Source organism: Campylobacter sp. BCW_4323 (assembly GCF_001763115.1).
Lineage (GTDB): Bacteria > Campylobacterota > Campylobacteria > Campylobacterales > Campylobacteraceae > Campylobacter_D > Campylobacter_D jejuni.
In genome coordinates this window covers 1-56,431 of the sequence record NZ_MJYC01000039.1, presented here as the reverse complement: position 1 = coordinate 56,431, position 56,431 = coordinate 1, and the positions used below count along the sequence as shown (strand labels likewise).

The window sequence follows — 56,431 nt, the reverse complement described above, 5'->3', positions numbered from 1 at the left end:
ACGCCTTTAGGGTTAGCTTTCATACCTTCATCGCCCTTATTCCATCCTGCAGGACAAACTTCACCATGCTCATTTGTAAAAAGCATAGTATCAACCATTCTTAACATTTCATCTATATTTCTACCTAGTGGTAAATCATTAACCACAGCATGGCGAACTGTTCCATCAGCATCAAGCAAGAACGAACCACGAAGGGCAACTGCTTCTGCATAAAGTACATCAAAATTTCTAGCAATCTGCTTAGTTAAGTCAGCAACAAGCGGAAATTTAACCTGACCAATACCACCTTGATTTACTGGAGTATTTTTCCAAGCAAAATGTGAAAATTCATTATCTCCTGAAATTCCAATTACTTCAATACCGCGGTTTTTAAATTCTTGATATCTTTTGTCAAAAGCTATAATTTCTGAAGGACAAACAAAAGTAAAATCTTTTGGATAAAAGAATACTACCGCTCCTTTTGGGCCTATGTTTTTGTAAAGATTAAAATCTTGAACAATTTCATTGTTTCCTAATACCGCTGGAGCAGTAAAATCTAAAGCTTTTTTAGTAACTATCATATTTTCTCCTAAATAATAAATTTTATTGATAACGAAATTATATCGTTTAAATCTTTATTTTTTTTTAAATATCCAAAATAATATTAAAAATTTAAGAAAGTTATAATTATTATCAAATAAGGTAAATTTTTGATTATCAAAATTTACCTTATTTAAGAATTTTATGCTAAAATCATTTAAATCTTAATATTAAAAAGGAGAAAAAATGGCTGTAAAAATTACAGATATATGTATTGCTTGTGGTTCTTGTATTGATGAGTGTCCAGTGAGTGCTATCGTTGATGATGCTAACAATCCAGAAGGTGAAGATAGATATTATGTTTATGCAAACAAATGCGTTGAATGCGTAGGACATAATGATCAACCCGCTTGTGCCAGTGCTTGCCCAACAGATGGATGTATAGTTTGGAGTGCTGTAGAATCAGGACAACCAAGTCGTGATAATATTGGCGCTGATATGAGAAGTGGGGACACTCCAGTTTTTGCATAATTTTAAAAAATTAAAAAGCTAGAGATTCCTAGCTTTTTCTTTTAATTTAACTTTCTTTAAACAAATTCAAGTATAATTTTAAGCTTTATTAAAATGAGGAGTTATTACAAAGATGGAAAAAACTTTATCTATAATTAAACCTGATGCTGTTAAAAAAGGTGTTATAGGAAAAATTTTAGATCGTTTTGAAAGCAATGGATTAAGAATCGCTGCAATGAAAAAAGTTCAACTTAGTAAAAAACAAGCTGAAAATTTTTATGCTGTTCATAAAGAAAGACCTTTTTTTAAAGACTTGGTTGAATTTATGATTAGCGGTCCTGTTGTTGTTTCTGTACTAGAAGGAGAAGGTGCTGTATTAAAAAATAGAGATTTAATGGGAGCGACAAATCCTAAAGAAGCTAAAGCAGGAACAATTAGAGCCGATTTTGCTGAGAGTATTGATGCTAATGCTGTTCATGGAAGTGACAGCTTGGAAAATGCAAAAATAGAAATTGATTTTTTCTTTAAACCAAATGAAATTTGCTAAATGAAAATCCCTTTTTCTAAGATTAATACAAAGGAATATCCTTTTAAACTTAATCTTGAAAATATGATTTTTGAGGGAAATTTAGTAAAAATAAATCCTAAGCTTGTTAAAATAAATGCTATTATGCAAGGTTTTATCTATAGACCTTGTGATAGTTGTGGAACTGAGTTAGAACTTGAAATTAAAGAAAATTTAGAACTTTTTGCAAGTGATGGTATTTTTAAAGATGAAGCAAACAAATTGAGCAATACTATAGAATTTTTCGATGGACATATTGATTTAATAGAAGTTGCTATCAGCGAGCTTGAAGCTTATTTGAGTGATTATTTTTATTGCATAAATTGCAATAATTAATTAAATTTTATAAAGGAGAAAAAATGGCAGTACCAAAGAGAAGAGTGAGCAAAACTCGTGCAGCTAAACGCAGAACTCACTATAAAGTTAGTCTTCCTATGCCTATAAAAGACAAAGATGGAAGCTACAAAATGCCTCACCGTGCGAATCCAACAACTAAGGAATATTAAAATCAATGATTAACATTGCCATTGATGCAATGGGTGGTGATTTTGGAGAAAAACCCATTATAGAAGGCGTTTTAAAGGCGCTAGAAGCAAAACCTTTTAACGCTATCTTAGTGGGAAATTCTAAAATTCTAAAACCTTTAATACCAAAAAAATTAGAGCAATATATACAATACGAAGAATCTAGTGAAATTTTTTCGATGAATGAAAATGCCACAGATGCTTTAAAAAATAAAGAAACAACCATATACAAAGCTATTAATTTATTAAAAGAAAAAAAAGTAGATGCTGTAGTTTCAGCGGGTCATAGTGGAGCAAGTATGTCTTTGGCCACCTTAAGGCTTGGAAGACTTAAAGGTATTTCAAGACCTGCTATTGCCACTTTAATGCCAAATATCGTTAACAAAACTTTACTTTTGGATGTTGGAGCTAATACAGATTGTAAAGCTGAAAATTTATTTCAATTTGCCATAATGGGTGAAGTTTATGCTAAAGAAATTATGCAAATTCAAAAACCACGCCTTGCTTTACTTTCTAATGGCGAAGAAGAATGCAAAGGTAATGAACTTACCAAAGAAAGTCATCAGCTTATGAAAAAAATTCCAAATTTTATAGGCAATGCTGAAGGTAGAGATATTTTCAATGGTGAAATAGATGTTTTAATCTGCGATGGTTTTGATGGAAATGTTATTTTAAAGGCTTGTGAAGGTGTGGCAACAGCTATTTTTCAGCTTCTAAAAAACGAAGTAAAGCAATCTTTTATTTCTAAAATAGGTGCTTTACTTATGAAGCCATCTTTTAAAAAATTAAAAAAACACATAGATTGGCAAGAATATGGCGGAGCACCCCTTCTTGGAGTTAATGGTTGTGTGATTATAAGTCATGGAAAAAGTGATTCTAGGGCTATTAAAAATGCAATTTTTCAAGCTATAAATTTTAGCCAATCTCATATCAATGAACTTATAGAAAATGAACTTGGGAAATACAATGCTTAAAGCCGGTCTTAAAAGTATAGCTTCTTATATTCCAGAAAAAATTTTAAGCAATGCTAATCTTGAAAAGATGGTAGATACCACCGATGAATGGATCACTAGACGCACAGGCATTAAAGAAAGACGTATTGCTGGTGAAAATGAGAATACTAGCGATTTGGGTACAAAAGCTGCATTAAAAGCCATAGAAAGAGCAAATTTAAAACCTGAAGATATTGATGCAATTCTTGTAGCCACTTTAAGTCCTGATTATTTTACTATGCCTTCAACGGCTTGTAAAATTGCTTCAAATTTAGGACTTGTAAATATTAGTGCTTTTGATATTTCAGCAGCTTGTTCTGGTTTTATCTATTTGCTTGAACAAGCTAAAGCCTTAATAGAAAGTGGTTTGAAAAAAAATGTTTTAATCGTAGGAGCTGAAAAAACAAGTTCAATTATGGATTACAATGACAGAAGCATTTGCATACTCTTTGGAGATGGTGCGGGTGCTGGAGTTGTAAGTTTGGACAATGAAAATCATATCCTTGATGTACATACTGCAAGCAATGGTAATTATGGAGATCTTTTAATGACTCAAAGATCGCAAAAATCAAGCCTATGTCAAACACTTTCTATGCAAATGAGGGGCAATGAAGTTTTTAAAATAGCAGTAAACACGCTTAGCAATGATGTTGTAGAAATTTTAGCTAAAAATAACATTTTAGCACAAGAAATTGATCTTTTTATTCCTCATCAAGCTAATCTACGCATCATTAAAGCCGTCCAAGAAAAACTCAATCTAAGTGATGAAAAATGTGTAATCACTGTGCAAAAATATGGCAATACTTCAGCTGCTTCTATACCTATGGCAATGAATGATGCCTATGAAGAAGGTCGACTTAAAAAAGGAAGTCTGATCTTACTGGATGCTTTTGGTGGTGGTTTTACTTGGGGATCTGCGCTTTTAAAATTTGGAGGGGAGAATTTTTAATTCTCTCTTAACTTTCCAAAAGCTTGAATTTCTACCAAATAACCCTCTGCTAAAGCACTTCCCACACAAGCTCTAACAGGTTTAGGGTAATTTTTAATCCAAGCATCATAAATTTCATTCATTGCATCAAAATCTTTCATATTAGCTAGCCAGATTTGAATTTGAATTAAATCTCCTTTGCTTGCGCCTATTTTTTCAAACAAAGCATCAAGTTCTGCAAGCGCTTCTTTGGTTTGTTTTTTAATATCTCCGCTAGGTTCAAAAGCCACTTGTCCTGCGGTCTTAAAATATTTATCAAAAACAATAATTTGCGACATTCTATCGCACTCATCAAAACGCTTTATCATGTATATTTTCCTTGAAATTCTTTCATAAATTCACACAAGGTTTTTGCCTGATCCAAATTAAGTGCATTATAAATACTTGCACGAATTCCTCCTAAAATTCTATGTCCTTTAAGTCCTATCATTCCAGCTTCTTCGGCTTCTTTTACAAAAAGAGGTTCTAAATCTTTATTTTTAGCAATATTAAAACTCACATTCATTAAAGATCTATTCTTTTTATCTGCATGTCCTTTATAAAATCCATTGCTTAAATCAATACATTCATAAAGCATAGTAGCTTTTTGAGAATTTTTCTCATACACTTTATCAAGCCCACCTTGATTTAAAAGCCAATCCATTTCAAGATTAAACATATAAATGGCAAAGGTTGGAGGCGTGTTAAACAAGGACTGATTCTCGGCATGAGTCAAATAATTTAACATACTAGGAATTTGTTTATTTTTAGATCTTTCTAACATATCTTTACGGATAAAAATACAACTTAAACCCGAAATTCCAGCATTTTTTTGCACTCCGCCATAAAAAAGAGCGATATTTGAAAAATCTACTTTTCTAGAAAAAAAATCACTCGATGCATCCACAATCAAAGGAGCTTTAGTTTTAGGATAATTTTGATATTGAGTGCCGTAAATAGTATTATTAGAACAAATATAAGCATAATCAGCATTATCACTAAATTCCACACTAGGAATATGATCGAAATTACTTTCCTCGCTACTTGCTACGGTTTTAACATTGACACCTAAAATTTGTGCTTCTTTAATTGCTTTTTTTGTCCAAACTCCTGTATTTGCATATTCACAAACCCCGTTTAAAGCTAAATTCATAGGAATCATAGCAAATTGCAAACTTGCTCCACCTTGTAAAAATAATACTTCATAATCATCATTTAACCCGTAAAGTTTTTTAGCTTTCTCTTGTGCTCCAAAATGCACTTCTTCAAATACTTTTGTGCGGTGAGAAATTTCCATTATAGAATAACCCCTACCTTGATAATCACAGAGTTCTTTTTGAGCTTGCTCTAAAATTTCTAAAGGTAAAGTTGATGGCCCTGCGCTAAAATTGATTTTTCTCATAATCTATCCTTATAAAATTTTTGCTTCTTTTTGAGAAGTTTGAGAACTTAAAATAACGATATCATCACTCTTAAGATCTTCTAAATTTGCTATTTTACCATTTTTTCTGATACAAATAAACTTTTTGCTTTTATTAAAAAAATTCTCATGTTGCAAATAAGCATTTTGCAATTTATCTAATTTTAATTCATTATAACGCATTTGATTTGCCAGTAGATGATTTAATTGCTTTTCTATATTATAGCTTTGTTTTATTTTTTCATCTATTATTTTTGGTAAAGAATTAAATTTGAAAAATTTACTTAAATTTAAAAGCAAATTTTCATAATTTTGTATTTTATGATTCCAAAGTTGCATTAATTTTTCTTCCATTAAATCTAAACTTTGTTCTATATCTAACTTAGAATAAAACAAAGCATCTATAGCAGCTGAGGGCGTTGGAGCTCTAAAATCTGCAACAAAATCACTAATAACATAATCAATCTCATGTCCTATGGCTGAAATGATAGGAGTTTTTGCTTTAAAAATCTCTCTTGCTAAATTTTCATCATTAAAACAAAAAAGATCTTCCCTGCTTCCTCCACCACGTGCTATAATAAGAACATCTAAATCCATATCATCGGCTTTTTTTAAAGCTTGTATAAGAGAAAAAGGAGCATTATTTCCTTGAGTTAAAGCATCAAAAATATAAATTTTTGCCAAAAAATATTCTTTTTGATGAATAAGTTTTAACATATCTTGCAAAGCAGCAGAAGTTTTTGAAGTGATAATGCCTACTTTTTTAGGAAATTTTGGCAAAGATTTTTTAAAGCGTGGATCAAAAAGTCCTTCTTTTTGCAAACGCTCTTTTAAAGCCAAAAACTGTGCTTCCAAATCCCCAAAACCTGCTTTTTTCATACTAGTAGCGATAAATTGATAACGACCGCTTTCAGGATATAAACTCACACTTCCACAAAGCTCTAAAAAATCCCCCACCGCTGGTTTAAACCCGACTTTTAAATTAGCTCCTTTAAACATAGCACAAGCAATGCTTGATCTTTCATCTTTTAAATCAAAATACCAATGCCCTGAACCATGCAAAGTAATTTTTGAAATTTCTCCACTTAAAACTATATCATCAAAATGTGTTTCTAATAAAGCCTTTGCTTTAAGATTTAATTCTGTTGGTGTCATAGTTTTTTTACTATAAACATTGAACTCACGCCAAAGCTAAAACTTTTATAATCAAGCATTTCAAAACCAGCATTTTTAAGTTCTAAGATGAATTCTTCCTTACTTAAAAATCCTTCAATAGAGTTTGGCAAATACTCATAAGCACTTTTATTTTTACTGATTATCCCACCTATACTTGGTAAAATATTTTTAAGATAAAAATCTCTACAAGCTGCTATAAATCCACCCTTTTCTCTTTTTGTAAATTCCAAAACTACCAAAATACCATCTTTTTGAAGTACTCTAGCAAATTCACTTAAGGCTTTTTGTCTTTCTACAACATTGCGAATGCCATAACTAATGCTTAAAATATCTAAACTTTGACTTTCTAAAGGTAAATTTTGCGCCCCTGCTTCTATAAATTCGACATTTGGAAATTTTTCTTTTGCAACATTTAGCATGCCACTACTTGGATCAATACCTTTAATATTTAAAATATTTTTTTCCATTTTTAAAGCACTCTCTTGCCAAATCTCTATCATATCCCCTGTGCCACAGGCAATATCAGCGATTTTTAAATCTTTTTTTAAATACAAACTCATCACTCTTTGACAAGCTTTTTTGCGCCACGCTACATCAGCTCCAAAGCTTAAAATTCTATTCGCCTTATCATAAGTAGGTGCAATTTGATTAAACATTTCTATAATTTTTTCTTGTTTTTGCATTTTTATCCTTTGTAAATTTTCAAATTTTTACTTGATTTTTTAAGCAATTTGCAAAATTTATTTTTATTATTGATTATTTTGGAAAAAATATTTTTATCCCTATCTTTGCAATATTTTTCATAAAGTTTGTTTAAATTTTTTATCTCTAAAAAACGATAAAAATATTCTAAAAATATTGCCAATTCAAAAAAACTATTTTCAAAAAGCTCTAAATCAAAATTTTTTAGTATATTTTTTCTAAATAAAATAATTTTTTTTCTAAGTTCTAACGCAACAAGTTGTTTAAAAAACCTATCTTTGCAATCGCCTTCATAAAAAGAATTTTCCTTTATGAAAAAATCAAAATCATTAAACAAATCTTGGATTTTTTCATCGCTTAAAAATAGCAATAAATCTTGATTTGAATTTTCACTTGCTAAAATATCTTGAGTTTTTTTCGTTATATCTTTAAACTTTAAAGCCAAAATATTACTCAAATTTTTATCTAAAATAGTATTCATGCTTGATAAAACTATATACAAACTTCTTGAATAAAATAAAAATTCACATAAACTTTGCTTATCTTTTCTCTCTAAAGATAAAGTCCAATAAAATTTTAATTTTTTAAATAAATAAAATAAAAAAATCCTAAATCCATCATAAGCATTAATATAATTTGGAAAATCCAAGCTAAAATTCTGATTTTTTTCTATAATTTTAAAACATTTCTCTATATCAAACTTTTGATATTCAAAACCATATAAAACGATATGTTTAGAATTTAAATCATGATGTAATTCTTTTTGAATTTTAAAATCTTTAGGGATTTTAAATTCATTGGAACTATCCAATGTTGGAAAAAATATTTTTAAAATACAAATTTTAGGCTCTTCATAAATATCAATATAACTTTTTAAAGAACACAATTTAAATTCGAAGCGTTCTTTTTTAATGCTCTTTCCTATAATCTTTTTTCGAGCTTTTTCAAATTTTTTTTTAGAAATTTTCTCTTCTTGATTCTGTTCTAAAATTGAATTATTAAATTTTGTAATTTTATAAAATTCATTGCAAAAACTTTGAAATTTAACACTATGATTTGAAGTTATTTGAGTATAAAAAGTTTCAAATTTAGAATTTCGAAAAGGTATATTATCTTTTTTTAAATTCTCTAAAAGAGTGCAATCAGATAGTAAAAAGTTTTTTTGAATTTCATAAACCATTAAAATAACCCTTAAAATATATGGGCTATTTTAACCTTATTTTGCTTAATGACACTTTTTACAACTATCAACATAAGCACAAACGGACAGATGATTGACGAGATTGCCTATCTTTTTTTCTAAATGCTCTTGATATTCATAAAGCTTAGCATCTTTAAAACTTAAATCCTCTATACCACCACATTTGGCGCAAACTACATGAATATGTTCTTCTTCATAAATATCGTAACAAGTTTTTTGATTTAAAACATTGATTTCAACAACTAAACCTTGTTCTTGTAAAGTATTAAGATTTTTATAAACCGTCGCTAAAGAGATTGAAGGGTATTCTTTTTTAATTTCTGCATATAATTCATCAATATTAGGATGCTCATGTCTTTTTAAAATTTTTAAAACACATAGTCTTTGCGGAGTAGCTTTTAACTCATGTTTTTTAAGCATTTGTAGTAATTCCATTGTATTTATTCCTTGCTTTTTTAAGTGGAAATAATAATAAAATTTTTATTAAAAGAAGTTTATATTAAATAATATTTTTTATTATTTAATGATAAAATTTTAAAACTTTCGTCAACAAACTATTGACATCTTTTTCTAGATTTTTTTCCACCTCACTTGTTTTTCCATGTTCAATAAATTTGTCTTCATATTCAAAGCTAATAACTTTTACATGCAAATCATATTTTTGTAAAAAATTATTAATTAAACTTTCTATACCGCCAATTTTAACATTTTCACTAAAAATAAACCAAATTTTACTTTTTTTAGCAAGCTCACGCAAAAGTTCTTCATCTAAAGGTTTAGCAAAAATTAAATCAATCAAATTAGCATTATTATTCATTTCTTGCAAGGCTCTTAAAACTTGCCACGCTTTTGCCACACCTTGTCCATAACCTAAAAAAGCAATTTCACTACTATTTTTTACAAGCCATTGTGCCTTACCAAGTTTTATCTCACAAGGATTAAATTCTTTATCCAAAATAAAACTCCCTCTAGGATAACGAAAAGCAATAGGTCCTTGATGTAAATAAGCGTACTCCATTATATTTTGCATCATTTGCTCATCTCTTGGGGTTAAAAGAGTGAAATTTGGCAAAGGAGCTAAAAAACTAAGATCAAAAACACCTTGATGTGTCTCCCCATCTTCACCTACTATCCCTGCTCTATCCATAGCAAAAACCACATTTAAATTCATAATTGCACAATCATGGATCACTTGATCATAAGCACGCTGCAAAAAGGTGCTATATATTGCAATAAAAGGTTTAAATCCTTCTTTTGCCATAGCAGCCATAGAAGTTACTGCATGCTGTTCTGCAATAGCCACATCCCAAAAACGATTTGGATATTTTTCTATAAGCTTATCAAGACCTGTTCCACTTGGCATAGCCGCCGTAACCCCAACAATATTTTCATATTTTGAGGCTAAATCAAGCAAATTCTTAGAAAAAATTTCAGTAGCAGATTTTTTAGTATCACTTTTTTTAACACTCTCTCCACTATCTATATCAAAAGCTCCCACCCCGTGCCATTTAGCATGTTTTCCTTCGGCTAAAGCATAGCCTTTACCCTTTATGGTTTGAGCATGTATCACACAAGGCTTTTGCATAGCTTTTGCTTGTTTTAATGCAGAAATAATTTCACCTAGATTATGTCCATCAATAGGCCCTATATATTCAAGCCCTAATTCTTCAAACAAAAGCCCAGGAGTAATAAGTTTGAAACTCTCTTCAAAACGCTTGGCCATATAAGTAGCACTATCAGGCAATATATCCAACATTTTAGCAATACGCTTTTTAAAACTTTGATAAAACTGCGTTGCCATAGCCTGAGAAAGATACTTTGAAATTGCTCCAATTGGTTTTGAAATACTCATTTCATTATCATTTAAAAGTATTACGCAAGGAAATTTAGAATCACCCAATTCATTTAAAGCCTCATAGGCCATACCCGCACTTAAAGCACCATCTCCAATCAAAGCAATAGGAATACGCTTTTCACCTTTTAAAGCAATGGCCTTACAAGCACCTACTGCCAAAGAAATAGAGGTGCTAGAATGCCCTGCTACAAAATAATCTCCCTCGCTAGGTTTTGTATAACCGCTCAAACCATTGATTTGTCTTAAAGTATCAAATATTTCTTCTTTTCCGCTTAAAAGCTTGTGTGTATAAGACTGATGTGACACATCAAAAATAAAAGGATCTTTTTTTGCATCAAAAACCAAATGCATTGCTATACTAAGTTCTACAGCACCCAAATTTGAACTTAAATGTCCACCATTTTTACTCACAACTTGTATGATTTTTTCACGTATAGATGCTGCTAAATTTTCTAATTCTTTTAAACTTAGCTTTTCTAACTCTTCTTGAGTATGGGCAAATTTTTTACTCATTATTCACCATTTTTTTAATTTTAGTTAGACGAGAGTTAAGATTGGACTCTATATTGCCTGCGTCACTTATAATAATAACACTTCCTTTACTAATTGCATCATCAAGACTTATTTTAATATGAGCATTCTGATCAAATTGCTCTTTTAAATACTCATAATCCTCTGCATTAACCTTAAGCTCAATTGAACTAGCACCCTTAAGCTCGCCGATTAAATCTTTGGCCAAAGCATAAGCTATCTTACTTGAATTTAGTTCAAGTTCTTTTAAGATTACTTCTTTAGCGATATCTATAGCAGTATCTGCTAATTCTTTCTCGTTTTTTTCTATAAAATTTTCAAGATTTTCACAAGCATTATCGAGCTTAGCTATACTTTTTAAATACTTATCTTTAAAATCACTCAATTCCTTTTGAAATTCTTCTTTTGCTTTCTCATAACCTTCTTTGGCAAATTTTTCTTTAGCATTTTCAAGTTCTGAATTTAAGCGGTTATTAAATTCATTCTCTTGACTTTCTATTTGCATTTGAAGTTTAATAATATTGCTTGACATTTCATCTGTTTTTTTAAGCAAATCTTCAACAAAACTTGGTTGAAATGTTGGAATTTGAGTTTCCATAACAGCTTGCGTAGGGGCAATAGCATGATTTTCTTCGACTGGTTTTTCGTCATTTAAAGATATATTAGCATTTTCTTCATCTGGAGTTTGAGTATGTTTTTTTTCACCTGTATGATTATCAAATTCTGAAATAACTTTAAAACGATATCCTTCAACAACATGCTGATCAGAAGCCCCACCAGAAATTACATTGCTACGATTAACCATCTCTCACCTACTCTATCATTTCATCCGCATCGCCTGTTTGAACAAGACCTTGTTCTGCAAGTTTTTGCACCACTTCAACAACCTTTCTTTGTGCATCTTCAACATCTTTAACACGCACAGCACCCAAAAAACCCATTTCTTCAAGAAAAGCTTCGCTTGCACGCGTAGACATATTGGCTAAGAATTTTTGCTTTAACTCTTCACTTGCGCCTTTTAAACCTATCATTAAATCACGCTTATCAGCTACTTTTAAAATTTCTCTTATAGCTTGAGTACTAAGTTTTTGTATATCATCGAAAGTGAACATAAGCTCTTTAATAGTCTCTGCTAAGCGTTCATCACTTTGTTCAATATAAGTAATGGTTGATTTGCTTGCTTTTTGACCCAAACGATTAAGCACTTCTGCTACTGCTCTTGGGCCGCCCACTTCAACCTTATAAGAGGTAAGACTTTCAAGCTTGCTTTCTAGCACTGCAGAAACTCTTTTAATAATACTTGGAGAAATATCGCCAAGATTTGCCATTCTTATAACCACCTCAGCCCTTAATTCATCACTAAAATACTCTAAAGTTTCTGCCGCATGAATAGAATCCATATGTGCCAAAATAAGAGCAATGGTTTGTGGGTGCTCTTTAGTAATAAAGTCTGCAAGCTGCTGTGGTTTAATTTGCGCCAAATAAGCAAAATTTTGATTATTCTCCATACTTTTAGTGAGTTTTTCAAGAATTTTATTTGCAATCTCTGGCCCAAAAGTACGAAAAAGTATTTCTTTAGCATATTCCAAACCACCACTTTTAATATATTGATTTGATTGAAGCAGAGTGTAAAATTCTTCTAAAACTGCAGTAGCTACGGATCTATCAACATTTTTAGCCATAGCAATATAACGTGAAATTTCTGTAATTACATCAATTTCCATATGTGAAAACACAGAAGTTGTTGCATCTTCGCCAAGTTGTATAAGAAATATCGCCACCTTTTCAGGCATCGATAAATCATCATAGACCATTTTTTGTTCTTCACTTAGCTTTATCATCACATATCCTTTTCACCAAATTCACTATCGTTTTGAATTAAATTTTGCAAAAGTGCAGCAATTTCCTCGCTTTTATCACTTACCAAACCACGCAATTTTTCAAGCAAAACCTCATACTGGATAGAATCTTCATTGAAATTATCTCCGAAACCAAGTTGTTCTTCAACTTTTTTCCTTGCTGCATTCATTTTTTCCAAAGTATCTTCAACATCATCTAAAACAGCATTTGGACCTTGCTGCATTTCTTCTTGTGCTGCGACATCTTCAAGCATTTTTTGAGTAAATGGAGTAATAACTTTTTTGTAAAAAATAAAAAGTAAAATCGCTGCAATAAAATACTTAACCGGTGGAATAAACGGCTCAATAAAACGATTATAAAAAGTTTTAACTTTACTTTCAACTCTAATCGACTCACGATGAAATGGTAAATTTTGAACTACAACACTATCACCTCTAGCGGCACTAAAATTAATAGTATTTTTAACTATACTCTCAACACTTGCAAGCTCTTCTTTGGTTAATGGAACATATTCGCTTTTTACATTTCCATTTTCATCAACCACATCTTGATATTTTCCATCTATAGTAACAGCTGCTGAAGTGCGTAAAACTGTTGCAAATTGTTTTTTGGTATTTGTAATAGTTTTAGAAAGTTCATTATTCGTAGTAACTTGATTTTTTTTATAAGTGTCAATTTGACCCTTATTGTCAAGTCCTTCAACAGGACCTATATTAGAAACAGCACCTGGAACACCCTGAATTTCTGGATCTTTTCTACCTGTTCTTTCCTCGTTTAAAGTTTGTTCACTACGCACTATAGGATTTGGATCATAAATTTCACTTTGAGATTCTTGCTTGGAAAAATCAAAATCTATATTTACACTCACTTTTACTTTATCCATACCACCTGCAAAAGGAGCTAAATTTTCTATAATCTTATCTTCTAAAGCTTTTTCTTGATCACTTTTAAATTTAATTTGCGCACGAACCAAATCATCTTCATATGCTTCTTGCTCATCTAAAGGCACACCACTTTGATCACTAATCTTAACATTTTCTTTAGTAAGTTTTGGAACTGCCGCTGAAACAATATTTTTTATACCATCAATTTGTTTTCTAGTAAGCTTTAAGCCTTCGCGAACATTAACAACAACTGAAGCTGTAGGCGGAATTTGCCTTTCGGTAAAAACACTATCTTTAGGAAATGCTATGTGTACAACAGCACTACGAATAGGTTCTAAAGTCTCAATAGTTCTTGCAAGTTCGCCTTCTATGGCTCTTTGGTATTTTACCTTTTGCTCTTCATTTGTAGCTCCAAAAGCTTGAGTATCAAAAGCTTCAAAACCCACGCGACTATCTTTTATAAGACCTTCGCTTGCAATAAACATTCTTTGACGATAAACCTGATCTTGTGGAACTAAAATTTTATTTTCACTTTCTAATTTATAGGGAATATTATTTTGTTCAAGTTTAGCTACAATTGCAGCAGAAGAACTTGGACTTACATTTTCAACTAAAACTGCATATCCATTATTTGCATTACTACCACTTCCGCGAAATAAAGCTAAAAAAACCAAAAACCCAACCACCACTACAATAGATGCAGCAATCACTATACGCTGCTTGCGAGTTAAATTTTGATAAAGTTGCCCAATTTGATGAAACATATTTTTAAAATCCATTAATTCTCATCCCTTAGTTTGGCGAATTTTACATATTTTTATTTGATTTATATCTATCTTAAAATCTTATCAAATTCTGTAAAAAATCTTTCATTTTCATAAGATGTTCCTATAGTAATGCGTATAGCATTTAAACCATAGCTTTTTAAATTTCTTATTATTATACCCTTTTTAAGCAATTTTTCAGACAAATCTGTACTATTTTTTTCATCAAAAAAATAAGTGATGAAATTTGTATAACTATCAATGATTTTGATATTATGTTTTTTAGCAAATTCTTTATAAAGCTCCATTTGAGAAAAATTATTCTCTAAAGTTTTTTCAGTAAATTCATCATCATCCATTGCTGCAACTGCTGCTTTTAAAGCAAGATTGCTCACATTAAAAGGCGCACGAAGCTTGTAAAATGCACTAATAATACTAGCATCAGCTATGCCATAACCAATGCGTAAGCCTCCTAATCCATAAAGCTTAGAAAAAGTTCCCAAATAAAGTACATTGTCAAATTCTTTAATCAATTCACAAGGTTCTAAATGTTTTTTGCTATCTTTAAAACTTGCAAATTCATTATAAGCTGCATCAATCACAACTAAACAATCCTCCTCCACACCTTTAATAAACTTGGTCACTTCACTTGCATCCAAACACTCGCCTAAAGGATTGTTTGGCAAGCATAAGAAAATAAGTTTAATCTCATCTTTATGTATTTCATAAAGTTTTTTAAATTCATCTAAATTGTGAGTAATGCTTTGAGTTTTATAGCACTTTGCACCGCATTGTTTGGCATAAATTTCATACATAGCAAAGGTAACTCCAGCTTGCAAAAAAGCATTTTTAAAATTTAACTTAGAATGTATAGCAAATTCAATCACTTGATCACTGCCTGCACCGATAATAATATTTTCATTTTGAACTTTGTATTTTTGAGCCAATATGCTTTTAAGTTCTATCATACTATCATCAGGGTAAAGATGAGCTTTGTTTGCATTTTGTCTTAAACATTCTATGGCTTTTGGTGGCGTACCAAAAGGATTTTCATTACTTGCTAATTTTATCACTTCTTTAACGCCATATTCTTTGGCAATAACTTCTATATCTTTTCCGGGTTCATAATTGCTTAAATGACTTAAAAATTCATTAAATTTCATCTTTTTCTCCTGATAAATAAGATCCAAGCCAAACAATCTCTTGTATATCTTTTAAAGCTTTTTTTACATTTTCATCATCAATATGTCCTTCAAAATCTATATAAAAACTGTGTAAAAATTCTTTTGATTTTACAGGACGAGATTCAAGCTTGGTAAGATTGATATTTTCTTTTTTAAACTGCTCTAATAAAAAGCTAAGCCCCCCAGGTTTATGTGCTGTGTGTGCTAAAATAGAAGTTTTACAATTTGGCATTTTAGGATTTTTAATATCGCTTAAAATTAAAAATCTTGTTTTATTGGCTGCATTATCTTCTATTTTATCAAAAAGCACAGGCACATTATAAAGCTTAGCCGCTATTTTAGAGCAAATTGCTGCTGCATATTTATCTTGCGAAGCTAGATAAGCCGCATTAGCTGTAGATTTTGAAGGAACAAATTCTATAGCACTAAGTTCATGACTTTCTAAAAATTTACGACATTGATTATAACCTTGTGGATGCGAATAAATACGTTTGATTTCTTTTAAATTTTCATTAATTCCCGCAAAAGAATGATGGATATCCATATAAATTTCACCAAAAATTTTAAGCTCATTATACTTACCTAGACAATCCAAAGTAATACCTACTGCACCTTCGGTATTATTTTCTATAGGCACAACACCGTATTTTGCTTCTTTGTTGCTTAACTCTTTAAAAACATCTTCGATATTAGCCAAGGCTATATAACAACTCATCGCACCAAAACGACTTCTTGCTGCTTGATGAGTATAAGTTCCCTCTGGCCCTAAATAAGCTATAGTTTGAGGCGTTTCTAAATTTCTTGAAACCGCAAAAATTTCTTGATAAATCGCCTCTATGGCATTTTGATCTAAAAGTCCTAAATTTGCATTTTTTAAACGATTGATAATGGCTCTTTCGCGCTCAGGACGATAAATACTTCCCCCGCTACTTTGTTTAAGCTCACCTATACTTTTAACATAAGTCATTCTTTCATTTAAAAGTTCTAAAATTTTATCATCAACCGCATCGATTTTATTTCTAAATTCTTCTAAATTTGGCATTTTAGCTCCTTTAAAAACTCAAAAACACTAGGATAAACTCCATCAAGCAAATCCGTATCAAGCCCTTTTGTGTCGCTTATCTTGCCGCTTAAAACTAGCAAGGTTTTCATGCCAAGTTCTTTGGCCTTAAGCAAGTCTCCTCTAAAATCATCACTAATGATTTTAATATCTTCAAAATCGATTTTTGAATTTTGTCTTCTTATCAAATTTAAAGCTTCTTTATAAAAAGCAATGCTAGGCTTACCCACAACCTCGTATTTAAAATCAATAGCATTTTTAAGCATAGCCATAATGCTACCTACACCAGGATAAGGCCTGCCATCTTTTTTATAAATGCTAGTTTCGTGCATAGCTATAAACCTAACTTCTCTTCTAGCAAATTCTATCATACTAGCAAAATCTTTAAATTTAAAATCATCATAACTAGCTACAAGCACAGCACTAGGATTTACAAAATCAAGTTCAAAACCAAGATTTTCAAGACTTTTTACAAACTCATCTGCACCAAAAGCCGCAACTTTACAAGGTCTTAAAAGGTGTTTTAAAACGCTAAAAGGATCAATATAAGCATTTTCTTTTACAGCCAATCCTTTTTGTTGTAATTTTTCTAAAAAATCAAGTTTTTTTGTATTGTTAGTAATGACAAGATAAGGAAGATTTTTTGCATTTAAAAAATCGATCAATTCTTTAGCGCCATGGATTAAACTCTTATCATGATCAGAAATCAAAGTCCCTTGAACATCTAAAAAAAACATTTTAAGCCTTTAAAAATTTCTCTTCTAAAGCAATTTGATCTTCAAAATTTTCTCTTTGACGGATCAATCTTACCTGTCCTTCTTCGAGGGCTAATTCGCAAACTTTATTACGAGTATTGTAATTACTACTCATGCTAAAACCATAAGCTCCAGTATTTTTAATAACCATTATATCACCACTTTGAGTGCTGGGTAAAGACCTTGCTTTAGCAAAAAAGTCTCCACTCTCACAAATTCCACCCACAACATCACATAAACTCTCTTGAGCTTGATTATAAGGTAAGATTATTTCATGATAAGCCTCATATAAACTTGGGCGTATAAGATCATTCATCGCTCCATCTACTACAACAAAACGCTTGGTTTTATTTTGTTTTTCATAAAGCACTGAACAAACAAATTCTCCACTTTTAGCAACTAAATACCTTCCAGGCTCCATTCCTATAGTTAAATCAAGCCCATGAAGTTGTGCTAATATACCTTGTGCATAATTATAAAGATCAACTTCACACTCATCTTTTTCATAAGCCACACCCAAACCACCGCCTATATCAAAAAATTTAAGATCGATTTGCAAGGCTTTTAACTCTCTTACAAGTTTTGCAACAATGCCTGCTGCTTCATGAATGGGAAAAATATCTAAAAGTTGCGAACCTATATGAAAATGTACTCCAACAGGCTCTAAAAAAGATGAATTTTTTGTATAAAGATACATTTTTCTTGCTATATCAATTTCAACACCAAATTTATTTTCATTTAATCCTGTAGAAATATAAGGATGTGTTTTTGCATCAACATTTGGATTAACACGAATACTAATTCTTGCCTTTAGATTAAGTTCTTTAGCCACACTTTCTAAAAGCATCATTTCAGCTTCGCTTTCAAGGTTAATATATAAAATATCATATTCTAAAGCTTGTCTTAACTCTTCTTTGGTTTTTCCTACTCCACTAAAAATAATCTTATAAGCTTTTGCCCCTGCTTTTAAGGCACGCTTTACCTCGCCTATACTCACACAATCAAATCCACTATCTAAATTTGCAAGCATTTGTAACAAACTTAAATTTGAATTGGCTTTTACAGCATAAAAAATTTGAGATTTTCTAGCCTTAAAAGCCTCTTTGAGATTTAAAAAACGCTCTTTTATGAAATCAAAATTGTAAATATAAAAAGGAGTATTAAATTCTTGCTTTAATTGTTTATAATCCATATTTAACCTTTAATTTTTATAATTTTACTACACAAAGCTTAATTTATCGATGCTTATAATACATATAAGCACTTAAACAACCCAAAATTATAATAGGCACTACAATGCCAATTTCGCTTGCAATCACACTATTTTCGCTTAATCTAGTAAGCAAAAACAAGACTCCCCAAATCATCAAAGTCACTACAAAAGCTATAAAAGTTACAAAAGCAAGATTAAAAAATCTTGCTATTACAGGAAAAAAATAATACATAATAAGCATTAAAAATGGTGCAAAAAAAGGAGTAAAAACAAATTTATAAAGATTGATTTTAAGAGTATCTGTATTAACATTTTGCGCCTTAAAAAGCTCAAAACTTTCAAGTGCATCAGATATTGAATAATCACTATTACTAGCAACCCCTTCTATAATCTTTGGTTTAAAACCCTCAAGTGATTTAAGCTCGGAGAAATCTTGTATTTTTAAACCATCATTAGCAAGTTCATAGTTTTTAGGTAATAATGTAATATTACCATCTCGCAAAATCCAACTTTCACCTTCAAAATGAGCATTTTTAGCACTTACAAAAGAACTTAAATTTAAATCATTGATATTAAAAATTTTTATATTTTGAGCACTATTTTGTCCATTGTTTATCTTTGAAATATAAACAAAATTATTGTTAAATTTCAAAAACACTTCTCCACTTTGATTCATAATAGTGCCATTTTTTAAAATATTTCTCTTATAATCATTTGCATAAGCAAAAGAAGTAAAATTCAATCCTATATAAACACAACAAAAAAATAAAGCCCATAAAAAAGGAAATAAAATAACATAATTTCTGCTCAGTCCTAACGCATAAAGACTTACAAATTCATTTGCTCTGATCATAGAAATCAAAGAAACTACCAAGGCAAAAATCAAAGAAATGGGTAATACATAAGGCACTGCCGAGAAAGATAAAAACATAATATAAAGCAAATCAAGATTTGCGGCTTTTGGTAGATCTTTAAAATTTAAGAGCAAATCAATACCGCAATAAAAACCAAGTAAAGAAAAAAATATAATAAAAAAATTTTTTAGATAAATCCCTGAAATAAAACGAAAAAATATCCACATCTTAAGCCTTTAGGCTGTATTTGGATGATATAGCAGACAAATCATCATTTTCAATAAGCTCAAGCAAAGCTTTTTTTGTATGCTCTAAAACTTTGCTTAAAGTTATTTCTTCTTCGGCTTTAAACTTGCCCAAAACATGGGAAATCACATTTTCACTCTTTCCCACTCCTATACGCACTCTTTCATAATCATTTCCACATAAAATATCTATGCTTTTAAGCCCATTATGTCCACCACTTGAACCGCCTTTTTTAAAGCGCAAGGCTCCTAAATTTATATCTATATCATCATGGATAACTATCATTCTTTCGCATTTATAAAAATCATTCACTGCTTTTACACTAAGTCCTGAATTATTCATATAAGTACTAGGTTTAAGAAGAAGTAAAGAAGAACCTATTTTAAAAAGTTCTCCTTTAAATTTAGAGTTTGTAAGATTTGTAAAATTGCTTTCTTTTAAAAGCAAGTCAATTAGCATAAAACCGACATTATGACGAGTATTTTCATACTCTACGCCTATATTGCCAAGCCCTACGACTAAAATCATCTAGCTTTTTCTACACCTACAACCGCTACTCTATCAGCATCAATCATAGTTACTCCTGCAGGAACTACAATATCACGAACAAGTAAAGCATCACCCACATCAAGTTTACTTACATCAAGTTCGAAGAAATTTGGTAAATTTTCAGCTGCACATTTTACTTTTAATCTTCTTTTTGATTGGATTAAAACACCTTTATTTTTAAGACCTATAGCTGTTCCTGTGATTTTAACTGGAACCATGTATTTAGAAATCACACCTTTTTGTGCAACTTTTAAATCCACATGTTTAAGTTCTGCAGTTACAGGATCTTTTTGATAATCCACAACTACAACGCTTAAAGTTTGAGAACCTACTTTTACATCAAAAATTAAAGTAGTTTTTTTACGAACTTCTTTAATAAACTCATTTACTTTAAAAGCGGCATTGATATTTTCTAATCCTTTTCCATAGATGTTTGCGATTAGATAACCATCTCTTTTTAAAGCTTTAGCAGCTTTTCTACCGATACTCTCTCTAACGATACCTTCTAACATCTTTTGTCCTTTCTTAAAAAATGAGCTTTGATTATATCTAATTTTGGCTTATGGAAAAGTAAATTTATAGCTTCTTTTAATTTCTTTAAGATATAATTTGTTTTATAAATTATGTTAATTTAAGGCTTCATGTGAATGAAAAATTCAATATCAATATAGCTTGGTTTTTAATAATCTTAGGTGGGATTATAGAATGCTTTTGGGTAAGCGGACTTAAATATTCTACAGAAATTTGGCATTATATTTTAACAGCCATTGGAGTTTGTATTTCTTTTACTTGTTTTTTAAAAGCTTGTGAAAGACTTGAAGTAAGCATTACTTATAGTGTTTTTGTAGGCATTGGCACTATAGGAGTGGTTTTAAATGAAATGTTTATTTTTAACGAGGCTGTTTCTATAATTAAACTTGTGCTTATAGCGATTTTACTTTTAAGCATTGTAGCCCTTAAATGGGTAAGCAAGGAAGCTTAGTTATGGAATGGTTTTATTTGTTTTTAGCTACTGCTTGTGAAATTTTTGGTGTGGTGATCATGAAAGAACTTGTAAGCACTAAAAACAAGCTTTACCTTTTGGCTTTGATAATGTGTTTTGGATTTTCTTTTACTTTTTTAAGTTTAAGTATGCAAAATATCGCTATGAGTGTTGCTTATGCTATATGGACAGGAGCTGGAACCGCTGGCGGGGTAATGATAGGAGTGCTTTTTTATAAAGAAAGTAAAAGTTTTTTAAAACTTTTTTTAATTGCTGTGATTATTGCTTGTACAGTGGGTTTAAAATTTCTTTCTTAAGGATTTTTTGTGCAAATTTATGTAAGTGGAATACATACTGATGTAGGAAAAACACATTTTAGTGCAGCTTTTTGTGCGAATTTTAACTATGATTATTTTAAACTCATTCAAGCAGGAACTCCAACAGATAGCGAGTTTATTGCAAAATTTAGCCCAAAAACAAAGATTTTTAAAGAGGGTGTTTTTTTACAAACTCCTGCTTCTCCTCATCTTGGAAAAATCAAAGAAAAGCTTGATTATAGAGCTCTAGATATCATTTTACCAAAAAGTAAGAGCCTACTTATTGAGCTTGCGGGTGGGCTTTTTTCTCCTATGGATGAAAATTACACTATGATTGATTTTATGAATATTTTTAAACACCCTACGATTTTAGTAGCAAAATACTATCTTGGAAGCATTAATCATATCTTGCTTAGCATTGAAGCTTTAAAGCAAAGAAATATCAATCTTTTAGCCCTTATAATGATGGGCAAAAAAGATACCTTGCAAGATGATTTTATAAAAAATTATGCAAAAATTCCTATAATCAATCTTGATTTTTTTGATGAAAATAGTATTTTAAATAAAGATTTTAAAGAACAAATGCAAGAAATTTTACAACTTAAAATTCCTTAAAAATTTGTTCTAAACTCTCTACTACATAAACGATTTGTTCTTTTGTGATGATGTAAGGAGGCATAAAATAAATCGTATTTGCCAAAGGTCTTAAAAGTAAGCCTTTTTCTAAGGCTTTTTGAAATACAAAAAGTCCCACGCGTTCGTGTTTATGGCTTAAAATGTCAAAAGCACTAATCATTCCGCAAGTTCTAAAATTTCCTAAAAAATCAAATTTTTTAAGTTTTGAAAATTCTTGCTGGATAAAGGCGCTTAAAATTTGATTTTTTTCTAAAATATTTTCATTTTCAAAGATATCTAAAACCGCATTAGCTGCCGCGCAAGCTAAGGTATTTCCCGTATAGCTATGAGAATGTAAAAAAGCCTTTTGGCTTTCATAAGTATCATAAAAAGCATTATAAATTTCATCTCTTGTAAGCACTACAGAAAGAGGCATAAATCCTCCTGTAATTCCCTTTGAAAGACAGATAAAATCGGGGCTTTGTTTGCATTGATGCAAGGCAAACAAAGTTCCTGTGCGTCCAAAACCCACTGCAATTTCATCAAAAATCACTTGCACATTAAAAGCATGGCAAAGCTTGATCGCTTCATCGATAAAACCAACTTCATACATGTGCATATTTCCCGCACATTGCACCAAGGGTTCAAGAATAAAAGCACAAATTTCACTCGAATGTTTTTCTAAAATATTTTTTAAAATTTCAAGCTCTTTAGTATAGTCTTTGCCTTGTGGCACAGGAGTGCTTAAACACTCTAAAAGCAAGGCTTTGTAAGTATCTTTATATAGCGCAACATCGCCCACGCTTAAAGCCCCTAAGGTTTCACCATGATAGGAATTGCTTAGGGATAAAAATTTATTTTTTTTCAAACCTTTATTTAAAAGATAATGAAAACTCATCTTAAGTGCTACTTCAATGGCACTTGAGCCATTATCCGCATAAAAACATTTATTAAAATCACGCCCCATTTTTTCACAAAGCCTAGCCGAAAGTTTGATGATAGGCTCATGTGTAAAACCTGCTAAAATCACATGTTCAAGCTCATCAACTTGTTTTTTAATGGCATTTGCGATTTTTTCATTACAATGACCAAAAAGATTTACCCACCAAGAACTCACACAATCCATATAAGCTTTATCATCAAAATCATAAAGCCACACGCCTTTTGCTTTTTTTATAGGGATTAAAGGTAGGGTTTCGTGATCTTTCATTTGTGTGCAAGGATGCCAAATGTGTTTTAAATCGAGATTTTTTAAGATTTGATTTTGCATTATAACTTCTTTTTTAAAAATATTTTGGCAAAATAATACTTTAAATTTTTAAATTTACAGGAAAAAAATGAAGCTTGAAAAAATTTTGCAAGATCTAGAGCAAAATCACAATCTAAGAACTCTAACGCCTTTAAAACATGAAAATAAATTTGTTTATAAGCAAAATCAAAAACTTTTAAATTTAGCAGGAAATGATTATCTTTATTTGGCGTCTTCTAAAGAGTTAAAAGCTGAGTTTTTGAACACCCTAAAAGAGCAAAATTTATTTTTTTCAAGTTCGAGTTCAAGAAGTTTGAGTGGAAATTTTGAAATTTATGAAGAATTAGAAAGTTTTTTAAAGACTAAATTTAAAGATAAGGAAATTTTACATTTTAATAGTGGCTATCATCTAAACATCTCTTGTATAGCAGCACTTTCTAGCGTTTCTAAGATGCTTTTTTTAGCTGATAAATTTATTCATGCAAGTATGATTGATGGCTTAAGACTTGGCGGGGCTGATTTTTTTCGTTTTCATCATAAAGATATGAATCATTTAGAGAGTTTAATCCAAAAACATTATGAAAATTATGAAAATATCATCGTTTTAAGCGAAGCTTTGTTTAGTATGGATGGAGATTTTAGCGATTTTAAAACTTTGTGTGAGCTTAAAAAGCGTTATGATAAAATCAAGCTTTATATAGACGAAGCACACAGCGTGGGTTGTTTTGATGAAGAGGGTTTGGGGCTTGTTAAAAAACTAGCCTTGGAAAATGAAGTGGATTTTTTGGTTTTTACCTTTGGAAAAGCCATTGCTTCCATGGGTGCTTGTATAATATGTGATGAAAAATATAAAAAATTTTTCATCAACAAAGCTAGAGCTTTTATTTATTCTACAGCTTTACCACCTATTAATGTAGCTTGGACACAATTTATTTTTAAAAAAATGCCTTATTTTAAGAAAGAAAGAGAAAAATTAGAACTTTTAAGTACTTTTTTTAAAAGTAAATTGCAAGAAAAAAATCACACTGTTTTAGGTGATGCTTATATTATTTGCTTGCTTTTAGGTGAAAATAAAAAAGCCTTAGAAATTTCACAAAAACTCCAAAAAGCTGGATTTTTTGCTCCTGCGATTAAAGAACCTACCGTGCCAAAGAATACAGCTAGAATTCGTTTTTCTTTGCACGCAGGACTTAACACAGAAGAACTTGAAAGGATAATAGAGCTTTTATGAAATATGAATTTTTATGTAAAAATCCTGATTCAAAAAAACTTATAGTGATATTTGGGGGATTTGCTTCACATCCTAGCCATTTTTCGCATTTAAAAAGCGATAAAAATGTGATTTTATTTTATGATTATGAAAAATTTGATTTAAATTTTGATTTCAAAGCTTTTGATGAGCTTTTTTTAATCGCTTTTTCTATGGGGGTTTGTGTGGCAAATAGACTTTTAAAAGAGCTTAATTTTAAACAAAAAATAGCCATAAATGGCACAAATTTAGGCATAGATAAATCAAAAGGAATTCATCCTGCAATTTTTAAAAAAACCCTGCAAAATTTTAAATTAGAAAATTTCAAAGAGGCTTTATTTAAAGAACGCAAAAGCTTAGCCAAAGATTTTATTTTTAAAGATGAAAAAGCTTTGAAAATAGAGCTTGAAAAACTTTTTGACTTTGCTTTAACAAAACAAGAAGAAAATTGGCTTTGGGATAAGGTTTATTCAAGCAAAGAAGATGAAATTTTTTCACCAAATGCCTTGAAAAATAGTTTTAAAAATTTGTTTTTTTTAGATGAACCGCATTTTGCTTTTTTTCATTTTAAAACTTGGGATGAAATTTGAATTTTTTAAAAGCAAAAGATTATGAAAAACATGCAAAAGTGCAAGATTTCATGGGTTTAAAACTTTGTGAAATTTTAAAAGATTTAAAAATTTCACATTTTGAAAAAGTGTTTGAATTTGGTTGTGGTAGGGGTGAATTGAGCAAAAAACTTCAAAATTTCATTACTTTTGATGAGTATTTAAAAAACGATATTTTAGATTTTAAAGAAAATTCTAATATTTTAATTTTTGATATGAATGAAATTGCAAAACAGGATTTAAGTAAAGAGAAATTTGATCTTATCGTTTCAAATGCAACTTTGCAATGGCTTGATTTAAAACGCATTATACCAAGTCTTAGAGATATGCTAAATCAAAATGGGATTTTACTTCTTTCTACTTTTGCAAAACAAAATTTAAAAGAAATCAAGCAAAGCACGGGTTTTGGTTTAAAATATTTTAGCTTAAATGAATTAGAGCAAATTTTTAAAGTCTATTTTAATGAGGTAAAAATTACTCAAGAACTCATAAAATTAAGCTTTGATAATGCTTTAGATGTTTTTAGGCATTTAAAATTAAGCGGTGTAAATTCTTTAGGATTTTATCCTTTAAATAAAAGTTTTTTAAAAGAATTTGAAGAAAAATTTCAAAACAAACTCACTTATCATCCTGTATTTATTTTATGCAAAAATGATATAAAATGAATTTTTTGTGTTATAATCCAAAAATTAAATTTTTACACAAGGAAAACTAAATGAAAAAGTTTATAGTATTTTTTGGGATTTTGTTTTTTGTTTCGTGTTTAAATGCACAAAATTTAAACATTTTCGTGGCTTCTTCAGCTTCAAAGGCGATGAGTGAAGTTAAAGATGAGTTTTTGAAAACACATCCAGAAGATAAAATAGAATTGGTTTTTGGTGCTTCTGGAAAATATTATGAGCTTTTAAAACAAGGAAGAGAATTTGATCTCTTTTTTTCAGCGGATACTAAATATGCTAAGGCTATTTATGATGATAAAAATGCCTTAATAAAGCCAAAAGTTTATGTTTTAGGAGTTTTGGCTTTGTATAGTTTGGATGAAAATTTACTCCAAGGAGGTGTTGAAAATTTAAAAGAAAAGGCAGGTAAAATCACGCATCTAAGCATAGCCAATCCTAAAGTAGCTCCTTATGGAGTAGCGGCTAAAGAAGTGCTTGAAAATTTGGATTTAAATGAGCTTTTTAAGGATAAAATCGTTTTAGGTGAAAATATCTCAGTGCCTGTTTTACATGTAGATAGTAAAAATGCAGATATAGCTATAGTAGCTTATTCTTTAGTTTCTTCTATCAATCATCCTAAGGGTAAGGCTGTTATAATTGATGCAAAGTATTTTAGCCCTTTAGAGCAAAGTTATGTTATCACAAAATACGCTAAGGATAAAAAATTAGCCTTTGAATTTAGCGAATTTATTGGCTCTTCAAAAGCAAAAGAAATTTTCAAAAAATACGGATTTAGCACACCATGAACCTTATAAAAGGACAAATTTGTGAGCTTTTAAATCAAGAGGATATAGTTATTGTTAAAATACTTTCTAAAGAAGTGATTTTTAGTGTTTTAATGCTTGAATTAAAATCTTTAGAAAATTTAAAAATTGGTGTGGGTGTAGAACTTCTTTTTAAAGAACATGAACTTTGCTTTAGCACAAGTAAAACTCTTTTAAGTGTTGAAAATTCTTTTTTGGCTAAAATTACAAAAATTAAAAAAGGCGAACTTTTGTATCAGGTATTTTTTGATTTTAAAGGTAATGAGCTTTCTAGCATCATCACCAAAGAAAAAGCCTTAGAACTTGAACTTTGTGAAAATCAAGAATGGCTTTGTTTTGTAAAAGCAAATGATATTGTATTAAGGAGTCATAGTGCTTGATTCAACTTTTTTACAAACCCTTTATCTTACTTTTAAACTTGCTTTTATCACGACTTTTATTCTTTTTTTTATTGGTGTATTTTTAGCTTATTTGTTAAGTTTTGTGCGTTTTCCTTTTAAAACAATCCTTCAAAGCTTTATTTCTTTGCCTTTGATTTTACCTCCTAGTGTTTTGGGATTTTATTTGCTTGTAACTTTTTCGGCTAATAGTTTTTTAGGGCAAGTTTTAAAAGAATATTTTAATCTTTCTTTGGTTTTTAGTTTTGAAGGTCTTGTTTTTGCTTCTTTGATTTTTTCTTTGCCTTTTATGGTAAATCCTTTGCAAAGTTCCTTTTCATCGATCAATCCAAATTTGCTCGATGCTTCTTATAGTTTAGGTAAAAGTAAAATTTATACTCTTTTTAGAGTGATTTTACCTAATTCTAAAGCAGGAATTTTTAGTGCTTGTGCGATGAGTTTTGCCCATACTGTGGGTGAATTTGGAGTCGTGATGATGATAGGAGGACATAAACAAGGTGAAACTTTAGTAGCTAGTATAGCTATTTACGATGAACTTGAAATCTTAAACTATAGCTTGGCACATCAATATGCTTTTATATTGTTTATTTTTTCTTTTTTGGTGCTTTTTAGTCTTTATTTTGTCAATAAAAAAATGAGTTTTCAATGATAAAAATTGATATCAATCATCCTATGAATACCGCCAAAGGAAGGCTGGATTTAAATTTTAAAAAAGATATAGAATCAGGAAAAATTACCGCACTTTTTGGCGAAAGCGGAGCAGGAAAAACCACTCTTTTAAAAATCATAGCAGGACTTATAAAGCCTAAATTAGGCCGTATAGAAGTAGATAATGAACTTTGGTTTGATTCTTCAAAAAATTTTAGTTTAGCTTTGCAAAAAAGAAAAATTGGTTTTGTTTTTCAAGATTATGCGCTTTTTCCAAATATGAATGTAAAAGAAAACATCGCCTATGCCGCTAGTTCTAAGGCAAAGATTAGCGAGCTTTTAGCCTTAATGAGACTTGAAAATTTAGCTAAAATTTATCCTAAACATTTAAGCGGAGGACAAGCACAAAGAGTAGCTTTAGCAAGAGCTTTAGCAAGGGAACCAAAAATTTTGCTTTTAGATGAGCCTTTGAGTGCTTTGGATTTTAAAATGCGCGCCAATTTACAAGATGAATTGGCTAAAATTTTAGAGTATTTTAAGATAAGTACTTTATTGGTAAGTCATGATTTAGCTGAAATTTATAAGTTAAGTCATAGAATTTTAGAGCTTAGGAATGGAAAAATCATTAAGGATTTTCCTAAAAATGAATTTTTTACTCATTCAAGTATTAGTGCAAAATTGCGTTTGAGTGCAACTTTGTTAGAAATTAAAAAAAGTGATATTTTAGTGGTTTTAACCTTGCTTTTAAATCAAGACATTATTAAAATTACTCTTAGTGAAGAGGAATTTTTAAAAGCTTATCAAGATATAAAAATAGGCGATACTCTCATACTTTCAGTAAAAGCTTTTAATCCTATTATTGTTGGAAAAATTAGCTAAATACTTATTTAATAATTCTTCCCTTATTTTAATATTTTTAATGTCCTTTATATCAACATTTAAAGCAAAAGATAAAATTTTGTTTTCAGTCTTTACAAATCCAACAATCCAAGCTAAATTGATATTATCATTAAAACCTGTTTTAGCATAAATTTTTTGGATTTTATCTTCCTTAAAAAGAATAATTTCTTTAACTTCTTCTTGACTTTTTTTGGAAAAAGGTAAAGAATTTTGCGAAAGTTTAAAAAGCAAATCAGCTTGATTTTTTGCAGAAATTTGTAAAGAATTATCCAACCAAAAGGTATCGATTTTTGAAATTTTTGTATTTCCATAAGAAAGTTTATTTAAGCCTTCTTGCATGGTTTTAAGTCCTATTTTTCTTGCCAATTCTTTAAAAGCAGGCACTTGAGAGCGTTTTATGGCTGAGCTTAAACTAGCATCTTGTTTCCAAGAGGGCAAAAATACTTTTTCACCCTTATAATGATAGAAAATTTCCTTTGTATCTCTAACTACACCATTATCAAGTGCAATTAAAGCATTAAAAATTTTAAAAGTTGAAGCAGGAGAAAAGGTTTGTTTAGCTCTTTGAAAATCATTACTTGCATAATTTTTTCCATCAAAGACTATAAAAGTCCCACTTGTATTACAATCTTTAAAAAAATTACCAAGTATTTTATCCTCTCCAATGGCTATATTCAAAAACAATATAAATACAATAAAATTTCTCATTGCTCTTTATATTTTGATAAGACTTTTCTCATTGCTAAACTTGCTAAAGCCAAACCAAAAGAAGCTGTTACACCCATAAAAGAACCTAAATCTTTACAATGTGCTTCTTCATCAGAAAATACCACATCAAAATTTCCCTTAAAGCCTGATTTTCTAAGTTCATAACGAAATTTTTTCGCTAAAGCATCGCCGTGAGTATTAAAAATACTTGTAGTTTTAATGCGTGTTGGATCAAGCTTTCTAGCTCCACCTGTTGAAGAGATAAAAATTTGTTTTTTAAAATCTATAAGATGAGCCAAAGCTACTTTTGCAGGGATATCATCAATGGCATCTATGATAAGATCAAACTCGCTTAAATCAAATTTTTCTAAAAAATCTTCATCGATTTTACTAACTATACCTTTAGCCTTATAAATTCTTTCAAATACTTTAGCTTTTTCTTCACCTATATTTTCGCTATGAATTTGGCGATTTTGATTGGTGATTTCAAATTTATCCGCATCGATTAAAGTAAGGTTTTTAAAACCGCTACGATAAAGCGCATCAACGCAAATTCCACCCACTCCACCAAGTCCGCAAACCAAAACTTTTGTTTGTGAAATTTTTTGAAATTTTTCTTCTCCAACGAGCCATTTTATACGCGTAAATCTATCATTCATCATTTGCCTTTAACCATTTTTTAACTTTTTTCATTCTTTTATAAGCTGTAAGATCCAGCATTATAGGGGTTATTGTAGCGTAGCCTTTTTTAAGCAAGGCAATATCGCTATTTTTCTCATCTTCAGAGTCTAAATTCGCCGCTGCAAGCCAATAATACTCAACTCCTCTCGGATTGACATTTGAGTGGGCTTCAAAATTATAAACCCTTTTGCCCGCTTTACAAATTTTAATGCCTTTGATTTTTGATTTTGCAGGAAAATTGATATTTAAAAATTCTTTTTTTTCCAAAGGAAAACCTTTATCAAAAATATTTTGAATGATTTTTTTGGTAATTTTTAAAGCATTTTTATAGTCTAGTTCTTTTTCGCTTTTTTTATAAAATTGAGAAAGAGCGATAGCAGGAATTCCTTGTAAAACCGCCTCCATAGCTCCTGCACAAGTTCCTGAGTAGGTAATATCTTCACCTACGTTTGCTCCTTTGTTAATCCCACTGATTACAAGATCAGGCAAGCGTGTTTTATAAAGTGCGTGAAGTGCAAGATAAATACAATCTGCTGGAGTGCCATCATCAAGCTTGTAAAATCTTTTTCCTACTTTAACAAAACGCAAAGGTTTGGTTAGGGTTATGGAGTGTGAACAAGCTGATTTTTCACTAGCAGGAGCTACTATGGTGATCTTGGCTTTAAATTCTTTTTTTAACATTTTAATGAGTTTTTTAAGTCCTTTGCTCTCATAGCCATCATCATTAGTGATAAGAATTTCTTTCATTGCTTTTCCTTATTGGATATTTTAGCATAAAAAGCTTTAAGAATAAATACAAATAAAGCTATATAGAAATGTTCTTTATAATTAATTCTTTTATTCTCAACTCAATAAAGTAATTCACAATTAACTCAAAATTAACTTAATTTTTATTATTTAGTCCAATCTACACTTTAGAATCACGATTTTAATCGTAACTCTTCTAGTGTTCAAATATTTTGAATTCCATACTCATTTATATTTTTATTCTTAAAAACTTAAAATTCCATAGTTTAAATTTTAATAATAAAAAAACTTTTTTATTATTAAAATTAATTTTCATTATTGATGTTAATATATTTTTTTTATAACTATAATTTTTCCAAAAAATTAAAATTTTATTCTTTTACAGAAGACAACTATTTAATCTTAAATTATAATTTTTTATATATTTTTAAAATTATATTATTATACTTATCGAAATCTTAATTCACTTAAGGAGAAAAAATGCAAAAATTTCATTCTATGATAGTATTAAGCTTATTATTGATATTTTTTATCGGATGCTCTTCTAAAGAGCTTAATCCTCTGGGACGATCTTACGGTGATTTGCATGATAGCGATCCACTTAAAATAGGAAAAACACCTACAATACCAGCCAAACAAGAAACTCCTGCTTTAGTTGATGGTTCAGATTTGATACCAAAAGATGTTCCTTTAGAACCACCTGTAATAAAAACAAATACTTTTAAAGGTAATGATTTTGTTAAAGGACCTTCGCCTAGATTACAATCAAATGGAAAATTTAATGATGCATCTGTATATGAAAATAGAGGATATCCTAGTGATTTTGTAACCATAATGGGTCCATCAGGAGCTGCTTTAACTGTATGGGCTTTAAGACCGGGAAATTGGATATGGGGCTATACTTTATATTCAAGTATACCTTTTGGCGATGCAAATGTCTGGCAAATCATAGAATTTCCTCAAAACAAAGTTATGATTAAAAACGTTAAGACGCTTACATGTCTCAATGCTTATGGCGAAGGGGTTGTCCATTACCCTTGTGATCAAAGCAATTTTGCTCAATTTTGGATATTATTTCCTATGAGTAATGGTGCTTATCAAATTTATAATTACGCAACTCAAAAATGCATTCAAACACCTATAAATGATGTAATGAAAGAATTTGATTTTAGTTATTATAAAATATTTCTTACTGATTGTTTAAAATCAGGAGAAAAAAATTTAGATAGACAGTGGTATATAGCACCGCCTACTTATGCTACTCATAGTCCCTATAGATAAATTTTGGAGTTAATTATGAAAAAAATATTATTAATCATTTTAAGTATAAATTTAAGCTTTGCTTCTTTAGAAGATTATAATGTTGGAACATGGAATTTACAAGGTTCTTCAGCATCAACAGAAAGTAAATGGAATATTAGTATTAGACAACTTGTTACGGGAAGCAATCCTATGGATGTCTTAGCTATTCAAGAAGCAGGTGTTTTACCATCCACTGCAGTAATGACACAAAGACAAGTTCAACCTGTTGGGGTGGGTATTCCTATCCATGAATACGAATGGAATCTAGGAACCTTATCTCGTCCTAATTCAGTTTTTATATATTATTCAAGAGTTGATGTAGGAGCAAATAGAGTTAATATGGCAATAGTAAGCAGAAGACAGGCAGATGAAGTAATTGTATTACCTCCTCCAACCGTTGCTTCAAGACCTATCATAGGAATCCGTATTGGCAATGATGTATTTTTCAACGCACATGCTTTAGCAAGAGGAGGAAATGATGCAGGTGCTATAGTTACTGCTGTTGATATGCATTTTAGAAACATGCCTCAAATTAATTGGATGATCTTGGGAGATTTTAATAGAAATCCAGGCTCATTAGCATCTTTATTAGATCGAGGATTAAGGGATCGTATATATTTTGTTTCTCCTGCTTCTTATACTCAAGCAAGTGGTGGTGTTCTTGATTACGCTATTACAGGAATTTCTGATACAACCAGAAGATATACTCCCCCAGCTATACTAGCCATACTAGCCGCTGCTGGACTTAGAACATTTTTAGCTTCAGATCATTTTCCTGTGAATTTTAGAAAATTTTTTTAATATAAGGTGTTGTTATGAAAAAAATTGTTATTTTAATATTAGTTTTATTAAGCTTATCTAAATCTATCGAAGAACCTGGCGATTTATCTGATTTTACACCAATGTTTGCTATTAGATCCTTACAGACAGGAATTAGTTTAAGCCCTTTTAGAGAGACTTCGGAAGATTTAAAAGACCAAAATTGGATCTTAAGAGAAATTATACTTAGCGATGAATTAAAACAAAAAGATGAATTAGGAGAATTGTTACACTTTGGTTATGTGCAATTTGTAAATCCAAACGATGATGATATTTGTTTGGCAATACTAGAAAGTGGTTTTTTTGGAGGGAAATCATGCAAACAAGATTTAAAAGATGGAAAGTTAGAAACTATATTTTCTATTATGCCAACAACTAGCTCAGCAGTTCAAATAAGATCTTTAGTTGAAGGTGGAAGAGAATGTATGAAAATATTTTACAACCCAAATGTTCCAATAGAAAAACGTTTTGGTATACAACCATGTACTTTAGATCCAGCTTTATTTTTAGATTTAAACGAATTAATGTTTTTTACCCCAGCTATTATAGAAGCAACCCCTATTTATTAATTACTTGCAAGCAAGCTAAAATAATAAGCTTGTGAGTAATTAAAATATTTAATAAATCGATGCAAAAAATACTACTGGAGAAAATAATAAACCTTCATATACACTTTTAGCGTGTATTTTTCCACAACTTCTTTTAATTAAGCCAAAATAAGATAAAATATTTAAAATATTTATAAGGAAATTTTTTTGAAAACCTTTTTAGTTTGCGCCTTAGAACCTTCAGCAAATTTGCATTTAAAAGAAGTGTTAAAAGCTTATAAAAAAGACTTTGGTAAATTTGAAATTCATGGGATTTATGATGAGAGCTTATGTAAAGAATTTGATCTAAATTCTAGGCCGCTTTATAGCTCACATGAATTTAGCGCCATGGGTTTCATAGAAGTTTTGCCTTTGATTTTTAAAGGAAAAAAAGCTGTAAAAGAACTTGTAAATTTAAGTTTTACTCAAAAAATGGATGGGATTTTATGTATAGATTCTCCTGCCTTTAACTTACCTTTTGCAAAGGCTTTAAAAAAAGCAGGTAGTAAAATTCCACGCATTTATTATATTTTACCTCAAGTTTGGGCGTGGAAAAAAGGTCGCATACCTATCATAGAAAGTCATTTTGATATTTTAGCTTCTATTTTGCCCTTTGATAATCAGTTTTTTAACAAAAGCACTTATGTAGGCCATCCGCTTTTAGATGAGATAAAAGAATTTAAAAATAAAGAAGATATTAATCATACACTTTCAAAAAAAGATGATGAAAAAACTATAGCCTTTTTACCAGGTTCAAGGCGTAGTGAAATTAGGCGTTTGATGCCTATTTTTAAAGAACTTTCTCAAAAATTTAAGGGTGAAAAAATTCTTTGTGTTCCCCCATTTAATCTTGAAAAATTAGAAATTTATGGTGATATTAGTGAATTTAAAATAGAAAGTAACACTCCAAAAGTGCTTAAAAAAGCTGATTTTGCCTTTATTTGTAGTGGAACGGCTACTTTAGAAGCAGCTTTAGTGGGAACTCCTTTTGTTCTTGCTTACAAGGCAAAGGCTATCGATATTTTTATCGCAAAACTTTTTGTAAAATTAAAACACATAGGACTTGCAAATATTTTTTGTGATTTCGCTGGAAAAGAAGCTTTAAATCCTGAATTTTTACAAGATAAAGTCAATGTTTTAAATTTATATGAAGCTTATAATAAATATGATTATAAGGCATTTTTTGCTAAAGTTGATTTTCTAAAAGAATATTTACAATTTGGAAGTGCTAAAAATTTAGCAAAAATCCTAAGTGAAATATAAAAGGATAAATTATGCAAAAAGAACCAATGAGTCAATTTGGCTATGATAAGTTAGCCGCAGAATTAAAAGATTTGAAAGATAATCAACGTCCCGCTGTTGTAATAGAAATCGATACAGCAAGAAGTCACGGGGATTTGAAAGAAAATGCAGAATACCATGCTGCAAGAGAAAAACAAGCTTTAATTGAAAGTCGTATAGCAGAGCTTAGTGACTTGCTAGCAAGAGCTCAAGTGATCGATCCTTCAAGCTATGAACATGATAGTGTGAAATTTGGCTCAAGTGTTGTGATCATGGATTTGGATACAGAAAAAGAAAGCAAATATACTCTAGTAGGAATTTGCGAAGGAGATTTAGATAAGGGCTATATTTCCATCGCATCTCCAATAGCAAAAGCTATGCTTGGGAAAAAAGAAGGAGATGATTTTAAAGTGCGTTTGCCAAAAGGTGAGAGCGAATTTGAAATCCTTTCTATAAATTATGAGCCTTTGAAATTTTAAGGATAAAAAATTTTACTACAAAATGGAGCGATTTTAATCGCAGATGCTCATGAAAATAAACAAAGAAGGGGGTTTTGGGAATTTTTACAAGCCTTAAAAAAAGGTAAAATTTCCACCTCTCAACTCATACTTATGGGTGATATTTTCGATTTGCTTATAGGCGAAATCTCTGCTACACATGAATTTGCTAAACCTTACATAGAACTTTTAGAAGAATTGGCCTTAAAGATTGAAATTATCTACTTAGAAGGCAATCATGATTTTAATCTTTCTTGTTTTTTTAAAAGGGTAAAAATTTTTAACTTACAAAAGCAACCCATAAAGCTCAATTTGCATACAAGTAAAGGTAATAATCTTGTTTTAAATAACGCTTTTATAAAATTAGCTCACGGAGATATTTTTTTACCACCTCTTTTACAATTTACTCTTAAAATATTAAGGAATCATTATTTACTTATATTTTTGAATTTTTTAAATATTATTACTCGTAATTTTATTTCAAATAAAATTCTTCAAAATCAAAACAAAAAAAACCTTTTTTATCAAATAAAAGATTTTGAAAATTTAGCGAAAAAAAGATATGAAAGATATGAAAATTTAGGATTTTGGGTATGTGAAGGACACTATCATCAAAATCATCAAATCAACAAAGAAAACATTAAATATCTTAACTTAGCTAGTTTTGCATATAAGAGAAGTTTTTTTGTAGTAGAATATCAGCAAGAAATCAAATTTCGAGAACAGAAATTGAGGGGTCAAAATGTTTGATGAAAATATCGTGAAAACGGGTTCAAATGAAATGGAGCTTGTCGATTTCCGTATCTTTAAGCAAGGACACGATAAAGTCTATGAAGGAATTTATGGTGTAAATGTTTCTAAGGTAAGGGAAATTATAAAAATCCCAAGCCTTACAGAACTTCCAGGTGTACCTGATTACATCGAAGGTATCTTTGATCTTCGTGGAGTGGTTATACCTGTAGTCAATCTTGCCAAATGGATGCAAATCACTGAGCCAGAAAGCGCTATGCTAAAACCTAGAGTTATTATCACTGAATTTAGCAATATTCTTATTGGTTTTATAGTTCACGAAGCAAAAAGAATTCGTAGAATAAACTGGAAGGATATAGAACCAGCAACTTTTTCTACAGGATCAGGTGCTTTAGATAAAGGTAAAATCACAGGTGTAACACGCATCGAAAATGATGAAGTGTTGCTAATTTTAGATCTTGAAAGTGTTGTTGAAGATTTAGGAATTTACGCTCCAAAAACAGATATAGATTTTGAAAAAATAGAAAAATTTACTGGAACGGCACTTATACTTGATGACAGCATGACTGCTAGAAAACGCGTCAAAGAAATGATGCAACAGATGGGCTTTCAAGTTGTTGAAGCTAAGGACGGCGTAGAGGGCATAAACAAATTAGAAGAATTAAGCCAAGTTTATGGTGAAAGTTTAAATGATACTTTAAAAATTATAGTAAGCGATGTCGAAATGCCACAAATGGATGGTTTCCACTTTGCTGCACGCATTAAAGAAGATCCAAGATTTAAAGATATTCCTATAGTCTTTAACTCGTCTTTATCAAATGAATTTATGAATGAGAAAGGTGTTCAAGAAGCTGGTGGAGAAGGCTATCTTGTCAAATTTAACGCTAGCGATTTCTTCAATGAAATTGCAAAGGTTATTAAAAAACATCAATCTCAAGAACAGGGGTAAAATATGGAAGATATGCAAGAAATACTTGAAGACTTTTTGGTTGAAGCTTTTGAGCTTGTTGAGCAAATCGACCATGATTTAGTAGAGCTTGAATCAAATCCAGAAGATTTAGAATTATTAAATAGAATTTTCCGTGTTGCACATACGGTTAAAGGATCATCAAGTTTCTTAAATTTTGATGTTTTAACAAAGTTAACTCACCACATGGAAGATGTTTTAAACAAAGCAAGACATGGCGAGTTAAAAATAACTCCAGATATCATGGATGTGGTTTTAGAGTCTATTGATAGAATGAAAACTTTGCTTAATTCCATTCGTGACAATGGCAACGATACTGCTATTGGTATGGATATAGAACCAATTTGCGCAAGATTAACAGCTATTTCAGAAGGAGAGTCTCCTGTTGCGGCAAAAGATTCAAATGAAAAATCTACTCTACAAGTAGAACCAGAAGTACCAAAACAAGAAATAGCAACTCCAGAACCTGAAGTAGATGTTAATCAATTAAGTGATTCTGAAGTTGAAGCTGAAATAGAAAGACTTTTAAAAGTTAGAAAAGCTGAAGATCAAGCTCGTCGTGCACAAAAGAAACAAACAACAAATGCAGCAAATAAACCGACTAACAATACAGCAAATAAACCTGCGGAAAGTGGAGAGAAAAAAGTTCCTGCTTCAGGTAGCAATGCTAGCAGTATGGATCAAACCATACGCGTGGAGGTAAAAAGATTAGATCACTTAATGAATCTAATTGGGGAGCTTGTTTTAGGTAAAAACCGTTTACTTAAAATTTACGATGATGTTGAAGAGCGTTATGAAGGAGAAAAATTCCTTGAAGAACTTAATCAGGTTGTAAGTCAATTAAGTATTATTACAACTGATGTTCAGCTTGCTGTAATGAAAACAAGAATGCAACCTATAGCAAAAGTTTTCAATAAATTCCCAAGAGTTGTTCGTGATTTGAGTCGTGAATTAGGAAAGCAAATAGAACTTGAAATTACAGGTGAAGAAACTGAACTTGATAAATCTATTGTAGAGGAAATTGGCGATCCTATCATGCATATGATTAGAAATTCATGTGACCATGGTGTTGAGGATCCAGCAACTCGTGCAGCGAATGGAAAACCTGAAAAAGGTATAGTTCAACTTAAAGCTTATAATGAAGGCAATCACATCGTTGTAGAAATTACAGATGATGGTAAAGGACTTGATCCAAATGGCTTAAAAGCAAAAGCTATAGAGAAAAATTTGATTACCGAAAGAGAAGCAGATCAAATGACAGACAAAGAAGCTTTTGCTTTGATTTTCAAACCTGGTTTTTCAACTGCGGCTAAAGTAACAAATGTTTCAGGTCGTGGTGTAGGAATGGATGTTGTTAAAACCAACATCGAAAAACTTAATGGGGTAATTGAAATTGATAGTGAGTTAGGTAAAGGAAGTTCATTTAAACTTAAAATTCCTCTTACCTTGGCAATCATTCAATCTTTACTTGTAGGAACTCAAGAGGAATTCTATGCAATTCCACTTGCAAGCGTTCTTGAAACAGTTAGAGTACCAATTGATGATATCTATACTATCGAAGGTAAAAATGTATTACGCTTAAGAGATGAAGTGCTTTCTCTTGTGAGACTTTCAGATGTATTTGGAGTTAAACAAGTCCTTGAAAGCGGTGATCAAACTTATGTCGTTGTTATAGGGGTAGCAGAAAGCAAGCTTGGTATTATAGTAGATACTCTTGTAGGACAAGAAGAAATAGTTATTAAATCTATGGGTGATTATTTACAAAATATCCAAGGTATAGCAGGAGCTACAATCCGTGGTGATGGTAGAGTGACATTAATCATCGATGTAGGTGCTATGATGGATATGGCCAAAGAAATTAAAGTTGATATTAAAGCGCAATTAGAATCAAGTGCGAAAAAACCTAAAGAACAACCAAGTGATTATAAAGTCTTAATTGTAGATGATTCTAAAATGGATAGAACTTTAATGCAAAAAGCTTTAGAACCACTAGGAGTTAGTTTAGTTGAAGCAACCAATGGTGTTGAAGCATTGAATATTATAAAATCTGGCGAACATGATATTGATGCAATGCTTATAGATATCGAAATGCCAAGAATGGATGGATACACCTTAGCTGGTGAAATTAGAAAGTATTCTAAATATCGTAACTTACCACTCATTGCAGTTACTTCAAGAACAAGTAAAACTGACCGCTTAAGAGGTGTTGAAGTGGGTATGACTGAATATATCACTAAACCTTATTCTCCAGAATACTTGGAAAATGTGGTTAGAAAAAATTTGAAACTAGGATAAGAATATGAGTAATGAAAAATTAGAGCAAATTTTGCAAAAACAGCAAACTCAGATGGCTGGTCCTGATGTCAATCAAAGAGAAGATGATATCATCCAACTTGTTGGCTTTGTAGTTGGAGATGAGGAATATGCGATTCCAATTCTTAATATACAAGAAATCATCAAACCTATAGAATATACTAGAGTTCCTAGTGTACCTGATTATGTTCTAGGGGTTTTTAATATGCGTGGTAATGTTATGCCACTTATTGATCTAGCTCAACGCTTTCATTTAGGAAGTTCTAAAATGACACCTCAAACAAGATATATTGTTTTAAGAGGTGAGACAAATGGAACTGGAGTTGGAGGAAATGCTGGTTTTGTTATAGATAGATTAACCGAAGCAATTAAAATTCACAGAAACAGAATCGATCCACCACCTGAAACTTTAGTTAAAGACAAAGGTATGATTTATGGCATAGGAAAAAGAGATGAAAATATCTTAACAATACTCAAAGTAGAAGCTTTACTTAAGCGCGAATTTTAATGATTAAACTTTGTGTTTTTGACTTTGACGCTACTTTAATGGATGGTGAAACCATCGATATTTTAGCTACAGCGCATGGCAAGGGTAATCAAACAAGCGAAATTACCCGCCATACCATGGCTGGAGAGCTTGATTTTTTCGAAAGTCTTCAAAAACGAGTAAGCCTTTTAAAAGGTATGTCTTATAAAAAAGTTTTAGAATTAGGTAGCACACTTCCACTAATGCATGGAGCACATGAACTTATCCAATATTTAAAATCTAAAAATATACAAATTGTTATTTTTAGCGGTGGTTTTCATGAAGGCATAGATCCTGCTATGCAAAAACTTGGAATTAACCTCGGTTTTGCAAATTATCTGCATCATAAAAATGACATTTTAACAGGGCTAGTTGGCGGGGAAATGATGTTTTCAAATTCAAAAGGCTTAATGCTACAACGATTAAAAAGCTTTTTAAATTTGAAAACAGATGAAGTGATGTGTGTTGGCGATGGGGCAAATGATTTGGCAATGTTTAATGACAGTGGATTAAAGATTGCATTTTGTGCTAAAGAAATTTTACGTTCCCAAGCTGATATTTGCATAGATATAAAAGACTTAAAAGAAATAATAAAGGTAATATAATGAAAAATTTTTCTCTTTGGTGTGATTTTATAGAAAATAGTTTTTTAGATAATGAATTTTTAAATTTATTATCACATGGAATTAATGGCGCCACTTCAAATCCTGCTATTTTTAAAAATGCTATTTTAAATTCTCCAATTTATAAAGATAAAATTCTTAAATTAAAAGGAAAAAAAACAAAAGATATTTATGAAGAATTAGCAATTTCTGATATTCAAAAAGCAGCTGATAAATTAGCTCCTCTTTTTTATCAAAAAAACGATGGATTTATAAGTATTGAAATAGATCCAAGACTTCATGATAACACGACTCTTAGTTTAGGCGAAGCTAAAAGACTTTATAGTGCTATTAGCAAAAAAAATGTAATGATTAAAATTCCAGCTACAAAAGCTTCTTATGAAGTAATGTATGAACTTATGAAAAATGGTATTAGCGTCAATGCTACCTTAATTTTTTCTCTTGAACAAAGTCAAAAATGTTTTGAAGCTTTAAATGCAGGTTTATTCGAATTTAGAAAAAACAATATAGCCTTAAAAGAACAAAATACTAGAACACCACAAGCTGTTATAAGTATTTTTGTAAGTCGTTTTGATAGACTTTTAAATCCTAAAGCCAAAGAGCAAAATCGTATTGGAATTTTAAATGCAAATTTAGCTTATAACAATATCTACTCAAAAAATGAACCTAATATTCGCGCCTTGTTTGCAAGCACTGGAGTTAAAGGAGATGATCTGCCAAAAGACTATTATATCAAAGAACTTCTTTTTGAGAATTCTGTTAATACTGCTCCTCTTGATGCAATAGAGGCATTTAAAGGAAAAATGGATTTTAAAAAACCTTTAATGAATTTTGAAATTTATACAGAACTTAATCAAATCATTTCTCAAAGCGAACGAGAAAAAGCTTGCAATGATTTATTAAGCGATGGCATAGAGCAATTTTGTATTGCTTTTGAAGATATTTTAAAAGCTCTTTAATTAACGTATTTTTATCATTTTATTCTTTGAAAGTTTTAATATTTTTGATGGGATATTTTCGAAAAATTTCTCATCAAGTATTATATCGGCAACACTTCTAGCCCATTCTTCATCAAATTCTTTTCCATGCTTGTTTGCCGAAGATGAATAAAAATAGCCATTTTTACTTAAAAAATTCGCATGTTTACACTCTTTCACAATACGAATGGCCTGATTATTTGGATAAATAAAAGTTGTTTTTTTAGAACGACGTACTAAATTTTTAAAAGATTTTGGAATTCTTGCTAAACTTTTTAACTCGCAAAATTTCGCAGAAGTGATTAAGCAAGGTTGATTTTTACCTCTACCTTTTAAAGCATTAATCTCTTCTAAATTTTTACTTAAAAATCCTACCGTAGTATCTGTTTGAGCTAAATAAATCATCAAGGAACTGGTAAGCCTAATTTTTGCAAAGGAATATACTCAAAATAATATTGACAACGTACGCTAATAATATAGTCTAGAACATCTTTATATTCAGGCTTCATAAACCAATCATTTAAAAGATAAATATATTCTACTTCGATATTTGCCCTAGAAAATAGTTTTTGATATTGCTTTTTCTTAAAATCACAAGTCTGCAGTTTCTCATCTACAGATCCATGCACACTTTGAAATTTACACTCAATAATATGCAAAGTATTGTTAATAATCACATAAATACTATCATCTGGCAAAAGTTTTTTAGAAATGCACTCTTTCCAATTAATTTTCAATTCTTCTAAAAATTCATAAAGCTTGTGTTTTTTAAAAATTCTTGCTACTTTTTTATTATTAAAAAAGACTTCTTGTTTTTCATTAAGAGTATAACCATTTTGTTGCGACAAAAAGGTTGCTAAATCCACTCTTCCCTCAAATACTAATCCAGTTTGAGTATTACTTCCGCCAATTCCACCTGTAATCATAAATAATCTCCTTGAAATAAATTATTTTTTTCCAATAATCGTAAATCATTAATTTTATTTTTAATAGTATTAAAATTATTTTCTAATTCTTTTTTTCTAGCTATTGATATTTCTATAAATTCACTTTCTTTCTCAAAACCTATAAATTTTCTATTTAATAAATTTGCTGCAATGCCTGTAGTTGAGCTTCCACTAAAAGGATCACAAATCAAACAATCTTCATTGCTTGCCATTAAAATAAGTCTAGCAAGCAAGGCTAAAGGTTTTTGTGTGGGATGTTTTCCATTTGTTTTTTCCCAAGGGGCAATAGCATTAAAAGCCCAAACATCACGCATTTGTTTATTCTTGTTTAAAAATCTTAAAATTTTATAATTAAAAATATGCTTATGTTTATGACTTTTTCTAGCCCAAATAATTTGTTCTGTCGAATGTGTAAGATAACGACAGCTAAAATTTGGCGGAGGATTTGTTTTTTGCCAAGTAATGATATTTAAAATTTTAAAATCAAGCTTTTGTAAAATTCTACCAAGTGAGAAAATATTATGGTAAGTCCCGCTAATTAAAATACTTCCAGTATCTTTAAGTGCTATTTTTGCATTAGATAGCCATTTTAAATTAAACTTATCTATTTTTTCAATATCATCACCCCTATCCCAGTTTCCTTTATTTACACTAACTATTTTACCATTTTGAATACTTAAACCATCGTTTGAAAGAAAATATGGTGGATCGGCAAAGATTAAATCAAATTGTTTTTCAAATTTAGGCAATAGTTTATTACAATCATTTTGATAAAGGATAAAATTTTTATCTTTGCTAGTGAAAATAAACTTTTCTTTTAAATTCACTTAAGATACTCCTGCAAGCTTTTTACTTCTAAATAACTTTCGTTTTGTATAGCTTTAATCGATTTTACACCTGCTAAAGCTGAGCGCAAATTTGTAAAATAAGGTATTTTAAAACGAATAATATTTTCACGAATTTTTTTTGTATCGCCTTTAAAACTGTGACTATCGCTTGTATTGATAACTAAGTGAATTTCCCCATTTTTCAATTTATCTTCAACATTGGGGCGTCCTTCTGAAATTTTATGCACAAGCTCACACTCAAAACCACTTTCTAAAATTTCCTTACAAGTTCCCCCAGTTGCCATAAGTTTAAAGCCAAGCTTTACATATTCTGCGGCGATTTTTTTGGTATATTTTTTATCCCTATCTTTTAAGGAGATAAATACCACGCCTTGCTCTGGAAGATGATTAAACGATGCGATTTGACTTTTTGCGTAAGAATTTGCAAAATCCTTGCTTATACCCATAACTTCACCCGTTGAACGCATTTCAGGACCTAATTCTAAATCACTTCCACTAAGTTTTGCAAATGGAAATACCGCTTCTTTTACACTCATATATTTTGGAGTTTTAGGGCGTAAAATTTTAGTATCAAAATTAACCACTTTGAAAGTATCATAAAATTTTAAAGCTTCTTTTAAATTTCCTTGCCACATCACACGCGTTGCTACTTTTGCCAAAGGGATACCCGTAGCTTTACTAACAAAAGGCACAGTACGACTAGCTCTAGGATTTACTTCTATCATATAAAGCTCATTATTATGTAAAGCAAATTGTATATTTAAAAGCCCTACAACTCCTAAATTTAAAGCAATATCTGCGGTTTTTTGTGCAATAAATTCTTGCATTTTTTCATCGATATTGCAAGGTGGTAAAGAACAAGCACTATCGCCTGAATGGATTCCTGCTTCTTCTATATGCTCCATAATTCCTGCCACATAAACATCTTTGCCATCACAAATCGCATCAACATCAATTTCTGTAGCATTGTCTAAAAACTGATCGATCAAAACAGGACTTTTATCACTCACATCTACAGCTTCTTGCATATAGAGTCTAAGTTCAGCCTCATCATTTACCACACGCATCGCACGCCCACCTAAAACATAACTTGGTCTTACAAGCACAGGATACCCTATATCACTAGCCTTAAGAACCGCTTCTTCTACACTTGTTGCGGTAGAATTTTTTGGCTGATTGATACCTAGTTTTGTAATAAATTCGGCAAATTTCTTTCTATCTTCTGCCATATCAATTACTCTTGCGCTAGTACCTATAATCTTAGCTCCAAAAGCACTCAAACGCTTAGCAAATTTCAAAGGAGTTTGTCCACCAAAATGCACAATCACTCCATCAGGTTTTTCACGCTCAATCACCGCTCTTAAATGTTCAAAATCAATAGGCTCGAAATACAAAATATCGCTTGTATCATAGTCAGTCGAAACGGTTTCAGGATTACAATTATACATAATGGTTTTAATACCCATATCTTTAAGCGCAAAAGAAGCATGTACGCAAGCATAGTCAAATTCTATGCCTTGTCCTATGCGGTTTGGCCCCCCACCTATAATCATCACTTTTTTTTCTTTTTTATCCTTAGCATCGTTTTTACTTTGAGTGAGTTCGCTTACATTAATACTTGAATAAAGATAAGGAGTTAAAGCTTCAAATTCACCCGCACAAGTATCCACTTCGCTAAATTCTGCAATGATTTTTTGCTTCATTCTTGCATAATAAATATCATTTTGGCTTAATTCTAAATTATCTTTCAAATTCACAAGCAAGGCTATCATTTTGTCTGAAAAACCCATAGTTTTTGCTTTTCTCAAAAGAACTTTATTGTTTAAAATATCCATATCAATTTGCTCTTCAAAATCTACAATTTCTTTAATCTGTGTTAAAAACCAAGGATCTATTTTACAAAGCTCATAAAGTTCTTCTACGCCAAAACCTTCCCTAAAAGCTTGAGCAACATAAAGTAAACGCTTTTCATTGGCATTGCGAATTTTAAAAACAAGATCATTTCTATCTTCAAATTTTACTCTATCAAAACCACTCAAAGAACGCTCAAGAGAACAAAGTGCTTTTTGTATACTTTCTTTAAAAGTGCGTCCTATAGCCATTACCTCACCCACACTTTTCATAGCTGTACCTAAAGTTGTATTTGCTCCTGGAAATTTTTCAAAAGTAAAGCGAGGAATTTTTGTTACAATGTAATCAATCACAGGCTCGAAAGATGCAGGAGTTCCCGTAATGTCATTTTTAATCTCATCTAAACTAAAGCCTATTGCCAAAAGTGTCGCAACCTTTGCTATAGGATAACCCGTTGCCTTAGAAGCTAAAGCACTTGATCTTGAAACTCTTGGATTCATTTCTATAACTATCATTCTTCCATTTTTTGGGTTGATAGCAAATTGTACATTACTTCCACCTGTATCTACGCCAATTTCACGCAAAATAGCAAAAGAAGCATTACGCATAACTTGATATTCTTTATCCGTCAAAGTTAATGCTGGAGCTATTGTAATACTATCTCCTGTATGAACTCCCATAGGATCGATATTTTCTATACTACAAACTATGATACAATTATCCGCTCTATCGCGTATAACTTCCATTTCATATTCTTTCCAACCTAACAAACTTTCTTCAATCAAAATTTCATGGATAGGCGATAAAGCTAAAGCAGTATTAGCGAGTTCTTTAAATTCGTCCATATTATAAACCACACCACTTCCAGCACCTCCTAAAGTATAAGAAGCACGGATCATCAAAGGAAAGCCGATTTCATCTACGGCTTTTAAAGCTTCATCATAATTATACGCATACATCGATTTTGGCAAATCCATACCGATTTTTTTCATACATTCTTTAAAGACCTGACGATCTTCGCCCTTTTTAATCGACTCAGGATTTGCGCCTAAAAATTTTACATCTCCTAAAAGTCCGCTTTCATAAACTTCCATAGCAACATTTAACGCTACTTGTCCGCCCATAGTTGGCAAAATTGCATCAATTTTTTCTTTTTTAATAATACTTAAAATACTTTCTTTTGTTATGGGTTCTATATAAGTTGCATCTGCAAATTCAGGATCTGTCATGATAGTTGCAGGATTTGAGTTGATTAATACTACACGATATCCTAACTCTTTTAAAGTCTTTGCGGCTTGAGTTCCAGAATAATCAAATTCACAAGCTTGTCCTATCACAATAGGACCACTTCCTATAAGTAAAATACTTTTAATATCTGTTCGTTTTGGCATAAATTTTCCTAAGAGCATGAATTTGAGCTGATTATAACAAAAATTAGTTTTATAAACTTTGAAATTATCGATATAATTTTAAAAAATAAACACCCTGCTTTTAATCTAGGAAATAATACATAAAGAAATTTAAGATTTTTTATAAAATTCTCATTCGATTATAAAAATTTATTTGATAATTTAACAAAATTTTTAGCATTAAACAAAGTTATAATAATTAGTAAAAATATAGAAAATTTTTAAAAAGTCTAACCCTTGACTTATAAATTATCTACTACATATAAATAAGCAGGAATACTGATTTTAACATAAGGCTTTACTTCTACACTTTGATACATATCTTCATCATCAACTCTATTCACAATCCCAACAGGGACATCCGAAAAGAAAATATTATCAAGTCCACTTGTTAAGATTTCATCTCCGACATTAATTTTCGCCCACTTTGGAATAAATTTAACCACAACCTTGCCATTTTCGCCTTGAATTAAACCTGGAGCTTTGGATTTTCCTATATAAACAGAAAAAACACACTGATCATCACCTTGCAGAAGAGCCATTGTTCTGCCATCTTTATTAATAGCTATACCTGCAGTATATCCTTGATATATTAAACCGCGATTTTTACCAACGGGAATTTTGCTCCAATCTAGCCATAATTTTTTATAATCATTCAATTGAACATAAGAAATAACTCTAGTTAAAGAAACTTGAGGTAAATATTTTGTAGAATTTTGATCCTCTAAAATACGATTTAATTGATTTGCAAAGCTAGTTACCTTTACAGCAATGTCTTCTAATTCTTTATTTCTAGCTTTTAATTGCTGAATTTGATTTGCTTGATTAAAATGTTCTGAAATTTTTTCTCCCAAATAATCTTTAATATTATAAAAATTACCTATAACAAAGTCATTAACACGGAGAACATTTTGTTTGATAAGTCCTCCATAATAAAAAGATATAAAAACCAAAAAGGCTAAGACAAGAACATAAAAAATCTTATTCTTCATTGGTTAATTGTTGTAATAATGAAATTTCCTCTAAAGCTTTACCCGTTCCTTTTGCTACAGCTAAAAGCGGTTCATCTGCGATATAAACTGGCAAACGCACAATTTCACTTAAGTATTTATCAAGACCACGAATCAATGCTCCGCCACCTGTTAAAACTACACCATTTTCTACTATATCACTTGCTAAATCAGGCGGCATCATTTCAAGAACCATTTTTAAAGCATCAGCAATTTCTTTTAAATACTCACGCATTGCTTCTCTTACATCTTCACTTGTAAGTTCAATACGACTTAAAAGTCCACTTACCTGATCACGTCCTTTTACCACCATAGAAAGTTCTTTTGGAAGTTGTATTGCTGAACCTATAGTGATTTTGATCTCTTCGCCTGTTCTTTCACCTATGATAAGATTGTATTTTTCTTTTACATAATTAACTATACTCATATCAAGCTTATCTCCAGCTGTACGAATAGACTTTGAAATCACAAGTCCACCCAAAGAAATCACTCCAATCTCAGTAGTTCCACCCCCTATATCTACTACCAAATTTCCTTTAGGCTCTTGTATAGGCAAACTTGCACCAATAGCCGCTGCCATAGGCTCTTCAATCAAAAATACCTCTCTTGCACCTGCGCTTAAAGCACTTTCTCTTACCGCTTTTCTTTCAACTTGAGTTAAACCATAAGGAACAGAAATGATAATTCTAGGGCGTAAAAAACTTTTTCTACGGTGTGTTTTTTCTATGAAATAGCGGATCATTTTTTCAGTCATATCAAAATCTGCAATCACGCCATCTTTCATAGGACGAATAGCTTCGATATTGCCTGGAGTTTTTCCCACCATATCTTTAGCTTCTTTACCTACGGCTAAAATTTTTGCTTTGGAACCATACCTTTCTCTTTCAACTGCCACAACAGAAGGCTCATTTATCACTATACCCTTATCTTTTATCAAAACTAGCGTATTAGCTGTTCCTAAATCAATCCCCATATCACTAGAAAAAAATCCTATAAGTTGATCTAATATCATTTCTATCCTTTTAACTTATTTTTCTTTTTATTAATAATGCTTTTGCATTGTCTTTAACAACTTCTTTAGTTATTACAATATCATAATTTTTATACTCTGGTAACTCAAACATTAAATCTACCATCATTTCTTCTATAATACTTCTAAGTCCCCTAGCCCCTGTTTTTCTCTCCAATGCAAGTTGTGCGATAGCTCTTAGAGCATCTTCTTCAAATTTTAAATTTACCCCATCAATAGCAAAAAGCTTTTGATATTGTTTAATAATGGCATTTTTAGGTTCAGTTAAAATTCTTACCATATCCTCTTCATTAAGCTCATTTAAAGATGCAATCACATGCAAACGACCTATAAGCTCAGGAATCAAACCAAAATGCACCAAATCATCAGGTTCAATTTTCTCAAGTAAAGCTTTATTTTCTTCTTTTGCATCATCAAAAAAGCCCACAACTTTATCGCCAAGTTTTCTTTTTAAGATAGTTTCCAAACCATCAAAAGCTCCACCACAAACAAATAAAATATTTGAAGTGTCAATTTGTATAAACTCTTGATTTGGATGTTTTCTTCCCCCTTTTGGTGGAATATTTACCAAACTTCCTTCGATAATCTTAAGTAAAGCTTGTTGCACACCCTCTCCACTTACATCACGAGTAATAGAACGATTTTCACTCATTCTAGCAATTTTATCAATCTCATCAATAAAAACTATACCTTTTTGAGCTCTTTGCACATCTCCATCTGCAGCTTGTAAAAGACGTGTTAAAATATTTTCCACATCCTCACCTACATATCCTGCTTCAGTTAAAGAAGTTGCATCACAAATTGCTATAGGTACATCTAAAAATTTAGCTAAAGTTTGCGCCAATAAAGTTTTTCCACTTCCTGTTGGCCCAACAAGTAAAATATTTGACTTAAAAAGCTCTGTATCATCATCTTGAAGTTCAGCTTTAAAAAGTCTTTTATAATGATTGTATACTCCAACACTAAAAACTTTTTTAGCTCTATCTTGTCCTATGACATAACGATCTAAATAAGCTTTTAATTCTTTTGGAGTGATATCTTTAAATTCTGTATTATGACTTTGTTTAGGTTCTTTAAATTCTTTTTCTTCTCCATAAATAATACTATAAGCACCTTCAACGCAATATTCACAAATAAAAGCATCATCATTTTCATTTGCTAAAATTCTTCTTTGTGGATTCTCCACTTCATTGCAAAAACTACATTTTCTAGGCATTATTTTTACCCCTATAAAAAGGAATTCCGCGCTTTGTTTCTAATATAAAATGGCACATTTTTTTAACATTTTCACTTTCTTGATTTTCAAGTAAATTTTTAGCATTTTCTTTTAAATCTCCTTGTCTAAATAAAGTTTTAAAAGCTCTGCTAAGTCTATCTACTTCATCTTTATCAAAACGACGACGAATACCTACTAAATTTAAACTTCTAATACTTGCACGATTTCCTTCTGCTAAACAAAACGGTACTATATCCTGAGAAAGTGCACTTGCTCCTGCTATCATACAACCCTCACCTACTTTGACAAATTGATGAATAGGTGTAAGCCCGCCTACAACCGTAAAATCTCCAAGCTCTACATGTCCTGCTAAAGTTGCATTATTAGCTAAAATAATATTATTACCTAAAAGACAATCATGAGCAATATGACAATAAGCCATAATAAAAGCATTATCGCCTATACGAGTAAAACCATCTCCTTTAGCTGTACCTGAATTTATCGTTGCAAATTCTCTAATAGTTGCATTTTTTCCTATAACAACACCGCTTTTTTGCTCTTCTTTATAAGATATGTCCTGAGGAATATCGCCTACTATAGCATAAGAAAATACACGAGAATGATCACCTATAGTTGTATCTGAAAGAATTCGAGCACCTTGTTTGATGACAACATCATTACCTATTTTAGCATCTTTGCTTACATAAGCATAAGCTTCTATTACAACATCATCACCAAGTTGTGCACCCTCTTCAATCACCGCACTTGGATGAATTTTTTTCATTATTTATCCACTATCATAGCTTTAAGCTCAGCCTCTGCAACTAAATTTCCATCTACAAAAGCTTGCCCTTTAAAAATCCACATATTACCACGATTTTTAACCACGCTCATTTCATAATCAAGCCTATCTCCAGGACGCACAGGATTTCTAAATTTTGCTCCATCTATACCTGTGAAATAAACTACTTTACTTTTTGGATCCACTTTATCTTCCATACTTTCAAAAGCTAAAACTCCACCTGTTTGAGCCATACCTTCTAAAATCAAAACTCCAGGATAGATAGGATGTCCTGGAAAATGTCCCATAAAAACATGGTCACTTATACTGATGTTTTTATATCCTCGCACCACTTCTTTGACTTTTAATTCTGTAATTTTATCTACTAGTAAAAAAGGATAACGGTGTGGTAAGATTTCTTGAATTTGCATTACATCTATCATTATTAAATTAACCTTGAAAACAATTAAAAATTTTATTATATAAAAAAATCATTAAAAATTATATTAACAAAAAAAGTTTTTCTTAATAAATTTCTTAAATTTTTATAAGCACCTCTTGATTATCATGATAAATTGCACTTTTTGCTATCACTTCATATCTTGAAGGTAAAATATTTTCAAGGATGATAATAGGGCTAAGATTATAAGTTCCAAACAATTTATTACGCCATTTAATTTCTGCTTGCACACTCAAAGGTCTTTTTAAAAAATCTTCAAAATTTTTCCATTTGTTTTTAAAAAATGCATTAAAACGCCAAAATTCAACAAAAACCATTTCATCTTTAGTGCTTCTATAAAAGCCTTCTTTTAAATTTTGTTTTAAATTTTCCTCATCCAAAGAAAATCTTGTATAAGCGTTTTTAAAATGCGAATAAAATAAAATATGAGATTTAACAGGCTTTTTATCTAATTTTATTAAAGCACTTAAAAGACGATAATTTAAAAATTTCTCTCTTAAAATTTCAAATTTTATACCCTTTTTTTCCCATAAAACTATTTTTTTATAAAGAGCTATTCTTGCTTCTATACTTGCAGGTAAAATTTGCTTATTTACAGGAGACATTAACTCATCAATGAAATTCTTATCTTGTTTTTGTTTTTTAAGCCCATAAATACAACCACAATAGTTTTGATGATAAAGCATTTCTTTTTTTGCTAAAGCAAACTGCCTTTGAGTGCCGCCATTTTTACGAAAATCAGGGGCTAAAAACTCTACTCCATAAGGCTCACATTCTTTTTGTAAAGCATTTTTTAACTGTTCTAAATCTTTTTTAGGGCTGGTTAAAAGCGTAGTAGTAAGCTTTTTTTCTCCTATTTTAGCAGCAAATTTAACACTAGTTCCCATTCTTACATCAAAACAAATTTCACACCTTGCACCTTTTTCAGGCTCATTTTCATAACCACGCACAGCATTAAGCCATTTTTCATACTCATACTCGCCCTTATATAACTTAATACCAAGTTTATCACAAGATCTTTTTACATCTAAAAATCTTAGTTCGTATTCGCTTAAAGGATGGATATTTGGATCATAAAAATACCCTATGATTTTTTCATCAGGATAAGTCTTTCTAAGTTCTTCAACAAAATAATGACTATCCACACTACAACAAATATGCACTAACATTAAAGACTTTCAAGTACTTTTAAAGCATGATCTTTTACACGAACATTACTATAAATTTGAGCAATCTTACCTGTTTCATCGATAACAAAAGTAGATCGAATAAGACCTTCGTATTCTTTTCCGTAATTTTTCTTAAGCCCCCAAGCTCCATAAGCTTTAGCAACTTCTTTTTCGCTATCACTAAGTAAAATATGCTTTAAACCAAATTTAGAGATAAATTTTTCATGACTTGCCACGCTATCAGGACTGATACCGATAATCACTGCATTTTTATCACCAAATTTATCATAATTTAAACTAAAATCACAAGCTTCTGTAGTGCAACCTGGAGTATTATCTTTTGGATAAAAATACAAAATTACCTTTTTACCAATAAAATCTTTTAATGCTATTTTTACCCCATCTTGATTTAAGAGCTCAAACTGAGGCGCTTTATCTCCTATATTTAAACTCATTTATTTGCCTTTGCTTTGATAGCTTCTACACTTTCTCCACCAAAACCTATGTCATAATTTTCTACATCTTCTAAAACCACCACAACTCTTTCTTTACTTTTATTATATTTCGTGCTTAAAAGTTTGGTAATATCAGCTATAAGCTCCGCTTTTTGTTCCTTGCTTAAAGACGGCTTTGCTAATTTAATATTTACTAATGGCATATTTCTCCTTTTTAATGATAATTTTTTATAATTATTTCAAAAAATACCTAATATTTTTTTTAACAAAAAACCTTAATTTAATAAAAGCTTATTGTTAGTATATTTTTGATAAAATCCCGATTTATTCTTAAAATAATATTTTTTAAGAAATAAACAACTATAAAAGGTAAAAAATGATCTCAGCAGATAAAATTTGGATGGATGGAAAATTAGTTGATTTTAAAGATGCAACTTTACACTTTTTAACCCATTCTTTACATTATGGCAATGCTGTTTTTGAAGGAACTAGAGCCTATAAAACAGATAAAGGCTTAGCAATTTTCAGACTTGAAGATCACACCAAAAGACTTTTAGAGTCTGCAAAAATTACTCTTTTAAATTGTCCTTTTTCTCAAAAAGAGCTTGAAAATGCACAAATTGAACTCTTAAAAGCAAACAATTTTAAAAGCAATGTCTATATCCGCCCTTTGATTTTCTTAGGCGATGGAGTTATGGGACTTTATCATATAAAAGCTCCTGTAAGAGTTGGGATTGCAGCTTGGGAATGGGGCGCTTACCTTGGAGAAGAAGGCTTAGAAAAAGGCATAAAAGTAAAAATTTCGTCTTTTGCAAGAAATAGTGTTAAATCATGCATGGGAAAAGCTAAAGCAAGCGCGAATTACCTTAACTCTCAAATTGCAAAATTTGAAGCTATTGAAGCAGGTTATGAAGAAGCTTTAATGCTTGATGAACAAGGTTTTATCGCAGAAGGAACAGGAGAATGTTTCTTTATTGTAAAAGATGGGGTTTTAATCACACCTCCAAATGATTTTTCTTTAAAAAGCATTACTCAAGATACAGTGCTTAAAATCGCTCATGATCTTGGTGTCACTGTGCTTCGCCAAAGAATTTCAAGAGATGAAGTTTATACTGCTGATGAAGCATTTTTTACCGGAACAGCCGCTGAAATCACACCTATTAACAATATTGATGCAAGAATAATAGGAAATGGTTTAAGAGGATCTGTAACTAAAAAACTTCAAGATGCTTATTTTGATGTAGTTTATGGACGCAATCAAAAATACGCATCTATGCTAACTTATATTTAAAAAAGGAAATAAATGCCAGCTGATTTGAATGATTATTTCAATAAAAAAAATGGAAATTCTAATAATAACGGAAACAACCGTCAAAATTTCAATTTCAAAGCACCAGAATTTAATTTTAAAGGTTTTGGAAAATTCTCTCCGCTTATTTATGGGGTGATTATTATTATCTTATTTTTAATCGTTGCAAAACCTTTTATGGTAATAAATTCTGGAGAAATGGGGATTAAATCAACAACAGGTAAATATGACCCAAATCCATTAGAACCAGGACTTCACTTTTTCTTACCTTTTGTACAAAAAATAACCATAATCGATACTAGAGTAAGACAAATCAACTATGCTTCTATAGAGGGAAGTAATGAAAATTTATCTTCAGGTTCAGGTGTTATTAATAAAAATAGTATTTCTGTGCTTGACTCTCGTGGATTGCCTGTATCTATTGATGTTACAGTGCAATACCGTTTAAATCCTTTGCAAGTTCCTCAAACCATAGCTACTTGGAGCTTAAATTGGGAAAATAAAATTATCGATCCAGTTGTTCGTGATGTAGTGCGAAGTGTTGTAGGAAAATATACAGCCGAGGAACTTCCTACTAATCGTAATACAATAGCCGCTCAAATAGAAGAAGGCATAAGAAAAACTATAGAAGCTCAACCAAATGAACCTGTAGAACTTCGTGCTGTACAACTTAGAGAAATTATTTTACCTTCAAAAGTAAAAGAGCAAATCGAACGCGTACAAATTGCAAAACAAGAAGCTGAAAGAACTAAGTATGAAGTAGAAAGAGCTAATCAAGAAGCCTTAAAAAAAGCCGCCTTAGCTGAAGGGGAAGCAAACGCAACCATAATCAGTGCTAAAGGTAAAGCTATGGCTGTTAAAATAGAAGCAGATGCACAAGCTTATTCTAATAAAGAAATCGCAAACAGCTTAAACACTCCTTTACTAAATTTAAAGCAAATTGAAACTCAAAAAGAATTTAATGAAGCTTTAAAAGTCAATCAAGATGCTAAAATTTTCTTAACTCCAGGTGGAGCAGTACCAAACATTTGGGTTGATACCAAAGATGCTAAAAAGCAAAGTTCTGCCAACATGAACTAAAAGGATATGCAAGTGGAAAAACTAAGAGAAATCGTGCTTTTTTACACTACTCATTTATATTTAGTGGATTATATGCTGATTTTATTAGTTTTTTTTCTCTTCACTTGTGTTTTACTTCTTTGTGTATTTTTACGCCATAGACCTATAGTAGCACTTTTTATTATTGCATTTGATATTATTATTTGTTTTTTAATTTATATCTATGGGTATAAACTAATAGACAATGAAGTAAGAACTCGAAAAACCGCTATTACAGATCAAAAAATAATACAAAGCTCAAATGATTTAATTGTTGATTTTAACATTACAAATAATTCAAAAAATAATTTTAAAGAATGTAAAATTACAGCTAAAATTTTTGCGGATAAAATACCTAATGATAATATCATAGAAGAATATAAAAAGAAATTTATCCCTTTTAGACAAAAAAGTAGAGAAATTAAAGATCTAAAGAAAAATGCAACCCAATTTCAAAGAATTGCCTTTGAAAATTTTAACTATGAAAATAACTATACCATACGCTTAGTTTCGGAGTGTTTTTAATGCATTTTACAATTTTTCATATTATAGCTTTTATCATTTTACTTATTTGCTTTGCCTTGATTTGTATTTTAATCTTTCTAAAAGTTAAACAGAAAGAAATGGCTTTGATTTCTTATACCATAGCTACTATTTTTACCGCACTTTTAATATATTCTATTTTTCTAACAATCAATCAATTCACCACTCAAGCCGATCTTAGCAAACTAACCTATACAAGAGATCTAAGACATGAAAGTGTTATCGTGAGCGGAAAGGTTCAAAATCTTACTAAATTTGAAATCAGAAAATGCTATTTGATACTTAGCATATTAAACCAAAAAAAAGTAGGGGGAGAAATTTTCAATGATAAAAATATTCGCAATGCCAAAATGCAAAATACAAGTGTTTCTTACACTATAGAAATTATAGACAAACTTCCAGGTAATACTTATAAAGAATTTAGAGCCAGTGTTCCTTTTCCTCCAAGTTTTGATAACCCTGAATTTTATCACACTCTAAAATGTATTTGATTTAGAAAATACTTAATATTGACAATTAGAATTTGCCTATATCACATTTCATTAAATCTTAAAGAATTAAACATATATTATTTTATATAGATAACTAGCTTTTTAGCTAGTTATCTAAGGTTAAAACCTCTTCTTCTTAACATCTTCTAAGATGTTATTAGCTATATCACTTACTGTACTAGAAATAATAGCTGATTCATTAGCAATTTCAACATTATCTTTAGTAGTTTGATCAATTTGTGCTACGCTATCATTG

Annotated in this window: 65 protein-coding genes and 1 pseudogene (1 of these 66 cut by a window edge); 31 read left to right on the top strand and 35 right to left on the bottom strand. The window is 30.6% G+C overall.

Annotated elements, in window-relative coordinates:
* A protein-coding gene (locus tag AJN60_RS02865) for a peroxiredoxin (RefSeq protein WP_002854219.1) crosses the window boundary here: on the bottom strand, window positions 1-560 show its 5' portion. Its footprint begins 37 nt before the window's first position; the window shows 560 of its 597 coding nt (coding positions 1-560); the start codon lies at window positions 558-560; its stop codon lies off the left edge, out of view.
* Window positions 561-765: 205 nt separating this feature from the next.
* On the opposite strand from AJN60_RS02865, the gene AJN60_RS02860 reads away from it, so the two are divergent.
* From AJN60_RS02860 to AJN60_RS02835, 6 genes are all read left to right on the top strand, one after another.
* Window positions 766-1,050, top strand: coding sequence for a DUF362 domain-containing protein (locus AJN60_RS02860; RefSeq protein ID WP_002854354.1), 285 nt, complete (start codon window positions 766-768; stop codon window positions 1,048-1,050).
* Window positions 1,051-1,162: 112 nt separating this feature from the next.
* Entirely contained in the window at window positions 1,163-1,576 is a 414-nt protein-coding gene (gene ndk, locus AJN60_RS02855; RefSeq protein ID WP_070285846.1) for a nucleoside-diphosphate kinase, read from the top strand.
* Window positions 1,577-1,930 carry a hypothetical protein gene (locus tag AJN60_RS02850; protein WP_070282973.1) on the top strand — a complete coding sequence of 118 codons (354 nt, stop codon included), beginning with the start codon at window positions 1,577-1,579 and terminating at the stop codon, window positions 1,928-1,930.
* 23 nt (window positions 1,931-1,953) lie between these two features.
* Window positions 1,954-2,100: a 50S ribosomal protein L32 gene (gene rpmF / locus AJN60_RS02845; protein ID WP_002858674.1), complete on the top strand. Its 147-nt coding sequence runs from the start codon at window positions 1,954-1,956 to the stop codon at window positions 2,098-2,100.
* A gap of 5 nt (window positions 2,101-2,105) precedes the next feature.
* Window positions 2,106-3,092: a phosphate acyltransferase PlsX gene (gene plsX / locus AJN60_RS02840; RefSeq protein ID WP_044778468.1), complete on the top strand. Its 987-nt coding sequence runs from the start codon at window positions 2,106-2,108 to the stop codon at window positions 3,090-3,092.
* Window positions 3,085-4,059, top strand: coding sequence for a beta-ketoacyl-ACP synthase III (locus tag AJN60_RS02835; RefSeq protein WP_070285845.1), 975 nt, complete (start codon window positions 3,085-3,087; stop codon window positions 4,057-4,059). Before plsX ends, AJN60_RS02835 begins: the two co-directional genes overlap by 8 nt.
* Here AJN60_RS02835 and AJN60_RS02830 read toward each other — a convergent pair.
* The 17 genes from AJN60_RS02830 to AJN60_RS02750 all read right to left on the bottom strand — a co-directional run bounded on the left by AJN60_RS02830 (window position 4,056) and on the right by AJN60_RS02750 (window position 20,843).
* Window positions 4,056-4,406, bottom strand: coding sequence for a RidA family protein (locus AJN60_RS02830; RefSeq protein ID WP_002861107.1), 351 nt, complete (start codon window positions 4,404-4,406; stop codon window positions 4,056-4,058). The genes AJN60_RS02835 and AJN60_RS02830 overlap by 4 nt on opposite strands.
* Window positions 4,403-5,479, bottom strand: a complete 1,077-nt coding sequence (serC, locus tag AJN60_RS02825; protein ID WP_070285844.1) for a phosphoserine transaminase — start codon at window positions 5,477-5,479, stop codon at window positions 4,403-4,405. Before serC ends, AJN60_RS02830 begins: the two co-directional genes overlap by 4 nt.
* Before the next feature lie 9 nt (window positions 5,480-5,488).
* Window positions 5,489-6,652, bottom strand: coding sequence for an exodeoxyribonuclease VII large subunit (gene xseA, locus AJN60_RS02820; RefSeq protein ID WP_002870746.1), 1,164 nt, complete (start codon window positions 6,650-6,652; stop codon window positions 5,489-5,491).
* The gene (ubiE, locus tag AJN60_RS02815; RefSeq protein WP_002880499.1) at window positions 6,649-7,356 is read right to left on the bottom strand and encodes a bifunctional demethylmenaquinone methyltransferase/2-methoxy-6-polyprenyl-1,4-benzoquinol methylase UbiE; all 708 of its coding nucleotides are present in this window, start codon (window positions 7,354-7,356) and stop codon (window positions 6,649-6,651) included. Before ubiE ends, xseA begins: the two co-directional genes overlap by 4 nt.
* Before the next feature lie 2 nt (window positions 7,357-7,358).
* On the bottom strand, window positions 7,359-8,555 hold the full coding sequence (locus tag AJN60_RS02810) for a hypothetical protein (protein ID WP_002880500.1): 1,197 nt from the start codon (window positions 8,553-8,555) through the stop codon (window positions 7,359-7,361).
* 45 nt (window positions 8,556-8,600) lie between these two features.
* Complete coding sequence (perR, locus tag AJN60_RS02805) at window positions 8,601-9,011, bottom strand: peroxide-responsive transcriptional repressor PerR (protein WP_002861102.1); 411 nt, start codon at window positions 9,009-9,011, stop codon at window positions 8,601-8,603.
* A gap of 85 nt (window positions 9,012-9,096) precedes the next feature.
* On the bottom strand, window positions 9,097-10,944 hold the full coding sequence (dxs, locus tag AJN60_RS02800) for a 1-deoxy-D-xylulose-5-phosphate synthase (protein ID WP_070285843.1): 1,848 nt from the start codon (window positions 10,942-10,944) through the stop codon (window positions 9,097-9,099).
* Entirely contained in the window at window positions 10,937-11,767 is an 831-nt protein-coding gene (fliH, locus tag AJN60_RS02795) for a flagellar assembly protein FliH (RefSeq protein WP_070285842.1), read from the bottom strand. The genes dxs and fliH overlap by 8 nt, the downstream gene beginning before the upstream one ends.
* A gap of 7 nt (window positions 11,768-11,774) precedes the next feature.
* A complete protein-coding gene (gene fliG, locus AJN60_RS02790; RefSeq protein WP_002854670.1) occupies window positions 11,775-12,803 on the bottom strand; it encodes a flagellar motor switch protein FliG in 1,029 nt (342 codons plus the stop codon).
* Window positions 12,803-14,485, bottom strand: coding sequence for a flagellar basal-body MS-ring/collar protein FliF (gene fliF / locus AJN60_RS02785; protein WP_002870740.1), 1,683 nt, complete (start codon window positions 14,483-14,485; stop codon window positions 12,803-12,805). Before fliF ends, fliG begins: the two co-directional genes overlap by 1 nt.
* Window positions 14,486-14,538: 53 nt before the next feature.
* Window positions 14,539-15,633 (bottom strand): histidinol-phosphate transaminase, encoded by a 1,095-nt coding sequence (gene hisC, locus AJN60_RS02780; protein WP_070285841.1) that lies wholly within the window; start codon window positions 15,631-15,633, stop codon window positions 14,539-14,541.
* Window positions 15,623-16,696 carry a prephenate dehydratase gene (gene pheA / locus AJN60_RS02775; RefSeq protein ID WP_052858502.1) on the bottom strand — a complete coding sequence of 358 codons (1,074 nt, stop codon included), beginning with the start codon at window positions 16,694-16,696 and terminating at the stop codon, window positions 15,623-15,625. The genes hisC and pheA overlap by 11 nt, the downstream gene beginning before the upstream one ends.
* Entirely contained in the window at window positions 16,684-17,451 is a 768-nt protein-coding gene (locus tag AJN60_RS02770) for an HAD-IIA family hydrolase (RefSeq protein WP_070285840.1), read from the bottom strand. Before AJN60_RS02770 ends, pheA begins: the two co-directional genes overlap by 13 nt.
* Before the next feature lies 1 nt (window position 17,452).
* On the bottom strand, window positions 17,453-18,661 hold the full coding sequence (gene lysA, locus AJN60_RS02765) for a diaminopimelate decarboxylase (RefSeq protein ID WP_070285839.1): 1,209 nt from the start codon (window positions 18,659-18,661) through the stop codon (window positions 17,453-17,455).
* Window positions 18,662-18,704: 43 nt separating this feature from the next.
* On the bottom strand, window positions 18,705-19,763 hold the full coding sequence (locus AJN60_RS02760; protein ID WP_070285838.1) for an LptF/LptG family permease: 1,059 nt from the start codon (window positions 19,761-19,763) through the stop codon (window positions 18,705-18,707).
* Between the two features lies 1 nt (window position 19,764).
* Window positions 19,765-20,310 carry an aminoacyl-tRNA hydrolase gene (pth, locus tag AJN60_RS02755; protein WP_070285837.1) on the bottom strand — a complete coding sequence of 182 codons (546 nt, stop codon included), beginning with the start codon at window positions 20,308-20,310 and terminating at the stop codon, window positions 19,765-19,767.
* On the bottom strand, window positions 20,307-20,843 hold the full coding sequence (locus AJN60_RS02750; RefSeq protein ID WP_002791314.1) for a 50S ribosomal protein L25/general stress protein Ctc: 537 nt from the start codon (window positions 20,841-20,843) through the stop codon (window positions 20,307-20,309). Before AJN60_RS02750 ends, pth begins: the two co-directional genes overlap by 4 nt.
* A gap of 131 nt (window positions 20,844-20,974) precedes the next feature.
* Between AJN60_RS02750 and AJN60_RS02745 the strand changes: the two genes are divergently transcribed.
* The 3 genes from AJN60_RS02745 to AJN60_RS02735 are packed head-to-tail and all read left to right on the top strand — an operon-like array spanning window position 20,975 to window position 22,245.
* A complete protein-coding gene (locus tag AJN60_RS02745) occupies window positions 20,975-21,313 on the top strand; it encodes a DMT family transporter (protein WP_070285836.1) in 339 nt (112 codons plus the stop codon).
* Between the two features lie 2 nt (window positions 21,314-21,315).
* Complete coding sequence (locus AJN60_RS02740; RefSeq protein WP_070285835.1) at window positions 21,316-21,630, top strand: DMT family transporter; 315 nt, start codon at window positions 21,316-21,318, stop codon at window positions 21,628-21,630.
* Between the two features lie 9 nt (window positions 21,631-21,639).
* Window positions 21,640-22,245 carry a dethiobiotin synthase gene (locus AJN60_RS02735; RefSeq protein ID WP_070285834.1) on the top strand — a complete coding sequence of 202 codons (606 nt, stop codon included), beginning with the start codon at window positions 21,640-21,642 and terminating at the stop codon, window positions 22,243-22,245.
* Here AJN60_RS02735 and AJN60_RS02730 read toward each other — a convergent pair.
* Window positions 22,232-23,515: an adenosylmethionine--8-amino-7-oxononanoate transaminase gene (locus tag AJN60_RS02730; protein WP_070285833.1), complete on the bottom strand. Its 1,284-nt coding sequence runs from the start codon at window positions 23,513-23,515 to the stop codon at window positions 22,232-22,234. The two genes, AJN60_RS02735 and AJN60_RS02730, sit on opposite strands and share 14 nt — an antisense overlap.
* 67 nt (window positions 23,516-23,582) lie before the next feature.
* Between AJN60_RS02730 and AJN60_RS02725 the strand changes: the two genes are divergently transcribed.
* From AJN60_RS02725 to AJN60_RS02695, 7 genes are read left to right on the top strand one after another with little or no spacing between them, the layout of a single operon-like run.
* Window positions 23,583-24,725, top strand: a complete 1,143-nt coding sequence (locus AJN60_RS02725) for an aminotransferase class I/II-fold pyridoxal phosphate-dependent enzyme (RefSeq protein ID WP_070285832.1) — start codon at window positions 23,583-23,585, stop codon at window positions 24,723-24,725.
* The gene (locus AJN60_RS02720; RefSeq protein ID WP_070285831.1) at window positions 24,722-25,333 is read left to right on the top strand and encodes a pimeloyl-ACP methyl esterase BioG family protein; all 612 of its coding nucleotides are present in this window, start codon (window positions 24,722-24,724) and stop codon (window positions 25,331-25,333) included. The genes AJN60_RS02725 and AJN60_RS02720 overlap by 4 nt, the downstream gene beginning before the upstream one ends.
* Window positions 25,330-26,016, top strand: coding sequence for a malonyl-ACP O-methyltransferase BioC (bioC, locus tag AJN60_RS02715; RefSeq protein WP_070285830.1), 687 nt, complete (start codon window positions 25,330-25,332; stop codon window positions 26,014-26,016). Before AJN60_RS02720 ends, bioC begins: the two co-directional genes overlap by 4 nt.
* A gap of 50 nt (window positions 26,017-26,066) precedes the next feature.
* Complete coding sequence (modA, locus tag AJN60_RS02710; RefSeq protein WP_070285829.1) at window positions 26,067-26,816, top strand: molybdate ABC transporter substrate-binding protein; 750 nt, start codon at window positions 26,067-26,069, stop codon at window positions 26,814-26,816.
* A complete protein-coding gene (locus AJN60_RS02705; RefSeq protein WP_070274989.1) occupies window positions 26,813-27,214 on the top strand; it encodes a TOBE domain-containing protein in 402 nt (133 codons plus the stop codon). Before modA ends, AJN60_RS02705 begins: the two co-directional genes overlap by 4 nt.
* Entirely contained in the window at window positions 27,207-27,881 is a 675-nt protein-coding gene (modB, locus tag AJN60_RS02700) for a molybdate ABC transporter permease subunit (protein ID WP_070285828.1), read from the top strand. Before AJN60_RS02705 ends, modB begins: the two co-directional genes overlap by 8 nt.
* On the top strand, window positions 27,878-28,759 hold the full coding sequence (locus AJN60_RS02695; RefSeq protein ID WP_070285827.1) for a sulfate/molybdate ABC transporter ATP-binding protein: 882 nt from the start codon (window positions 27,878-27,880) through the stop codon (window positions 28,757-28,759). Before modB ends, AJN60_RS02695 begins: the two co-directional genes overlap by 4 nt.
* On the opposite strand, the gene AJN60_RS02690 is transcribed toward AJN60_RS02695, so the two are convergent.
* From AJN60_RS02690 to surE, 3 genes are read right to left on the bottom strand one after another with little or no spacing between them, the layout of a single operon-like run.
* Window positions 28,715-29,488, bottom strand: a complete 774-nt coding sequence (locus AJN60_RS02690; protein ID WP_070233680.1) for an OXA-184 family class D beta-lactamase OXA-614 — start codon at window positions 29,486-29,488, stop codon at window positions 28,715-28,717. The two genes, AJN60_RS02695 and AJN60_RS02690, sit on opposite strands and share 45 nt — an antisense overlap.
* The gene (locus AJN60_RS02685; RefSeq protein WP_074470129.1) at window positions 29,485-30,150 is read right to left on the bottom strand and encodes a ThiF family adenylyltransferase; all 666 of its coding nucleotides are present in this window, start codon (window positions 30,148-30,150) and stop codon (window positions 29,485-29,487) included. The genes AJN60_RS02690 and AJN60_RS02685 overlap by 4 nt, the downstream gene beginning before the upstream one ends.
* Window positions 30,140-30,916: a 5'/3'-nucleotidase SurE gene (surE, locus tag AJN60_RS02680; RefSeq protein WP_070285826.1), complete on the bottom strand. Its 777-nt coding sequence runs from the start codon at window positions 30,914-30,916 to the stop codon at window positions 30,140-30,142. The genes AJN60_RS02685 and surE overlap by 11 nt, the downstream gene beginning before the upstream one ends.
* A gap of 480 nt (window positions 30,917-31,396) precedes the next feature.
* Here surE and AJN60_RS02675 point away from each other — a divergent pair, with 480 nt between their 5' ends.
* The 11 genes from AJN60_RS02675 (at window position 31,397) to AJN60_RS02625 (ending at window position 41,540) form a co-directional block, all read left to right on the top strand.
* On the top strand, window positions 31,397-32,197 hold the full coding sequence (locus tag AJN60_RS02675; protein WP_044779554.1) for an RICIN domain-containing protein: 801 nt from the start codon (window positions 31,397-31,399) through the stop codon (window positions 32,195-32,197).
* A 15-nt stretch (window positions 32,198-32,212) separates the two neighbouring features.
* Window positions 32,213-33,019, top strand: coding sequence for a cytolethal distending toxin subunit B family protein (locus tag AJN60_RS02670; RefSeq protein WP_070285825.1), 807 nt, complete (start codon window positions 32,213-32,215; stop codon window positions 33,017-33,019).
* A 14-nt stretch (window positions 33,020-33,033) separates the two neighbouring features.
* A complete protein-coding gene (locus AJN60_RS02665; protein WP_044779556.1) occupies window positions 33,034-33,606 on the top strand; it encodes a cytochrome c oxidase subunit IV in 573 nt (190 codons plus the stop codon).
* A gap of 186 nt (window positions 33,607-33,792) precedes the next feature.
* Window positions 33,793-34,887, top strand: coding sequence for a lipid-A-disaccharide synthase (gene lpxB / locus AJN60_RS02660; protein WP_070239956.1), 1,095 nt, complete (start codon window positions 33,793-33,795; stop codon window positions 34,885-34,887).
* A gap of 11 nt (window positions 34,888-34,898) precedes the next feature.
* The gene (gene greA, locus AJN60_RS02655; RefSeq protein ID WP_002851733.1) at window positions 34,899-35,384 is read left to right on the top strand and encodes a transcription elongation factor GreA; all 486 of its coding nucleotides are present in this window, start codon (window positions 34,899-34,901) and stop codon (window positions 35,382-35,384) included.
* A gap of 9 nt (window positions 35,385-35,393) precedes the next feature.
* Complete coding sequence (locus AJN60_RS02650; protein ID WP_323470666.1) at window positions 35,394-36,152, top strand: UDP-2,3-diacylglucosamine diphosphatase; 759 nt, start codon at window positions 35,394-35,396, stop codon at window positions 36,150-36,152.
* Complete coding sequence (locus AJN60_RS02645; RefSeq protein WP_044793905.1) at window positions 36,145-37,101, top strand: chemotaxis protein; 957 nt, start codon at window positions 36,145-36,147, stop codon at window positions 37,099-37,101. Before AJN60_RS02650 ends, AJN60_RS02645 begins: the two co-directional genes overlap by 8 nt.
* A 3-nt stretch (window positions 37,102-37,104) precedes the next feature.
* Entirely contained in the window at window positions 37,105-39,414 is a 2,310-nt protein-coding gene (locus AJN60_RS02640; protein WP_070239954.1) for a hybrid sensor histidine kinase/response regulator, read from the top strand.
* Window positions 39,415-39,418: 4 nt separating this feature from the next.
* Window positions 39,419-39,940 carry a chemotaxis protein CheW gene (locus AJN60_RS02635; RefSeq protein ID WP_044779559.1) on the top strand — a complete coding sequence of 174 codons (522 nt, stop codon included), beginning with the start codon at window positions 39,419-39,421 and terminating at the stop codon, window positions 39,938-39,940.
* Window positions 39,940-40,563, top strand: coding sequence for a phosphoserine phosphatase SerB (gene serB / locus AJN60_RS02630; protein WP_070285824.1), 624 nt, complete (start codon window positions 39,940-39,942; stop codon window positions 40,561-40,563). Before AJN60_RS02635 ends, serB begins: the two co-directional genes overlap by 1 nt.
* Window positions 40,563-41,540 carry a transaldolase gene (locus AJN60_RS02625; RefSeq protein ID WP_070261200.1) on the top strand — a complete coding sequence of 326 codons (978 nt, stop codon included), beginning with the start codon at window positions 40,563-40,565 and terminating at the stop codon, window positions 41,538-41,540. The genes serB and AJN60_RS02625 overlap by 1 nt, the downstream gene beginning before the upstream one ends.
* Here the strand turns inward: AJN60_RS02625 and AJN60_RS02620 are convergent, their stop codons facing one another.
* From AJN60_RS02620 to AJN60_RS02565, 12 genes are all read right to left on the bottom strand, one after another.
* On the bottom strand, window positions 41,541-41,963 hold the full coding sequence (locus tag AJN60_RS02620) for a hypothetical protein (protein WP_002861062.1): 423 nt from the start codon (window positions 41,961-41,963) through the stop codon (window positions 41,541-41,543).
* Window positions 41,963-42,484: a PD-(D/E)XK nuclease superfamily protein gene (locus AJN60_RS02615; protein ID WP_070285823.1), complete on the bottom strand. Its 522-nt coding sequence runs from the start codon at window positions 42,482-42,484 to the stop codon at window positions 41,963-41,965. The genes AJN60_RS02620 and AJN60_RS02615 overlap by 1 nt, the downstream gene beginning before the upstream one ends.
* Entirely contained in the window at window positions 42,481-43,332 is an 852-nt protein-coding gene (locus AJN60_RS02610) for a DNA-methyltransferase (RefSeq protein ID WP_070285822.1), read from the bottom strand. Before AJN60_RS02610 ends, AJN60_RS02615 begins: the two co-directional genes overlap by 4 nt.
* On the bottom strand, window positions 43,329-46,595 hold the full coding sequence (gene carB, locus AJN60_RS02605) for a carbamoyl-phosphate synthase large subunit (protein ID WP_070285821.1): 3,267 nt from the start codon (window positions 46,593-46,595) through the stop codon (window positions 43,329-43,331). The genes AJN60_RS02610 and carB overlap by 4 nt, the downstream gene beginning before the upstream one ends.
* Window positions 46,596-46,855: 260 nt before the next feature.
* Window positions 46,856-47,605: a rod shape-determining protein MreC gene (gene mreC / locus AJN60_RS02600; RefSeq protein WP_070261202.1), complete on the bottom strand. Its 750-nt coding sequence runs from the start codon at window positions 47,603-47,605 to the stop codon at window positions 46,856-46,858.
* Complete coding sequence (locus AJN60_RS02595) at window positions 47,595-48,635, bottom strand: rod shape-determining protein (RefSeq protein ID WP_002861059.1); 1,041 nt, start codon at window positions 48,633-48,635, stop codon at window positions 47,595-47,597. The genes mreC and AJN60_RS02595 overlap by 11 nt, the downstream gene beginning before the upstream one ends.
* A gap of 10 nt (window positions 48,636-48,645) precedes the next feature.
* The gene (gene clpX, locus AJN60_RS02590) at window positions 48,646-49,869 is read right to left on the bottom strand and encodes an ATP-dependent Clp protease ATP-binding subunit ClpX (protein ID WP_002860329.1); all 1,224 of its coding nucleotides are present in this window, start codon (window positions 49,867-49,869) and stop codon (window positions 48,646-48,648) included.
* Window positions 49,862-50,653, bottom strand: coding sequence for an acyl-ACP--UDP-N-acetylglucosamine O-acyltransferase (lpxA, locus tag AJN60_RS02585; RefSeq protein ID WP_002870854.1), 792 nt, complete (start codon window positions 50,651-50,653; stop codon window positions 49,862-49,864). Before lpxA ends, clpX begins: the two co-directional genes overlap by 8 nt.
* Window positions 50,653-51,093 carry a 3-hydroxyacyl-ACP dehydratase FabZ gene (fabZ, locus tag AJN60_RS02580; protein WP_002851782.1) on the bottom strand — a complete coding sequence of 147 codons (441 nt, stop codon included), beginning with the start codon at window positions 51,091-51,093 and terminating at the stop codon, window positions 50,653-50,655. Before fabZ ends, lpxA begins: the two co-directional genes overlap by 1 nt.
* Before the next feature lie 94 nt (window positions 51,094-51,187).
* Entirely contained in the window at window positions 51,188-52,279 is a 1,092-nt protein-coding gene (locus AJN60_RS02575) for an epoxyqueuosine reductase QueH (protein ID WP_070285820.1), read from the bottom strand.
* Window positions 52,279-52,734: a thioredoxin-dependent thiol peroxidase gene (bcp, locus tag AJN60_RS02570; protein WP_053872509.1), complete on the bottom strand. Its 456-nt coding sequence runs from the start codon at window positions 52,732-52,734 to the stop codon at window positions 52,279-52,281. Before bcp ends, AJN60_RS02575 begins: the two co-directional genes overlap by 1 nt.
* Window positions 52,731-52,937 (bottom strand): 4-oxalocrotonate tautomerase family protein, encoded by a 207-nt coding sequence (locus AJN60_RS02565; protein WP_052782100.1) that lies wholly within the window; start codon window positions 52,935-52,937, stop codon window positions 52,731-52,733. The genes bcp and AJN60_RS02565 overlap by 4 nt, the downstream gene beginning before the upstream one ends.
* Before the next feature lie 173 nt (window positions 52,938-53,110).
* Here AJN60_RS02565 and ilvE point away from each other — a divergent pair, with 173 nt between their 5' ends.
* From ilvE to AJN60_RS02545, 4 genes are read left to right on the top strand one after another with little or no spacing between them, the layout of a single operon-like run.
* Window positions 53,111-54,025: a branched-chain-amino-acid transaminase gene (gene ilvE / locus AJN60_RS02560; RefSeq protein WP_070285819.1), complete on the top strand. Its 915-nt coding sequence runs from the start codon at window positions 53,111-53,113 to the stop codon at window positions 54,023-54,025.
* Window positions 54,026-54,037: 12 nt separating this feature from the next.
* Complete coding sequence (locus AJN60_RS02555) at window positions 54,038-55,123, top strand: prohibitin family protein (protein WP_044780358.1); 1,086 nt, start codon at window positions 54,038-54,040, stop codon at window positions 55,121-55,123.
* Window positions 55,124-55,135: 12 nt separating this feature from the next.
* Window positions 55,136-55,666: a DUF2393 domain-containing protein gene (locus tag AJN60_RS02550; RefSeq protein ID WP_070285818.1), complete on the top strand. Its 531-nt coding sequence runs from the start codon at window positions 55,136-55,138 to the stop codon at window positions 55,664-55,666.
* Window positions 55,666-56,175: a DUF2393 family protein gene (locus AJN60_RS02545; protein ID WP_002861050.1), complete on the top strand. Its 510-nt coding sequence runs from the start codon at window positions 55,666-55,668 to the stop codon at window positions 56,173-56,175. The genes AJN60_RS02550 and AJN60_RS02545 overlap by 1 nt, the downstream gene beginning before the upstream one ends.
* 120 nt (window positions 56,176-56,295) lie before the next feature.
* Here AJN60_RS02545 and AJN60_RS09305 read toward each other — a convergent pair.
* A pseudogene (locus AJN60_RS09305) lies at window positions 56,296-56,431 on the bottom strand (methyl-accepting chemotaxis protein); the annotation flags it as partial.

What these genes read in the sequence shown, in the direction of transcription:
- AJN60_RS02860 (WP_002854354.1), top strand. Translation starts at nt 766, where the DNA reads ATGGCTGTAAAAATTACAGATATATGTATTGCTTGTGGTTCTTGTATT.
- ndk (WP_070285846.1), top strand. Translation starts at nt 1,163, where the DNA reads ATGGAAAAAACTTTATCTATAATTAAACCTGATGCTGTTAAAAAAGGT.
- AJN60_RS02850 (WP_070282973.1), top strand. Translation starts at nt 1,577, where the DNA reads ATGAAAATCCCTTTTTCTAAGATTAATACAAAGGAATATCCTTTTAAA.
- rpmF (WP_002858674.1), top strand. Translation starts at nt 1,954, where the DNA reads ATGGCAGTACCAAAGAGAAGAGTGAGCAAAACTCGTGCAGCTAAACGC.
- plsX (WP_044778468.1), top strand. Translation starts at nt 2,106, where the DNA reads ATGATTAACATTGCCATTGATGCAATGGGTGGTGATTTTGGAGAAAAA.
- AJN60_RS02835 (WP_070285845.1), top strand. Translation starts at nt 3,085, where the DNA reads ATGCTTAAAGCCGGTCTTAAAAGTATAGCTTCTTATATTCCAGAAAAA.
- AJN60_RS02830 (WP_002861107.1), bottom strand. Translation starts at nt 4,406, where the DNA reads ATGATAAAGCGTTTTGATGAGTGCGATAGAATGTCGCAAATTATTGTT.
- serC (WP_070285844.1), bottom strand. Translation starts at nt 5,479, where the DNA reads ATGAGAAAAATCAATTTTAGCGCAGGGCCATCAACTTTACCTTTAGAA.
- xseA (WP_002870746.1), bottom strand. Translation starts at nt 6,652, where the DNA reads ATGACACCAACAGAATTAAATCTTAAAGCAAAGGCTTTATTAGAAACA.
- ubiE (WP_002880499.1), bottom strand. Translation starts at nt 7,356, where the DNA reads ATGCAAAAACAAGAAAAAATTATAGAAATGTTTAATCAAATTGCACCT.
- AJN60_RS02810 (WP_002880500.1), bottom strand. Translation starts at nt 8,555, where the DNA reads ATGGTTTATGAAATTCAAAAAAACTTTTTACTATCTGATTGCACTCTT.
- perR (WP_002861102.1), bottom strand. Translation starts at nt 9,011, where the DNA reads ATGGAATTACTACAAATGCTTAAAAAACATGAGTTAAAAGCTACTCCG.
- dxs (WP_070285843.1), bottom strand. Translation starts at nt 10,944, where the DNA reads ATGAGTAAAAAATTTGCCCATACTCAAGAAGAGTTAGAAAAGCTAAGT.
- fliH (WP_070285842.1), bottom strand. Translation starts at nt 11,767, where the DNA reads ATGGTTAATCGTAGCAATGTAATTTCTGGTGGGGCTTCTGATCAGCAT.
- fliG (WP_002854670.1), bottom strand. Translation starts at nt 12,803, where the DNA reads ATGATAAAGCTAAGTGAAGAACAAAAAATGGTCTATGATGATTTATCG.
- fliF (WP_002870740.1), bottom strand. Translation starts at nt 14,485, where the DNA reads ATGGATTTTAAAAATATGTTTCATCAAATTGGGCAACTTTATCAAAAT.
- hisC (WP_070285841.1), bottom strand. Translation starts at nt 15,633, where the DNA reads ATGAAATTTAATGAATTTTTAAGTCATTTAAGCAATTATGAACCCGGA.
- pheA (WP_052858502.1), bottom strand. Translation starts at nt 16,696, where the DNA reads ATGCCAAATTTAGAAGAATTTAGAAATAAAATCGATGCGGTTGATGAT.
- AJN60_RS02770 (WP_070285840.1), bottom strand. Translation starts at nt 17,451, where the DNA reads ATGTTTTTTTTAGATGTTCAAGGGACTTTGATTTCTGATCATGATAAG.
- lysA (WP_070285839.1), bottom strand. Translation starts at nt 18,661, where the DNA reads ATGGATTATAAACAATTAAAGCAAGAATTTAATACTCCTTTTTATATT.
- AJN60_RS02760 (WP_070285838.1), bottom strand. Translation starts at nt 19,763, where the DNA reads ATGTGGATATTTTTTCGTTTTATTTCAGGGATTTATCTAAAAAATTTT.
- pth (WP_070285837.1), bottom strand. Translation starts at nt 20,310, where the DNA reads ATGATTTTAGTCGTAGGGCTTGGCAATATAGGCGTAGAGTATGAAAAT.
- AJN60_RS02750 (WP_002791314.1), bottom strand. Translation starts at nt 20,843, where the DNA reads ATGTTAGAAGGTATCGTTAGAGAGAGTATCGGTAGAAAAGCTGCTAAA.
- AJN60_RS02740 (WP_070285835.1), top strand. Translation starts at nt 21,316, where the DNA reads ATGGAATGGTTTTATTTGTTTTTAGCTACTGCTTGTGAAATTTTTGGT.
- AJN60_RS02730 (WP_070285833.1), bottom strand. Translation starts at nt 23,515, where the DNA reads ATGCAAAATCAAATCTTAAAAAATCTCGATTTAAAACACATTTGGCAT.
- AJN60_RS02725 (WP_070285832.1), top strand. Translation starts at nt 23,583, where the DNA reads ATGAAGCTTGAAAAAATTTTGCAAGATCTAGAGCAAAATCACAATCTA.
- AJN60_RS02720 (WP_070285831.1), top strand. Translation starts at nt 24,722, where the DNA reads ATGAAATATGAATTTTTATGTAAAAATCCTGATTCAAAAAAACTTATA.
- modA (WP_070285829.1), top strand. Translation starts at nt 26,067, where the DNA reads ATGAAAAAGTTTATAGTATTTTTTGGGATTTTGTTTTTTGTTTCGTGT.
- AJN60_RS02705 (WP_070274989.1), top strand. Translation starts at nt 26,813, where the DNA reads ATGAACCTTATAAAAGGACAAATTTGTGAGCTTTTAAATCAAGAGGAT.
- AJN60_RS02695 (WP_070285827.1), top strand. Translation starts at nt 27,878, where the DNA reads ATGATAAAAATTGATATCAATCATCCTATGAATACCGCCAAAGGAAGG.
- AJN60_RS02690 (WP_070233680.1), bottom strand. Translation starts at nt 29,488, where the DNA reads ATGAGAAATTTTATTGTATTTATATTGTTTTTGAATATAGCCATTGGA.
- AJN60_RS02685 (WP_074470129.1), bottom strand. Translation starts at nt 30,150, where the DNA reads ATGATGAATGATAGATTTACGCGTATAAAATGGCTCGTTGGAGAAGAA.
- surE (WP_070285826.1), bottom strand. Translation starts at nt 30,916, where the DNA reads ATGAAAGAAATTCTTATCACTAATGATGATGGCTATGAGAGCAAAGGA.
- AJN60_RS02675 (WP_044779554.1), top strand. Translation starts at nt 31,397, where the DNA reads ATGCAAAAATTTCATTCTATGATAGTATTAAGCTTATTATTGATATTT.
- AJN60_RS02670 (WP_070285825.1), top strand. Translation starts at nt 32,213, where the DNA reads ATGAAAAAAATATTATTAATCATTTTAAGTATAAATTTAAGCTTTGCT.
- AJN60_RS02665 (WP_044779556.1), top strand. Translation starts at nt 33,034, where the DNA reads ATGAAAAAAATTGTTATTTTAATATTAGTTTTATTAAGCTTATCTAAA.
- greA (WP_002851733.1), top strand. Translation starts at nt 34,899, where the DNA reads ATGCAAAAAGAACCAATGAGTCAATTTGGCTATGATAAGTTAGCCGCA.
- AJN60_RS02645 (WP_044793905.1), top strand. Translation starts at nt 36,145, where the DNA reads ATGTTTGATGAAAATATCGTGAAAACGGGTTCAAATGAAATGGAGCTT.
- AJN60_RS02640 (WP_070239954.1), top strand. Translation starts at nt 37,105, where the DNA reads ATGGAAGATATGCAAGAAATACTTGAAGACTTTTTGGTTGAAGCTTTT.
- AJN60_RS02635 (WP_044779559.1), top strand. Translation starts at nt 39,419, where the DNA reads ATGAGTAATGAAAAATTAGAGCAAATTTTGCAAAAACAGCAAACTCAG.
- serB (WP_070285824.1), top strand. Translation starts at nt 39,940, where the DNA reads ATGATTAAACTTTGTGTTTTTGACTTTGACGCTACTTTAATGGATGGT.
- AJN60_RS02625 (WP_070261200.1), top strand. Translation starts at nt 40,563, where the DNA reads ATGAAAAATTTTTCTCTTTGGTGTGATTTTATAGAAAATAGTTTTTTA.
- AJN60_RS02620 (WP_002861062.1), bottom strand. Translation starts at nt 41,963, where the DNA reads ATGATTTATTTAGCTCAAACAGATACTACGGTAGGATTTTTAAGTAAA.
- AJN60_RS02615 (WP_070285823.1), bottom strand. Translation starts at nt 42,484, where the DNA reads ATGATTACAGGTGGAATTGGCGGAAGTAATACTCAAACTGGATTAGTA.
- carB (WP_070285821.1), bottom strand. Translation starts at nt 46,595, where the DNA reads ATGCCAAAACGAACAGATATTAAAAGTATTTTACTTATAGGAAGTGGT.
- mreC (WP_070261202.1), bottom strand. Translation starts at nt 47,605, where the DNA reads ATGAAGAATAAGATTTTTTATGTTCTTGTCTTAGCCTTTTTGGTTTTT.
- AJN60_RS02595 (WP_002861059.1), bottom strand. Translation starts at nt 48,635, where the DNA reads ATGATATTAGATCAACTTATAGGATTTTTTTCTAGTGATATGGGGATT.
- clpX (WP_002860329.1), bottom strand. Translation starts at nt 49,869, where the DNA reads ATGCCTAGAAAATGTAGTTTTTGCAATGAAGTGGAGAATCCACAAAGA.
- lpxA (WP_002870854.1), bottom strand. Translation starts at nt 50,653, where the DNA reads ATGAAAAAAATTCATCCAAGTGCGGTGATTGAAGAGGGTGCACAACTT.
- fabZ (WP_002851782.1), bottom strand. Translation starts at nt 51,093, where the DNA reads ATGATAGATGTAATGCAAATTCAAGAAATCTTACCACACCGTTATCCT.
- AJN60_RS02575 (WP_070285820.1), bottom strand. Translation starts at nt 52,279, where the DNA reads ATGTTAGTGCATATTTGTTGTAGTGTGGATAGTCATTATTTTGTTGAA.
- bcp (WP_053872509.1), bottom strand. Translation starts at nt 52,734, where the DNA reads ATGAGTTTAAATATAGGAGATAAAGCGCCTCAGTTTGAGCTCTTAAAT.
- AJN60_RS02565 (WP_052782100.1), bottom strand. Translation starts at nt 52,937, where the DNA reads ATGCCATTAGTAAATATTAAATTAGCAAAGCCGTCTTTAAGCAAGGAA.
- ilvE (WP_070285819.1), top strand. Translation starts at nt 53,111, where the DNA reads ATGATCTCAGCAGATAAAATTTGGATGGATGGAAAATTAGTTGATTTT.
- AJN60_RS02555 (WP_044780358.1), top strand. Translation starts at nt 54,038, where the DNA reads ATGCCAGCTGATTTGAATGATTATTTCAATAAAAAAAATGGAAATTCT.
- AJN60_RS02545 (WP_002861050.1), top strand. Translation starts at nt 55,666, where the DNA reads ATGCATTTTACAATTTTTCATATTATAGCTTTTATCATTTTACTTATT.